50 protein-coding genes, 2 tRNA genes and 1 riboswitch (2 of these 53 cut by a window edge) are annotated in these 57,671 nt (G+C 48.9%); of the genes, 11 read left to right on the top strand and 41 right to left on the bottom strand.

Going from position 1 to position 57,671, the window contains the following annotated elements:
• Window positions 1–1,628 carry the 5' portion of an endonuclease MutS2 gene (locus tag ACE41H_RS14400; protein ID WP_375356007.1) on the bottom strand. It extends 736 nt beyond the left edge of the window, so only the first 1,628 of its 2,364 coding nucleotides appear in the window; its start codon is at window positions 1,626–1,628; its stop codon lies beyond the left edge, outside the window.
• A gap of 235 nt (window positions 1,629–1,863) precedes the next feature.
• Here ACE41H_RS14400 and ACE41H_RS14395 point away from each other — a divergent pair, with 235 nt between their 5' ends.
• Together ACE41H_RS14395 and ACE41H_RS14390 are read left to right on the top strand one after the other, a co-directional pair.
• Window positions 1,864–2,229 carry a phage holin family protein gene (locus tag ACE41H_RS14395; RefSeq protein ID WP_375356006.1) on the top strand — a complete coding sequence of 122 codons (366 nt, stop codon included), beginning with the start codon at window positions 1,864–1,866 and terminating at the stop codon, window positions 2,227–2,229.
• A gap of 184 nt (window positions 2,230–2,413) precedes the next feature.
• Complete coding sequence (locus tag ACE41H_RS14390; protein ID WP_375356005.1) at window positions 2,414–2,812, top strand: cupredoxin domain-containing protein; 399 nt, start codon at window positions 2,414–2,416, stop codon at window positions 2,810–2,812.
• A gap of 54 nt (window positions 2,813–2,866) precedes the next feature.
• On the opposite strand, the gene zapA is transcribed toward ACE41H_RS14390, so the two are convergent.
• The 12 genes from zapA to ilvB form a co-directional block, all read right to left on the bottom strand.
• On the bottom strand, window positions 2,867–4,813 hold the full coding sequence (gene zapA / locus ACE41H_RS14385; protein ID WP_375356003.1) for a cell division protein ZapA: 1,947 nt from the start codon (window positions 4,811–4,813) through the stop codon (window positions 2,867–2,869).
• A gap of 208 nt (window positions 4,814–5,021) precedes the next feature.
• A complete protein-coding gene (gene pheT / locus ACE41H_RS14380; protein ID WP_375356002.1) occupies window positions 5,022–7,466 on the bottom strand; it encodes a phenylalanine--tRNA ligase subunit beta in 2,445 nt (814 codons plus the stop codon).
• Between the two features lie 28 nt (window positions 7,467–7,494).
• The gene (gene pheS / locus ACE41H_RS14375; RefSeq protein WP_375356079.1) at window positions 7,495–8,529 is read right to left on the bottom strand and encodes a phenylalanine--tRNA ligase subunit alpha; all 1,035 of its coding nucleotides are present in this window, start codon (window positions 8,527–8,529) and stop codon (window positions 7,495–7,497) included.
• Between the two features lie 418 nt (window positions 8,530–8,947).
• A tRNA-Gly gene (locus ACE41H_RS14370) sits at window positions 8,948–9,021 on the bottom strand.
• Between the two features lie 118 nt (window positions 9,022–9,139).
• Window positions 9,140–10,099 (bottom strand): aldolase catalytic domain-containing protein, encoded by a 960-nt coding sequence (locus ACE41H_RS14365; RefSeq protein ID WP_375356001.1) that lies wholly within the window; start codon window positions 10,097–10,099, stop codon window positions 9,140–9,142.
• Window positions 10,100–10,240: 141 nt separating this feature from the next.
• The gene (locus ACE41H_RS14360; RefSeq protein ID WP_375356000.1) at window positions 10,241–11,350 is read right to left on the bottom strand and encodes an ATP-binding protein; all 1,110 of its coding nucleotides are present in this window, start codon (window positions 11,348–11,350) and stop codon (window positions 10,241–10,243) included.
• 260 nt (window positions 11,351–11,610) lie between these two features.
• Window positions 11,611–12,021 (bottom strand): hypothetical protein, encoded by a 411-nt coding sequence (locus tag ACE41H_RS14355; protein ID WP_375355998.1) that lies wholly within the window; start codon window positions 12,019–12,021, stop codon window positions 11,611–11,613.
• 329 nt (window positions 12,022–12,350) lie between these two features.
• Entirely contained in the window at window positions 12,351–12,890 is a 540-nt protein-coding gene (locus tag ACE41H_RS14350) for a peroxiredoxin (protein WP_375355996.1), read from the bottom strand.
• Window positions 12,891–13,128: 238 nt separating this feature from the next.
• Entirely contained in the window at window positions 13,129–14,205 is a 1,077-nt protein-coding gene (gene leuB / locus ACE41H_RS14345) for a 3-isopropylmalate dehydrogenase (RefSeq protein WP_375355994.1), read from the bottom strand.
• A gap of 280 nt (window positions 14,206–14,485) precedes the next feature.
• Window positions 14,486–15,478, bottom strand: coding sequence for a ketol-acid reductoisomerase (gene ilvC, locus ACE41H_RS14340; protein ID WP_375355992.1), 993 nt, complete (start codon window positions 15,476–15,478; stop codon window positions 14,486–14,488).
• Between the two features lie 161 nt (window positions 15,479–15,639).
• Window positions 15,640–16,122 (bottom strand): acetolactate synthase small subunit, encoded by a 483-nt coding sequence (gene ilvN / locus ACE41H_RS14335; RefSeq protein WP_375355991.1) that lies wholly within the window; start codon window positions 16,120–16,122, stop codon window positions 15,640–15,642.
• A 1-nt stretch (window position 16,123) separates the two neighbouring features.
• Window positions 16,124–17,869 carry a biosynthetic-type acetolactate synthase large subunit gene (gene ilvB, locus ACE41H_RS14330; RefSeq protein ID WP_375355990.1) on the bottom strand — a complete coding sequence of 582 codons (1,746 nt, stop codon included), beginning with the start codon at window positions 17,867–17,869 and terminating at the stop codon, window positions 16,124–16,126.
• A 640-nt stretch (window positions 17,870–18,509) separates the two neighbouring features.
• Between ilvB and ACE41H_RS14325 the strand changes: the two genes are divergently transcribed.
• Complete coding sequence (locus ACE41H_RS14325) at window positions 18,510–18,959, top strand: GNAT family N-acetyltransferase (protein ID WP_375355988.1); 450 nt, start codon at window positions 18,510–18,512, stop codon at window positions 18,957–18,959.
• A 347-nt stretch (window positions 18,960–19,306) separates the two neighbouring features.
• On the opposite strand, the gene ACE41H_RS14320 is transcribed toward ACE41H_RS14325, so the two are convergent.
• The 8 genes from ACE41H_RS14320 to ACE41H_RS14285 all read right to left on the bottom strand — a co-directional run bounded on the left by ACE41H_RS14320 (window position 19,307) and on the right by ACE41H_RS14285 (window position 27,161).
• The gene (locus ACE41H_RS14320; RefSeq protein ID WP_375355987.1) at window positions 19,307–20,266 is read right to left on the bottom strand and encodes an ABC transporter permease; all 960 of its coding nucleotides are present in this window, start codon (window positions 20,264–20,266) and stop codon (window positions 19,307–19,309) included.
• Window positions 20,267–21,346, bottom strand: coding sequence for an ABC transporter permease (locus ACE41H_RS14315; RefSeq protein ID WP_375355986.1), 1,080 nt, complete (start codon window positions 21,344–21,346; stop codon window positions 20,267–20,269). It lies immediately after the preceding gene.
• Window positions 21,339–22,877, bottom strand: a complete 1,539-nt coding sequence (locus tag ACE41H_RS14310) for an ABC transporter ATP-binding protein (RefSeq protein WP_375355984.1) — start codon at window positions 22,875–22,877, stop codon at window positions 21,339–21,341. Before ACE41H_RS14310 ends, ACE41H_RS14315 begins: the two co-directional genes overlap by 8 nt.
• 119 nt (window positions 22,878–22,996) lie before the next feature.
• The gene (locus tag ACE41H_RS14305; RefSeq protein ID WP_375355983.1) at window positions 22,997–24,037 is read right to left on the bottom strand and encodes a BMP family lipoprotein; all 1,041 of its coding nucleotides are present in this window, start codon (window positions 24,035–24,037) and stop codon (window positions 22,997–22,999) included.
• 420 nt (window positions 24,038–24,457) lie between these two features.
• Entirely contained in the window at window positions 24,458–24,817 is a 360-nt protein-coding gene (rplT, locus tag ACE41H_RS14300) for a 50S ribosomal protein L20 (protein ID WP_375355982.1), read from the bottom strand.
• Between the two features lie 54 nt (window positions 24,818–24,871).
• Window positions 24,872–25,072 (bottom strand): 50S ribosomal protein L35, encoded by a 201-nt coding sequence (gene rpmI, locus ACE41H_RS14295; protein WP_042205713.1) that lies wholly within the window; start codon window positions 25,070–25,072, stop codon window positions 24,872–24,874.
• A gap of 14 nt (window positions 25,073–25,086) precedes the next feature.
• The gene (infC, locus tag ACE41H_RS14290; RefSeq protein WP_375355979.1) at window positions 25,087–25,590 is read right to left on the bottom strand and encodes a translation initiation factor IF-3; all 504 of its coding nucleotides are present in this window, start codon (window positions 25,588–25,590) and stop codon (window positions 25,087–25,089) included.
• Between the two features lie 332 nt (window positions 25,591–25,922).
• A complete protein-coding gene (locus ACE41H_RS14285) occupies window positions 25,923–27,161 on the bottom strand; it encodes a glycosyltransferase family 2 protein (protein WP_375355978.1) in 1,239 nt (412 codons plus the stop codon).
• 663 nt (window positions 27,162–27,824) lie between these two features.
• Here ACE41H_RS14285 and ACE41H_RS14280 point away from each other — a divergent pair.
• Together ACE41H_RS14280 and ACE41H_RS14275 are read left to right on the top strand one after the other, a co-directional pair.
• Window positions 27,825–28,352, top strand: coding sequence for a phosphatase PAP2 family protein (locus tag ACE41H_RS14280; protein ID WP_375355977.1), 528 nt, complete (start codon window positions 27,825–27,827; stop codon window positions 28,350–28,352).
• A gap of 52 nt (window positions 28,353–28,404) precedes the next feature.
• Window positions 28,405–29,538 carry an MGDG synthase family glycosyltransferase gene (locus tag ACE41H_RS14275; RefSeq protein WP_375355976.1) on the top strand — a complete coding sequence of 378 codons (1,134 nt, stop codon included), beginning with the start codon at window positions 28,405–28,407 and terminating at the stop codon, window positions 29,536–29,538.
• A 35-nt stretch (window positions 29,539–29,573) separates the two neighbouring features.
• Here ACE41H_RS14275 and trmB read toward each other — a convergent pair whose 3' ends face one another.
• Window positions 29,574–30,305 (bottom strand): tRNA (guanosine(46)-N7)-methyltransferase TrmB, encoded by a 732-nt coding sequence (gene trmB / locus ACE41H_RS14270; protein WP_375355974.1) that lies wholly within the window; start codon window positions 30,303–30,305, stop codon window positions 29,574–29,576.
• Window positions 30,306–30,503: 198 nt separating this feature from the next.
• On the bottom strand, window positions 30,504–30,701 hold the full coding sequence (locus tag ACE41H_RS14265) for a hypothetical protein (RefSeq protein WP_375355973.1): 198 nt from the start codon (window positions 30,699–30,701) through the stop codon (window positions 30,504–30,506).
• 273 nt (window positions 30,702–30,974) lie between these two features.
• On the opposite strand from ACE41H_RS14265, the gene mnmL reads away from it, so the two are divergent.
• The 4 genes from mnmL (at window position 30,975) to ACE41H_RS14245 (ending at window position 34,678) form a co-directional block, all read left to right on the top strand.
• The gene (gene mnmL, locus ACE41H_RS14260; protein WP_375355971.1) at window positions 30,975–31,928 is read left to right on the top strand and encodes a tRNA modification radical SAM protein MnmL/YtqA; all 954 of its coding nucleotides are present in this window, start codon (window positions 30,975–30,977) and stop codon (window positions 31,926–31,928) included.
• Window positions 31,928–32,518: a tRNA 5-(aminomethyl)-2-thiouridylate-methyltransferase MnmM gene (gene mnmM / locus ACE41H_RS14255; RefSeq protein WP_375356078.1), complete on the top strand. Its 591-nt coding sequence runs from the start codon at window positions 31,928–31,930 to the stop codon at window positions 32,516–32,518. Before mnmL ends, mnmM begins: the two co-directional genes overlap by 1 nt.
• Before the next feature lie 75 nt (window positions 32,519–32,593).
• The gene (locus ACE41H_RS14250) at window positions 32,594–33,568 is read left to right on the top strand and encodes a type I phosphomannose isomerase catalytic subunit (protein ID WP_375355970.1); all 975 of its coding nucleotides are present in this window, start codon (window positions 32,594–32,596) and stop codon (window positions 33,566–33,568) included.
• 168 nt (window positions 33,569–33,736) lie between these two features.
• A complete protein-coding gene (locus ACE41H_RS14245; RefSeq protein WP_375355969.1) occupies window positions 33,737–34,678 on the top strand; it encodes an alpha/beta fold hydrolase in 942 nt (313 codons plus the stop codon).
• Between the two features lie 72 nt (window positions 34,679–34,750).
• Here the strand turns inward: ACE41H_RS14245 and ACE41H_RS14240 are convergent, their stop codons facing one another.
• The 9 genes from ACE41H_RS14240 to murQ form a co-directional block, all read right to left on the bottom strand.
• Entirely contained in the window at window positions 34,751–35,284 is a 534-nt protein-coding gene (locus ACE41H_RS14240) for a YfiT family bacillithiol transferase (protein WP_375355967.1), read from the bottom strand.
• 89 nt (window positions 35,285–35,373) lie between these two features.
• On the bottom strand, window positions 35,374–36,663 hold the full coding sequence (gene odhB / locus ACE41H_RS14235; protein ID WP_375355965.1) for a 2-oxoglutarate dehydrogenase complex dihydrolipoyllysine-residue succinyltransferase: 1,290 nt from the start codon (window positions 36,661–36,663) through the stop codon (window positions 35,374–35,376).
• A 5-nt stretch (window positions 36,664–36,668) separates the two neighbouring features.
• Window positions 36,669–39,557, bottom strand: a complete 2,889-nt coding sequence (locus ACE41H_RS14230) for a 2-oxoglutarate dehydrogenase E1 component (RefSeq protein WP_375355964.1) — start codon at window positions 39,555–39,557, stop codon at window positions 36,669–36,671.
• A gap of 389 nt (window positions 39,558–39,946) precedes the next feature.
• Window positions 39,947–41,662, bottom strand: coding sequence for an ABC transporter ATP-binding protein (locus ACE41H_RS14225; RefSeq protein ID WP_375355963.1), 1,716 nt, complete (start codon window positions 41,660–41,662; stop codon window positions 39,947–39,949).
• 101 nt (window positions 41,663–41,763) lie between these two features.
• Window positions 41,764–41,837: transfer RNA gene (locus ACE41H_RS14220), tRNA-Pro, on the bottom strand.
• A gap of 297 nt (window positions 41,838–42,134) precedes the next feature.
• Window positions 42,135–42,995 carry a MurR/RpiR family transcriptional regulator gene (locus ACE41H_RS14215; RefSeq protein ID WP_375355962.1) on the bottom strand — a complete coding sequence of 287 codons (861 nt, stop codon included), beginning with the start codon at window positions 42,993–42,995 and terminating at the stop codon, window positions 42,135–42,137.
• A gap of 48 nt (window positions 42,996–43,043) precedes the next feature.
• Window positions 43,044–44,093 carry a MupG family TIM beta-alpha barrel fold protein gene (locus tag ACE41H_RS14210; protein WP_375355960.1) on the bottom strand — a complete coding sequence of 350 codons (1,050 nt, stop codon included), beginning with the start codon at window positions 44,091–44,093 and terminating at the stop codon, window positions 43,044–43,046.
• A 56-nt stretch (window positions 44,094–44,149) separates the two neighbouring features.
• Window positions 44,150–45,607, bottom strand: coding sequence for a PTS transporter subunit EIIC (locus ACE41H_RS14205; RefSeq protein ID WP_375355959.1), 1,458 nt, complete (start codon window positions 45,605–45,607; stop codon window positions 44,150–44,152).
• Window positions 45,608–45,620: 13 nt separating this feature from the next.
• Window positions 45,621–46,514: an N-acetylmuramic acid 6-phosphate etherase gene (gene murQ, locus ACE41H_RS14200; RefSeq protein ID WP_375355957.1), complete on the bottom strand. Its 894-nt coding sequence runs from the start codon at window positions 46,512–46,514 to the stop codon at window positions 45,621–45,623.
• Window positions 46,515–47,273: 759 nt separating this feature from the next.
• On the opposite strand from murQ, the gene ACE41H_RS14195 reads away from it, so the two are divergent.
• Together ACE41H_RS14195 and ACE41H_RS14190 are read left to right on the top strand one after the other, a co-directional pair.
• Window positions 47,274–48,029, top strand: coding sequence for a DUF2087 domain-containing protein (locus ACE41H_RS14195; RefSeq protein ID WP_375355956.1), 756 nt, complete (start codon window positions 47,274–47,276; stop codon window positions 48,027–48,029).
• 16 nt (window positions 48,030–48,045) lie between these two features.
• Window positions 48,046–48,387, top strand: a complete 342-nt coding sequence (locus ACE41H_RS14190) for a GIY-YIG nuclease family protein (protein WP_375355955.1) — start codon at window positions 48,046–48,048, stop codon at window positions 48,385–48,387.
• Between the two features lie 60 nt (window positions 48,388–48,447).
• On the opposite strand, the gene ACE41H_RS14185 is transcribed toward ACE41H_RS14190, so the two are convergent.
• From ACE41H_RS14185 to murJ, 9 genes are all read right to left on the bottom strand, one after another.
• Entirely contained in the window at window positions 48,448–49,806 is a 1,359-nt protein-coding gene (locus ACE41H_RS14185; RefSeq protein WP_375355954.1) for a glycosyl hydrolase family 28-related protein, read from the bottom strand.
• Window positions 49,807–49,968: 162 nt separating this feature from the next.
• Window positions 49,969–51,450 (bottom strand): pectate lyase family protein, encoded by a 1,482-nt coding sequence (locus tag ACE41H_RS14180; protein ID WP_375355952.1) that lies wholly within the window; start codon window positions 51,448–51,450, stop codon window positions 49,969–49,971.
• Between the two features lie 313 nt (window positions 51,451–51,763).
• The gene (locus tag ACE41H_RS14175; RefSeq protein ID WP_375355950.1) at window positions 51,764–53,197 is read right to left on the bottom strand and encodes an O-antigen ligase family protein; all 1,434 of its coding nucleotides are present in this window, start codon (window positions 53,195–53,197) and stop codon (window positions 51,764–51,766) included.
• A gap of 170 nt (window positions 53,198–53,367) precedes the next feature.
• Complete coding sequence (locus ACE41H_RS14170; protein ID WP_375355949.1) at window positions 53,368–53,529, bottom strand: hypothetical protein; 162 nt, start codon at window positions 53,527–53,529, stop codon at window positions 53,368–53,370.
• Window positions 53,530–53,610: 81 nt separating this feature from the next.
• Window positions 53,611–53,695: riboswitch (cyclic di-GMP riboswitch) on the bottom strand.
• Window positions 53,696–53,990: 295 nt separating this feature from the next.
• On the bottom strand, window positions 53,991–54,896 hold the full coding sequence (gene rfbD, locus ACE41H_RS14165; RefSeq protein ID WP_375355948.1) for a dTDP-4-dehydrorhamnose reductase: 906 nt from the start codon (window positions 54,894–54,896) through the stop codon (window positions 53,991–53,993).
• Entirely contained in the window at window positions 54,889–55,908 is a 1,020-nt protein-coding gene (gene rfbB, locus ACE41H_RS14160) for a dTDP-glucose 4,6-dehydratase (protein ID WP_375355947.1), read from the bottom strand. Before rfbB ends, rfbD begins: the two co-directional genes overlap by 8 nt.
• Window positions 55,909–55,928: 20 nt before the next feature.
• The gene (rfbC, locus tag ACE41H_RS14155) at window positions 55,929–56,477 is read right to left on the bottom strand and encodes a dTDP-4-dehydrorhamnose 3,5-epimerase (protein WP_375355946.1); all 549 of its coding nucleotides are present in this window, start codon (window positions 56,475–56,477) and stop codon (window positions 55,929–55,931) included.
• 15 nt (window positions 56,478–56,492) lie between these two features.
• On the bottom strand, window positions 56,493–57,248 hold the full coding sequence (locus ACE41H_RS14150; RefSeq protein WP_375355944.1) for a sugar phosphate nucleotidyltransferase: 756 nt from the start codon (window positions 57,246–57,248) through the stop codon (window positions 56,493–56,495).
• Window positions 57,249–57,284: 36 nt separating this feature from the next.
• A protein-coding gene (murJ, locus tag ACE41H_RS14145) for a murein biosynthesis integral membrane protein MurJ (RefSeq protein WP_375355943.1) crosses the window boundary here: on the bottom strand, window positions 57,285–57,671 show its 3' portion. The gene runs 1,170 nt beyond the window's last position; only the last 387 of its 1,557 coding nucleotides appear in the window; the start codon falls outside the window, past its right edge; its stop codon occupies window positions 57,285–57,287.

The following is a 57,671-nucleotide window of genomic DNA, read 5'->3' as shown; positions in this document are numbered from 1 at the left end:
CGCAGCCTTTCGGCCTCGGAACGCTCATGTTCGGCTGTCAGTCGGTTCTCCTCCAGGGAAGCGATCATATGCTCGACACGCTGATCCTCCTCGGTCACCTCACCGCGGGCATAATCCAGAATTGGCTTGGACAGACCGAGCCGTTCCGCAATTGCGAAGGCATTGCTTCGCCCAGGAACACCGACGAGCAGGCGATAGGTCGGACTCAGTGTAGCCACGTCAAATTCCATGCTTGCATTAATAATGCCATCCCGTTCGTAAGCATACGCCTTAAGCTCACTGTAATGCGTCGTCGCCACCATGCGGCAGCCTGCAGCATGGATATGCTCCAGTATGGCTACCGCCAATGCCGAGCCTTCGGCAGGGTCCGTACCAGCACCCACCTCATCCAGCAGAACAAGGCTTTTGGGCGTCATCTGCCGCAATATGCTGATAATATTCGTCATATGGCTTGAGAATGTACTCAGATTCTGTTCGATACTCTGCTCATCGCCGATATCGGCATAGATGGCATCAAATACGGACAGCTCACTTTCATCCTCGGCGGGAACAAACAATCCGGACATCGCCATCAGGCTGAGAAGACCGATTGTTTTAAGTGTCACCGTCTTCCCCCCGGTATTCGGCCCGGTTACGATGATGGACGAAAAGCTGCCCCCCAGTTCAACATCGATCGGCACCACTTTATCAAGCGGAATCAAAGGGTGACGGCCCTTCCTCAGCCTGATATAGCCATGATCGTTAATCAACGGAAGGGTGGCCTTCATCTCACGAGCCAGACGCGCTTTGGCGAAAATAAAATCAAGACTGCCGAGCAGATCCAGATCATAAAGCAGCAGTTCCGCCTGCTCGCCCACCTGTGCGGTCAGCTTCTGCAAAATGACCTCAATCTCCCGTTCTTCCTTCATTTTCGTTTCACGCAGCTTATTGTTCATCGTCACGATGGATTCAGGCTCGATGAACATGGTGGCGCCCGAACCGGACTGATCATGTACGATGCCGCCAAAATAGGAACGGTATTCCGCTTTGACAGGGATGACGAACCGGTCACCGCGGATCGTAACAATCTGGTCCTGCAGCATCTTGGATACTGTGGTGGAGCGGATCATGGAGTCCAGCTTTTCCCGGATTCTCACCTCGCCGGAGCGCAGCTCGCGCCTGATCTGGGCCAGTTCCGGGCTTGCAGTATCCAGCACTTCGGCATTGTCGTCGATACAGACTTTGATCGCGTTCTCCAGCGGCTTCTGGTCTGAAAGCTGTTCGCTAATGAACAGCAGGGATTCAACGGCATGATCTTCATGCACCCCCTCAATGTATACCTTGACACGCCGCCCTGCCTGAATCGTCGTTCGGATTCCGAGCAGCTCCTGCGGATTCAAAGTGCCCCCGATTCGTGCCCGCTTTACCGCAGGGGATATATCAACCACTCCGGTAAACGAAGGGGTTCCCTTCAGGCGGTCCACAGCGAACGCCTCGTCCGTGCCTTTCAATAAAGCTTGTATATGCACCGCATCCGAGTTGGGGCGAAGCTGTATGGCTGCATGTTTACCCATCGGTGTTTGCGTGTAATTAGACAGTGAGCTCAAGATTTTACCATATTCAAGTGTTTGCAAAATTTTTGCGTCCAACGTTACAGCTCCTCTCAGTTATATCTGTATTATAACGAAAGCTGGCCGCTTTCGCTATTTACAGGCATTGCTATGAAATATGATTCGTTAAAATTGCATTCTGGACGCAAAGCACATAAGACAGACTTCCGCGTAACATACTAATGGTTGCATAGCCGCGGATTTTAAAGAAAACTGCGGCCATACTCCAGCCTGCAGGTCATTTGCGGGCTGGGAGCAGAACAGGAGGCATACCATGAGAATTCTAGGCCATATTGTACGTTTTGTCGTTGCCGCGCTCGTGCTTCTTCTTGTCGGCTGGATTGTTCCCGGATTCAGCGTGGGCGGTTTTTGGAGCGCTCTGATTCTCGCCATTGTGATTGCCGTCATTGGCTGGATCATTGAAGCCATGTTCGGCCGCAGAGTCAGTCCGTTCGGGCGTGGCATCGTAGGCTTTTTGGTCAGCGCGCTGGTCATCTACATCGCACAATTTATCGTGGGTGGTGTGGAGGTTTCCGTTGTGGGCGCCCTGCTTGCTGCGCTCGTCATCGGAATTATTGACCTGTTTATTCCGGTTTCCACGCCTTTTGAAGCCGGGCGGAACAACAACGACCGTACTTAGATTTGCCATAGAAACCACAGCAAGCAAAAGAGGCCTTCCCCAACGACGGGAAGCCTCTTTTTTGCAGCATGGAGTTCTTTTCAATAATTTTTCACACTCTCCCCGGACAACTTGCGGTATGATGGCATATAGAACGTGTTACAGCAGTTGCCTGCATAAAAAGCCAGTGAATGGAGGATAGCCTGTGGCAATCAAGCTCTTAGGACGTAACGGATTTCTTCTGGTATCAGCCGGCCTGCTGCTTTTGCTCCTGTCAGCCTGCGGAAGCGGAGCTTCTCCGGATCCAGCCGGACAGCAAACGGCAGGCGAAGCAGCAGCCAGTGAAGAAATCGTGATCAAGGCCAGCAATTTTACATTTGACCAGCAGGAATACCGCGTGAAACAGGGTGTACCTGTGAAAATTTCATTTGAAAACGTAGAAGGAACACATGGCGTTGTCATACAAAGACTTAACGTCCAGTTGGACAGCAGAAATACCTCACAGGTGATCACACCCGAGCAGAAAGGGGAATATGAGATTGACTGCTCCGTATTCTGCGGTACCGGTCACCATACCATGACAGCCAAGCTTATTGTTGAATAGCCACATCCAAGCCGTTCTGACTTGCAGCCAGGACGGCTTGTTTTATTCTGTACGTCACTGGTCCTGCTCGATCAGTTCGATCCACTCGTTATATTCCGTCTGAAGCTTCGAATATTCCTCCTGCAACTGCTCCAGCTTTTCCGTAAGGCTTTCCATTTTCTCACGCTCCATATCGCGTTCCACCTGCAGCAGCCTCAACTGATGAGCTGCCAGTTCATAACGCTCACCGATATCAGTCAGCTCGTTTTGCAGCTCTTCGCGGGCTTGAGCCACAGTCTGCAGCTCGGTCAAGGTGTCCTGCTGCTGGCGGTTCGTCTCAGCGACCTCCTGTTGCAGGCGCTCCCTCGCCTCGACCGCAGATGCGACCTGCTGCTCCCAGGAAATCAGCTCTTCCCGCTGACGGGCTTCATCCACGCGGATTTGCTCCAACTCGGCGAGCTTCTCCTCGTATTTGACCTGCCATTCGACCGCTTCTTCCTCTGTGTGTTCAAGCTGAGTCCGCAGCTCGGCAGTTTGTCTGTTCAACTGCTCAAGCTCCGCCTGCAGTTGTTTCGACTGCTGCTGCAGATTTACCGTCTCTTCGCGCAGCTGCTCATATTGATGGTCGCTCTGTGCGGCAAGCTCTGCAGCCCGCTCCGCCTCAGCCTGGACCAACTCCATAGCTCTTCGCTGCACATCGATCTCCGCCTGCTGCTCCGCAACCCGCTCCTGCAGCCCGTTATTCCGCTCCCGGGCCTCCTCTGCCTGCTTGAGCACGTCGGCCACTTCTCCTTGCAGCTGTACTATCGTCTGCTCAAGCTGTACGATCCGGCCCGTTTTCTCATTCAATTCCCGCTGGCGCCGCTCCAGTTCTTCCACATGCTTCTTCACCTGCTCGCGGGCCGTCTGCTCCTTCTTGGACAACTCAGCCATTTCAGCCTGCAGCTTGCGCACCGAGACATGAGCCTGTTCAAGCAGCTTCTGCATCCGTCGCTGCTCTTCCTCCGCTTTGGCAGAAGCCTGCTGCATCCGCTTTAGCTCCACCGCCTTCTCATTGACCTCAGCTTGCAGTGACTCCAGCTTGCGGGCCGCGATTTCTTCTCCAGCAGCCGCTTCTTTCAACCGGTCCTCAAGCTCCTGGCGTACTGATTCAGCTTGCTTCACCTGTTCCGAAGTGCCTTGCAGCTCCTCGGTCAGCAACTGCTCACTTATTTCCAGCTCGTCCAAACGATTTCGAAGCTGCTTAAGCTCCTCTTCATATTGCTGCCGGCTTTCAGCTTGCAGAGACTCGGCCCGCTTACGCAGCGTCTGTTCTTCTTTCAACGAAGCCAGAACCTGTCCCTTCTCTTCCTCCAGGCGCTTGCGGAGGGCAGCCGTTTCGGCCTGCCAGGCTGCCTTCGCCTTTCGCTGTTCCTCGTTCAGACTGGATTGCAGCTTCTCCTGTTCCGATTGAAGCCGTGCTGTGCTCTCCTTCTCGGCAGCTGCAAGCTTGACCTCTGCCTGTCTGGCCGCTTCCGTCAGCTTGTTCTGCGCGTCAAGCTCTGCCTGCTCCTTCTCTTTAAGGAGCTCAGCCTCCTTCTTCTGCTGCTGCTCAAGCCGGTTCTTCAGTTCCGCCTTCTCCCTAGCGGCAGTTTGCTCAGCTTGCGCCAGCCTGGACAAAACTTGCTCCTTCTCCTGCGCGAACCGGTCGCCTGCTTCCTGCAGCGCCGCATTCTTCTGCTGCTGTTCCCCGAGCAGGGTTTGCAGTCTGGCCAGGTCTTCCCGCAGCTCGGAGCGTTCCTCGATGATGCGGTTCATTTTCCGTTCGGTTTCCTGGGATCTGATCGCTTCCTCCGCCATATGAACGGCCGCGAGTACTGCGATCCGCGGAATATCCAGATGAGCATGGGCTTGCGCTATCGTATGCATTCGTTCATTTACGTAGCTTGCAACCTGTTTCATATATTCTGAGCTGCTTCCAACAAGTTTATAGGAATTTCCGTATATCTCAACGGTAACGCGCATGCGATCCGGTGTAGTCACAATAAAGCCCTCCTCCAGTTCTGTGTGTTGATTCTAGGGTGTCTGTAGTTCATTTCGGCTACTTTCCCCAGTAATATGGGAGAATTCTGTTATTATCTATTTTGCAGGTTATCTCATGACCAATCAAGTGCACGACCGGCGCAGACTACAGAAAAAGCCACACCGAACCTCTTCACCTAAGATTCGATGTGGCTTGACTTATCTCCTGCTACTTTCTTAATTCAGCGCCAAAAGTTTGTTCCAGCACCGCAACGATCCGGCTGTGTGTTTCGTTAATTTCCTCATCAGTCAATGTCCGCTCACGATGGCGGTACAGCAGCGCGATGGCGATGCTCTTCTTGCCTTCGCCGAGCTTGCTGCCTGTAAACACGTCAAACACACGGGCTTGGGTCAGCAGCTCGTCTCCGTTTTCGCGGATCACACGCAGCAGCTCGCCTGCCTCCACCACCTCGTCAACAACGACTGCAATATCACGTTCAACGGAAGGAAAGCGGGTCAGTTCCTGATAGCGGATTCCGTTGTTTCTGTGCCGGATGACCGGCTCCAAAGCGATTTCCGCCACATACGTGTCCTTCAGGTCATACTGCTGCTGCAGCTCAGGATGAACCTGGCCCACCGTACCGATCAGTTCGGATTGCCCTTCGGTCTCCAGGTACACGGAGGCGGAACGTCCCGGATGGTATCCTGCCGGGCTGTCAGCGGTATAACGCACTTTTCCTTCGGTTCCCACATAGTCAAAGATCGTTTCAAGAGCACCTTTGATGTCAAAGAAATCAGCTGCTTCCGCAGCCACATTCCACTGCTGACCGCGGCGTTTCCCTGTCAACAGCAGACCGAGCACAGGAATTTCCTGCGGCTGCCTGGTCAGTGTCTGCTCTTCGCTGAAAAACACGCTGCCAATCTCAAAGAGAGCCATATCCTCCTGTTTCCGGTTCATGTTGTACACCGAGGCATCCAGCAACTGAGGGATGATGCTGGTGCGCAGCACACTGCGCTCCTCGCTCATCGGCATTGCCAGCGCCACCGGATGGCTTCCGGCCGTCAGTGCAGGGTACAGCTTCGTGCGATCCGGATGAATAAAGGAATAGCTGATAACCTCCTGCCATCCGCCATGAACAAGCAGGCTGCGCAAAGAGCGGCGCAGGGCTTGGGCTGCGGTGAGCGCTCCCGGCGTTGTCGGGCCTTCGATCGCTGTGGTTGGAATATGATCGTACCCGTAGAGACGTGCCACCTCTTCAATCAAGTCCACATCCAGCGTTATATCGCCGCGGCGTGTCGGAACCTCCACTTCCAGCAGACCGTGCTCCTTATCACCACAAGGGAAATGCAGACGGCTGAAAAGCGTCTTTACTTCCAGCGTGGACAGATCGGTCCCCAGGTAACGGTTCAGCTTCTCCAGCGACAAGGTAATGATACGCGGAGCTATCCGGGCCTCATTAAACTGGACGATCCCCTTCTGTACCGCTCCACCGGCATAGCGCTGAATCAGCGCAGCGGCCCGGTTAAGCGCCGGGATAACTGCCCCCGGGTCAACCTCCTTCTCAAAACGCAGACTTGCTTCGGAACGCAGGCCCAACTGACGGGATGTTTTACGTACGCTTCCGCCGTCAAATTTCGCCGACTCTAACACGATATCCACCGTGTCCGCAGTAACCTCCGAGTTGGCGCCGCCCATGACACCCGCCAGCGCCACCGGCTGCACTCCGTCGGTAATCAGCAGCATATGAGGCTCAAGCTTGCGTTCCTGATCGTCCAGCGTAACAAGCGTTTCACCTGAGCGGGCGAGACGTACTTCAATCCGCCCGTTCAGCTTGGCCGCATCAAAGGCATGCAAGGGTTGTCCGTATTCCAGCATCACATAGTTGGTGATGTCGACAATGTTGTTGATCGGGCGAATGCCTGCTGCCATCAGGCGGTTCTGCATCCACAGCGGGGAAGTCCCGATGGTCACCCCCGTGATCACGCGGGCTGCATAGTGGGTGCACAGCTCCGGCGCCGCTACGGATACCGCAAGATGCCCTGCTGCAGGCTCTGCCGTTTCAATCAGGTCCTGCGCGGGATCAGGAATCTTGATGTCTCTGCCGAGGATTGCGCTCACTTCATAAGCGGCACCCAGCATGCTGAGACAGTCCGAGCGGTTCGGAGTCAAGTCAAATTCAAGCACTTTGTCGTCCAGGCCAAGCAGCTTTTCGATCGGAGCACCCAACTCGGCGTCTGCCGGGAGAACAAGAATACCTTCCTGCTGCTCCTTCGGCAACAGCTTGTCGTTCATGCCCAGCTCCTTCGCGGAACAGATCATGCCTTGGGACTCAACGCCGCGCAGCTTGGCTTTCTTGATGCGGAAATCGCCGGGCAGCACGGCCCCGATCATGGCTACCGGCACCTTCTGGCCAGTATCCACATTTTTGGCGCCACATACGATTTGCAGGTCCTCTCCCTGCCCTACATCGACGACGCAGACATTCAGCTTGTCCGCGTCCGGATGCTTCTCCTTGCTTTTCACATAACCGACCACGACGCCGGAGACACCCTTGTTGCGGTTCTCCACCACGTCGATCTCAATCCCTGCCCGAGTAATGCGCTCAGCCAGCTCTTCAGCTGCCACCTGCTCCAGCGATATATAGTCAGACAGCCATTCGGTTGATACTTTCATGTACGCTCACTTCCTTTTTATCCGAATATTAATTCCGTGCGAACTGCTTCAGGAACGCCATATCGCTGTTGTAGAAATGGCGGATGTCGTCAATGCCGTATTTCAGAATCGCAATCCGCTCCACGCCCATGCCGAAGGCGAAACCGCTGTATTTCTCCGGATCATAACCGCCCATCTCCAGCACCTTGGGATGCACCATGCCGCAGCCCAGAATTTCCAGCCAGCCCGTCTGCTTGCACATCCGGCAGCCGCTGCCGCCGCATTGTACGCATGTCACGTCCATTTCGGCGCTTGGCTCCGTGAACGGGAAGAAGCTCGGACGCAGACGAATCTGTGTCTGGCTGCCGAACATCTCGCGGGAGAACTGTAGCAGCGTTCCTTTAAGGTCGCTCATGCGAATGTTTTCGCCAATGACGATGCCCTCAATTTGATGGAACTGGAATGAGTGGGTCGCATCATCGTCATCGCGGCGGTACACCTTGCCGGGACAAATAACCTTGAGCGGGGTTTCACCGTGCATGGACTGCATCGTCCGTACCTGCACCGGTGAAGTATGCGTACGCATCAACAGTTCCTCGGTAACATAAAAAGAATCCTGCATATCACGGGCCGGATGGTTTTTCGGCAAATTGAGCGCTTCAAAGTTAAAATAATCCGTCTCCACCTCCGGACCTTCCGCAACGCGATATCCCATACCCAGGAAAATATCTTCAATTTCGGCGATGACCTTGTTCAGCGGATGAACTCCGCCCTGCGGCATTTTGCGGCCAGGCAGTGTAACGTCCACACGTTCCGCACGCAGTCTCTGTTCGGTCTCGGCACGCTGAAACGCCTGTTGTTTGGATTCAATAATCTCCTCAATCGCGCCGCGCACGTCGTTGGCCACCTGGCCAATGACCGGGCGCTCCTCCGCGCTCAAGCTGCCCATACCGCGTAAAATTTCAGTCAGCGCGCCCTTTTTACCCAAATACTTGATACGCAGATCGTTCAATGTCTGGGGATCGGATACCTGCTCCAGCTGCGCCAAAGCCTCAATCTTTAACGCTTCCAGCTTTTCCTTCATCATTCCTGATGCCTCCTTTGTGTAATCACCCGGTAGTCCGGTATGTATGCAACAAAAAAAGGCCTTTTCTCCCGTAAGGGACGAAAAGACCGTGGTACCACCCTTGTTAGACGATCGTGAAATTCATGCGGATTTCTATCCATGATCTCATAATTTCAGTAATAATCGTCTCGCTCAGCACGTGTAACGGCCGTGAACCGGTACCCTCTACTTTCCTGACGTACGCATGGGTACATCAATGTTCAAGGAACTGCTCCGGAGTGAACTTCAACAGGTCTGTGTCTGCAGAAACGCTCTCAATCCACGGCGTTTCCTCCCTGTGCGCCAGGCACTGCCTACTCTCTCCATCAAGGCATTTATTGCTTATTCATAATCCGAAAAAAAGCCCGCTGCTTGCAAGGCTAATTGTTCATTAGTATGGAGCGGGTGATGGGAATCGAACCCACGCTACCAGCTTGGAAGGCTGGAGTTCTACCATTGAACTACACCCGCGCGATTAATAAAATCATATTCGAAACTAATTAATAATATAACTGAATCATAAAAAAAATGCAACCGGCAAAAAAAGCGCATCCTCCGAAGAGCATGCACTTTTCTGGTAAAACCGGTCTTATTTTTGCTCAAAGGATACTTCAGGCGTCGTCAGCTTGTCGTAGAAATCAACAGCTTTGTCTTTATCCTCCGAAGCACGCAGTGCCATGGCCGAGCGTGGGTGCTCGTCCAGGGTGCCTGTGATCATGTACGGAATGATGTATCCCCACTCTTCTTTTTCACGAAGAGGGATCATCAGGTTCTCAATGATGTCGAGCACCGGACGCAGCTTGTAATGCGTATGCTTCAGATGGGTTACCAGCAGCTCGGTCGGGCAATTGCCGGCCGCGCGTCCCATGCCGTAAACGGATGCGTCCAGCAGCTCTACGCCCTGCTCGGCAGCAATCAGCGTATTGGAGAAAGCCAGCTGCAGATTGTTATGCGCATGAACGCCAAGACGCTTGTTCGGCAGATGCTTTTTGAATTTCTCGGTCAGATGCAATATATCCTTGTGATCCAGGCTTCCGTAAGAATCGACAATGTAGACAACATCCACCACGCTGTCTTTAATAAGCTCAAAGGCTTCCAGCAGCTCATGCTCCATCACGTTGGACAGGGCCATAATGTTGATGGTGGTCTCATATCCCCGTTCATGGAAAATGTTAACCAGCTCAAGGGCCTTGTCCACATCCTTGATATAGCAGGCTACCCGAATCAGATCAAGCATGCTTTCACTGCGCGGCAAAATGTCGTTCTCGTCCACACGGCCGATATCTACGAGCGCAGACAGCTTGGTATGACCCTTCTGAGGAATAACCTTGCGCAAAAATTCATCGTCCAGGAAGCGCCAAGGGCCCGCTTTGTCCGCACCTTTAAGCAGCTTCGGTGAGTTTTTATATCCGATTTCCATATAATCAACACCAGCATCATTCAGTCCGGTGTACAATTGTTGAACAAATTCCACACTGAAATCCCAATTGTTAACCAATCCGCCGTCCCGGATGGTACAATCCACGATTTTACTATGATTCGTCTTCATCTGTCTGTTTCTCCTTCCAAAAGACCAAGTCTATTTCCACTCATCATACTTGAACGGGTCTGCAAAAGTAAAGGTCAAATGAAAAAGGACCTCCCTCAGCCTCAACCTGACAGCTTTTGGGAACGGTCCTATTTTTCACCCTCATTTTTGCACCAGAGGCAGAGATATCCGAAATTCGGTTCCTTCCCCCTGGCTGCTATTGACATGAATAAATCCGCCATGATTCTTGATAATTCTGTAGCTTACGGATAAGCCAAGGCCTGTCCCGCTCTCTTTGGTCGTAAAGAACGGATCAAACAGTCTGGAGAGGGTATGGCGATCCATCCCCTGCCCATTGTCCGCAATCAAAATGTCCGCATAGCGCCCTTCCTTGGCCACTGCAATCTGAATGGTACCCGGACGCACATTATCCACGTTTTGAATCGCATCCATCGCATTTTTGATAATATTCAGAATAACCTGTTTGATTTGCTTGACATCAATGGAAACCTGAAGGGGATCAGGGTTATCCACCAGTATAATCTCGCAATCCTTCATCAGCGCTTCACTCTCGGTCAGCAAGGCAACTTCCTTGAGCAGGTTGGCAACGGGAAGCACGGTTTTCTGAGGCGCCGAAGGCTTGGACGAATTCAGAAATTCATAAATAATATCATTCGCCCGGTCAATTTCCGAGAGGATGATCTTGGCATACTCATCCTTGCCAAGCTGAAGGAGATGGGGCCTGAGCAATTGAATAAAGCCCCGGATAGCTGTAAGAGGATTCCTGATCTCGTGAGCGATGGAAGCAGATATGCGCCCAAGCATGGCCAGCTTGTCATTCTGATAGGCGGTCTGCTCAATTTGCTTATAATCCGTTACATCCTTCAAACTGAACAAAATATCGCCATCCAGTTGATCTCCATAAGTTACAGTAATCAGCCAATGGCGTCCGGATTCGTCAATCAGCTCATGGTAGCGCTTTCGATGGAAGATGGTCTCACGGTAAATTCTTAGTATCTTCTTTCGTTTGAAGCGGTTCAGCTCCGGATGTTTTAACATATTGACAAGGCTACATCCCGTCAGTGCTGCTCTGGATACTTCAAGAAGCTTGGCCATCTGAACGTTAACGAACGTCACCACACCTTCGTGGTCAAAAAGCATAATCCCGCTGTCTAAATGCTCCAAAACATTTTCGTATTTATTATTGACTAATTGGGTGGATTGAAAGGGTGAGATCGAATCAACCATCGTTTCATGAAATCCGTTGATCATGCCGGGGTCCCCCTTGTACCGGTTGATAAACTGGCCGTTTCGGGCATCTGCAAACCAACTAATAAAAACAAACAACCACCTATTTCCAATTGCCTCGTATTTTAATGATAGACAACATTGCCGTTTTCAGTCAATCGAAAATCCTGTCGAACGCATAAAATTTTTTAATCTGTTTTTTTGCGTATTAGCGAAAAAAATAAGCTTCCACATAGCGGAAGCTTCCGTCTTTTGCCTCTTGCAAGCGACGATATACCTATATACTAACTTTTGTTATGCTGGAGACGTGAGCGTCTCTGACTCATGACCGCCAGCCTTCTTTTCAGCTCACCCTGCCATTTCTCATCTTCAATTTGTTTGGCGACGGTAAGCAAATCCAGCGAGATATCGATCTGCCGCTTTACAATTTCAAGCGGGTCCTCATTCTCCCTGCTGACACAGTTCTCAAAGATGGCATCCTCGTCTTCCATTACATAATCCTGAAAATCAATCTCGGTTGCACCGTCGCCATGTGCATATTCCGCAAGAATCTCGTACTCGTTCTCCACACGGTAATGAACTTCAATACGCTGGCACACCGGGCAAACCAGCAAGGGCACGTTATGAACCTGCGTACGGTAATGCTTCAGCGTCCCCTTGGTTCCCACCATACTTGCTCCGCAGCAAAAACTCATCTGGCGCTCACCCTCCTCTGAACATAACCTGGTTTACTTCTATCGTCCAAACCATGTACCCGACGCGGCGAAAACGACATTGTTACTTATTTGATATTTGCTTTTTCTTACTACCCTATTCGCTCTGTATACGCTTAATTCCTTCCGTCACCTGTAAAACGTATATTTCTTCTTTCAACGATTTACTGCAAATGCAAACAAAATTAGACGGGCTTCATCATTAGGCAAGTAAGCCCCCAACAGTCGGTTATGACCGCTTATTGGGGGCTTGAAAAATCGATTTAACTATTAGAGGTTGTTCAAAAAGTCATCTTTCTGAACACGTACTATTACAGATTTTTATCGCCAGGCTTCCAGTTCATTGCGCACAATCCGCCGGATTGCAGTGCTTGCAGCACACGCAGAGTTTCTTCAACACTGCGGCCTACATCGTTATGGTTAACAACCTGGTATTTCAGTTCACCGTCCGGATCGATAATGAACAGACCGCGCAACGCAACCCCTTCTTCTTCGATCAGTACGCCATAGTCACGCGCAACTTGTTTCGTAATATCGGAAGCAAGCGGGAAGTTCAGCTGTCCCAGACCGTTGCTGTCTGTTGGTGTGTTGATCCAAGCCTTGTGGCTGTGTACGGAGTCAACACTAACACCCAGGATTTCGGTATCCAGCTCTTTGAACTGGGCAAATGCTTCGCTCAATGCAGTAATTTCAGTAGGGCACACGAATGTGAAATCAAGCGGATAGAAGAAGAATACGAGCCATTTTCCGCGATAGTCAGACAGCTTGACATGACCAAATTCCTGTCCGTCACCTGTAACAGTTTCCATCGTGAAATCCGGAGCCGGTTTACCAACTAATCTTTCTGCCATTTCTGTAAATCCTCCTTTGAAATATGTAAGAAAAACATGAGTGTTTTTCTTGATTCACTGTATGATTTCGTAAAACATTTTTTTCATTAAAAATGTTATCATCCGACTTCAATAAAGTCAAGATTATAGGAATTATTTTTTTATAATTAATATAAATAAGGAGATAAATCGACAAATTTTTGATAGCAAAACAGCCTGGCTCTCTGCTGTTCTGCAGCCAGGCTGTTCAGGTCTGTGCTTATTTCATTGCCGCAGCAATCAGATCGCCCATTTCAGTCGTGGAAATCGCTTTGCTCTTGTCTGTCGCGATATCGGCTGTACGATGGCCCGCATCCAGCACCTCTGCGACAGCTTTTTCAATGGCATCCGCCGCTTTGTCATAACCAAACGTCAGACGGAACATCAAGGCTACCGACAAAATCGTTGCAATCGGATTCGCCAGCCCCTGCCCGGCAATATCCGGCGCCGAACCGTGAACCGGTTCGTACAGGCCAAAGCTTCCTTCCCCAAGGGATGCCGATGCCAGCATGCCGATGGAGCCCGTCAGCATAGCCGCTTCATCGCTCAAAATGTCGCCGAACATATTTTCCGTCACGATCACATCAAAGCTTGCCGGACGGCGCAGCAGCTGCATCGCACAGTTGTCGACAAGCACATGCTCCAATTCGACATCCGGGTACTCCGGAGCAATCCGGTTTACTACTTCACGCCACAAACGGGACGTTTCGAGCACGTTGGCCTTGTCCACCGAAGCCAGTTTTTTACGGCGCTTCTGTGCAATTTCAAATGCCTGCCGGACAATGCGCTCTACTTCCTTTACATTATATACACAGGTATCCACCGCTTCCTGTCCACTTTCGCCTTCACGTCTGAACTTTTCGCCAAAATAAATCCCGCCCGTCAGCTCGCGAACCACCATCAGATCCGTTCCTTCAAGCACTTCCGGCTTTAAGGTGGACGCGTCCTTTAGGCAATCAAAAATGACAGCCGGACGCAGGTTGGAGAACAACCCCAGTTCCTTGCGAATACCGAGCAAGCCTGTTTCCGGGCGCAGATCCTTCGGATTATTATCCCATTTCGGGCCTCCTACAGCCCCAAGCAGAACGGCATCCGCCGACTTGCACACTTTCAGCGTATCCTCGGGAAGAGGCGTGCCCTTCTCATCGATGGCAATTCCACCGAATAGAGCATGCTCGGTTTCAAATGAATACCCGTAGAGCTCCTCCGCCCGTTTCAGGATTTTTTCCGCTTCCGCCACCACTTCCGGACCAATTCCGTCTCCGGCGATTACAGCAATTTTCTTCACTTCGGCCATTTCCGTCACTCCTCTTGTTCTTGAGCGTTCCAGCCCATTGCTATTATCCTTTTTATCATATCTGACATCGCTTTGACCAAGATATACAATCTATCAGTTTAATAGGATTTGCCTATAGCTATGTACCAGTAAACTTGCTCCCCAAAACAGATAAGAGATCCCTTCTCCCATCCCGTTTAGGAATCTCTCGCTAAAACCGCAATGCGGCTCACGCATAAGCATGGCCGCATTGTAGGGATATCGGTATGATTGCCGGTATTGACAACAGCTGTAATCCGTTTTATTTCTTGATCCAGTGCATCATTTCACGCAGCTGACCGCCCACGACTTCGAGTTGGTGGTTCGCTTCATTGCGGCGCGTTGCTGTCAGGAAAGCACGGCCGGATTGGTTTTCAAGAATGAAATCACGCGCGAATTTACCCTGTTGGATATCGGTCAGAACCTCTTTCATCGCTTTCTTCGTTTCTTCGGTTACGATACGCGGACCAGTGACATAGTCGCCATATTCAGCCGTGTTGCTGATGGAATCGCGCATGCTGGCAAGGCCGCCTTCATACATTAGGTCAACGATCAGCTTCAGTTCGTGCAGGCACTCAAAGTATGCCATTTCCGGAGCATAACCCGCTTCAGTCAGCGTTTCAAAGCCTGCTTTAACGAGTGCGCTTACACCGCCGCACAGTACCGCCTGCTCACCGAACAGGTCCGTTTCGGTCTCTTCACGGAAGGAAGTTTCGATAACACCTGCACGGGTACAACCGATGCCTTTTGCATAAGCCAATCCGATTTCTTTCGCTTGACCTGTTGCATCCTGTTCAATAGCGATCAGACCTGGTACGCCAAACCCTTCAGCATACGTACGGCGAACCATGTGGCCCGGGGATTTCGGAGCAACAAGCAGCACGTCGCTGTCTTTCGGAGCCACGATTTGGCCGAAATGCACGTTGAAGCCGTGGGAGAACATCAGAGCAGCGCCTTTTTTCAGGTTAGGCTCAATTTCATTTTTGTACACAGAGGCTTGAGTTTCGTCAGGCATCAAAATTTGCACCACATCAGCACGGCTTACAGCATCCGCAACCGGCAGCACTTCAAAGCCGTCATTTTTCGCTGCCTCGAAGGATTTGCCTTCACGCAGGCCGATAACAACGCTCAGACCGCTGTCACGCAGGTTTTGTGCTTGAGCATGGCCCTGGCTGCCATAACCGATCACGGCAATTGTTTTTCCTTTCAATACGCTAAGCTCTGCATCTTTTTCATAATACGTTGTCACTGGCATGGTAAAAATTCCTCCTTTTAATTGAGACCCTTCATAATGAGCGGGTGTTCCAAAAGACTCACTGCGGAGTCTGCTCGAACTCCCGCTCATTGAGGGTCATGTACACTTTATTCTTTTAATGCTTTATAAGCGTTGCATTACTAAAGTTTGCAAATGTCTTTTTACAGGTTACCGCGCACCATAGCGGTTACGCCGGTTCTGGACAGCTCCCGGATTCCGTATGGCTTCAGCAGCTCAATCATCGCATCAATTTTGTCGGTATCCCCCACAACCTGAACCATAAGACTCGAGGTGCCGATATCAACTACGGAAGCGCGGAACGTATCGACAACGCCCATAATTTCCGGCCGCTGCGGCGGCTCAGCCTTGACCTTAATCAGCGCGAGCTCGCGAGCGACCATCGGCTTGGAGCTCAGATCGATGACCTTAATGACGTCAATCAGTTTATAAAGCTGCTTTTCAATCTGTTCCAGTGTATGCTCATCACCCGGTGTTACGATGACCATCCGGGAGAGCCCGGCTTCTTCAGACGCGCCGACGGTTATGCTTTCAATATTAAACCCCCGCCGACCGAAGAGACCGGACACCCGCTGCAGGACACCAGGCTGGTCATTCACCAGTACCGCAATCGTATGCTTCATCATGTTACTCGTCCCCCATCAGCATTTGATCAATCGCCGCTCCCTGTGGCACCATCGGATAGACGTTTTCTTCCTTGTTGACCACAAATTCGACGAGAACGGGTCCCGGTGTATTCATCGCTTCCTGCCATGCATCGCGGGCTTCTTCTTTGTTCCGGGCCCGGAGGCCTTTGACTCCATATGCTTCAGCCAATTTGACAAAATCAGGGCTGCCGGCAAGATCAATGTGGCTGTAACGGTTATCGTAAATCAGCTCCTGCCACTGCCGAACCATGCCAAGCACCTGGTTGTTGATGACGACGATTTTAACAGGGATGTTATTAATGGCGCATATCGCCAGCTCCTGCGAACACATCTGCATGCCGCCGTCTCCGTTGATGGAAATGACCAGTCTGTCCGGATTGGCCATCTGGGCACCGATCGCGGAAGGGAAGCCAAAGCCCATCGTGCCAAGTCCGCCGGAGGTTACCCAGGAGCGCGGCTTGTTGAATTTATAGTACTGGGCGGCCCACATCTGATGCTGTCCCACATCCGTCGTTACGATGGCCTCGCCCTTGGTCGTTTCATCCAGCATTTCAATAACCCACTGGGGTTTCAGCACTTCGTCGGAATCGTTATAGCTGTAAGGCTTTTCTGTCTTCCAGGCTTGAATTTGCCGTCTCCAGGCATCCGCTTTGTCCGCCCGCTTTACATCCTGATTGGCGATTTCAAGCACGGTTTTCACATCACCAACAATCGGGATGTCAGTCGGTACGTTCTTGCCGATCTCAGCAGGATCGATATCGATATGAACAATTTTGGCCTTCGGCGCAAACCCGTCCAGCTTGCCGGTAACGCGGTCATCAAAGCGTGCCCCGATGTTAATCAACAGATCCGCATTTTGAATGGCAAGGTTGGATGTGTAGGTTCCATGCATCCCCGGCATTCCCGTCCACAGCTCATGACCGCTCGGGAAACCGCCCAGGCCCAGCAACGTTGTCGTGATCGGAATTTCCGAACATGTGACAAACTCATAAAGCGCTTCATGGGCTCCCGAATATACCACGCCCCCGCCGGCAAGAATCATTGGACGCTCAGCCTCGCTGATCGCCTGGATCAGCTTGTCAACCTGCAGCTTGTTGGGCACAACACGAGGATTGTAGCCGCGCATCGCCACAGGCTCGGTATGAGGCACAAAGAGCGTTTTGGCAGCAGATATATCCTTCGGGATGTCGATAAGAACCGGGCCTTTACGGCCTGTATTTGCAATATGGAATGCCTCATGAATGATTCTTGGCAGCTCCTCGACATCCCGTACCAGATAACTGTGCTTGGTGATCGGCATCGTGATGCCCGTAATGTCGGCTTCCTGGAAAGCATCTGTCCCAATCAGCGAGGAGACTACGTTACCGGTTATGACGACCAGCGGCACGGAATCCATATAGGCGGTCGCAATTCCAGTGACCAAGTTGGTTGCCCCCGGTCCGGAAGTCGCAATACACACGCCAACTTTTCCGCTTGCACGGGCATATCCGTCGGCAGCATGGATAGCGCCCTGTTCATGACGTGTTAGCACATGCTTGAAATCCTCGAAGCCATACATCGCGTCATAGATATAGAGTACAGCCCCCCCCGGATAACCGAAAACACATTCCACACCTTCCAGCAGCAGGCTGCGCAGCAGGATTTCCGAGCCGGAAATGACTTCAGGCTTCATCCATTTTTCTCGTAATTCATCGGTTGACCTTGCCTCAGGGAATTGAGCACTCATGAGTCTTCCTCCTTCTTGTAGATTACACCCATCTTACATTCGCAAAAATAAAAAAACCTTTCGCCCCTTCCAGCAGATTCAACTGCTGACGAGGGACGAAAGGTTGTGACTTCCGTGGTACCACCCAAATTTGTCTGACCCCTCACGGGATCAAACCTTGGCAGGTATAAAAAACCATCGATGTAAAGCACCATTTTTTATACACTGACGTCTGTAACGTAGACTGTACGATTTTCCCTAATAAGCTGCTTGTTCACAGCCTTTCAGGAAAATAGCTCCGAGGTGAGCTCGTATGTAAGGGATATTGGTGGAACTTTCAGCTGCCATTCCACTCTCTGGACAACAGGGCCCTTATAACTTCGTCCTCTTCATCGCCGATATGTTCATGCAATTCTTAAAATGTTTAGACACATTATATGACCCCTTCGCAGGGATAGTCAATAGTTTCGTGAACAAAAAATGATCTTTATTTTTTAAAAGGCGGATTATTCCAAATTTAGGCGTAGATCCAGGACATTGCCTATCACGTAAAAACGGTATGTGAGCATATGCTGTGGCAAGGCATATGCTTACCTGCCATCACTTACTGGCAAAGCCGGACTGGCAGTTGTTTTCCGGCCGCCAACGGGAGGAATGCTCAATGATCCGCCTCCGCATGAAGAAAGATGATAAACAGATCAGACAATTAATCGATAGCGAGCTAGTTCCATTATCTCACATGAATCCCTCGCTTATACAGAAAACCCGCAAAGAGCTGCCCAGGCGCCTCGATCAGGGTATCACCTTTGTTGCGTATGAAACCAACCCTTCGCTTCTGCACGGTTTTATTCATCTGCTTCTGTACCGGCACATCATGGTCATTGACATGCTGGCTGTCACATCAGGAGCCCAGGGAAAAGGTTATGGAAAATCCCTCTTATCCCATGCCGAATCTCTGGGCCGTACCAGAGGATATGCTTTCTCCAGGCTAATGGTGGACGATGACAATATACGCGGGATACACTTTTACAGGAAACAAGGCTACTTCATTTTACATCATGACTCCTGGAATCGCTGTTATGAAATGAGCAAAATGCTGTTTCCCTATTAAGCTTCGGAATATGTTGTGAGACGCTCCGAGAACGAAGCATTCCTGCAATCGCTGTTGACCCTCCGAGCCAAAGGCGAACGCTACGCTTTTCCGGAATTGCTTCGTCCTCTCCGCTGCTGCGCGCATATCCCTGCTTAAAAAGCAAAAGAAATTTTAACCTTTTACGGGGTGACTCAAACGTGTTCACCTTAAATAGAACACCCCGACTTGTACACAAAAGGACCTCACAATCCACCATCAAGTGAATTGTGAGGTCCCTTCTCTTAAAAAAATTTGACCCTGTGTGAGGCTTGGAAAACACAAACAGACTTATGGGACAACCCCAACTCCCAGATGATTCACACGGTTTAACGTTTGCCAGGATCATATGGCTGTCCCAAGGCTGCAGGAGCACTTGAACGGCCTACCGCGCCTACCAGTACAATGATCGTGAGTACGTAAGGAAGCATGAAAATAATTTCCTGGGGAATATTTTGCGACCAGGCAAACAGCTGCACATAGTTGCGGATCGCTTGCGAAAATCCAAAAAATACAGCCGCCCCAAGAGCGCCGATCGGATTCCACTTCCCGAAAATCATGGCAGCGATCGCGATATAACCTTGCCCTGAAATCGTATTATGTGAGAAGGTGCCTGTTGTTGTCAGCGTGATGGTCGCCCCGCCAAGACCGGCAAGCGCTCCGCTGATCATGACGCCGATATACCGTAAACGATTAACTTTAACACCAACGGTATCCGCTGCGCTCGGATGCTCGCCCACTGCGCGCAACCGGAGACCGAAAGGTGTTTTGTACAATACATACCATCCGGCAATAACCAGGATAATGGCCAGATATGTTGTTGGATATGCGTTGAAAAACACGCTGCCGATAAACGGAATATCCGTTAGCCCCGGGATGCTCAGCTTGGTAAAACCTTGAATCAGCTCCGATTCGCCTGAACCGTCGAACAGGAGCTTAACCAGGTAAAGGGTACTGCCTGCCGCCAAAAAGTTGATGACGATACCGCTGATCACCTGATCTGCCTTGAAGGTAATGGACGCAACCGCATGAATGAGCGAAACGATCACACCAAACACGATCGCAGCAAGCACTCCGATCCATGCAGCAGCCGTTCCTCCCATCCCGGCATCTTCAGCGTAAAATCCGCCGATTGCAGCGGCAAAGGCCCCAAATATCATCAAGCCTTCAATCCCCAGATTCGTGACACCGGACCGCTCTGAAAAGATCCCGCCCAGCGATGCAAAAATAAGTGCTGTCGCAAAAACGAGTGTCGTATTGATGATTTGGCCGAGTGTTATGAGGTCCATTTACAACACCTTCTCTTTCTTGCGTTTGGAATAGAACGGCTTCAACACCCAGCGAACGATTCCCTGAGCCGCTATAAAGAAAATGATGGAGCCAATCACAATACGCGTAATTTCAGGTGGCACATCCGCTGCGAAGCTCATGCCTGCTGAGCCATAAGTAAGCGTTCCAAACAGCACCGCGCCCAGCAGAACTCCGAACGGGTTGTTCATGCCGATCAGTGCAACCGCGATACCGTCAAAGCCTGTCCCCGGCGAACTGGCCATTACCGACTGATAATGGAACACACCCAGCACTTCAAACGCCCCCGCCAGTCCAGCAAACGTTCCGCTGATAAACATGGCTTTGACGATATTCCGGTCAACATTCATGCCCGCATATCTAGAAGCATCTTGGTTGAAGCCTACGGAGCGCAGCTCATAGCCCTGCTTCGTTTTCCATAAAAAGATATAGAAAAATACCGCGGCAGCCACTGCGATCAGCGTCCCCCAATGCACGCGCGCATTACCCATCATTTGGGACAGCCAGTCAATCGATATCGATGCCGTAGGCTGAATATCAACCGAACGGTTCTGTCCTTCCAAAAGCATAAACCGGTTAATCACCAGATTCGCAGCATACAGCCCAATCCAGTTCAGCATGATACAGGTGATGACTTCATTTACTCCACGTTTGGCCTTGAGATAACCGGCCAGAGCTGCCCATAATCCGCCGAACAAAGCTCCTGCAATGATCGCCAACGGCGCATGAATAATCACAGGCAATCCTTTAAGCTGGATTGCAACAACAGAGGCAGCCGTCATCCCGATCAAAAACTGCCCTTCACCGCCGATATTGAACAAACCAGCTCTCGCAGCAAATGCAAAGGCCAGACCCGTCATAATCAGGGGTGTCATTTCCCGAATGGCTTCGCCAAAGTTATAGGTGTCCCCATAGACACGCTCAAACAGTGCTCCGTACGCCTCAATCGGATTATAACCGCCAATCAGCATAACAAGCGCACCCAGTACGAATCCCATAACAATAGCAACAATAGCGAGAATGAAGGAGTCTTTTGTAAACCACTTCAGAAAATTAGCCATGCTCTGCTCCTTTCTTCACCGTACTGCCTGCCATCATCAGGCCCAACTCCTGATCATTTGTCTCTTCCGGAAGTACTTCGCCGACAATCTGGCCTTCATAAATAACAGCAATGCGGTCTGAAACATTCATAATTTCATCCAGCTCAAAAGAGATCAGCAGTACCGCTTTGCCCTGATCACGCTGTGCAATCAACTGCTGCTGCACGAATTCAATCGCCCCAACATCCAAACCGCGTGTCGGCTGCGCAGCAATCAGCAAATCCGGATTTTTGTCAATCTCACGCGCAATGATCGCTTTCTGCTGGTTCCCCCCCGACAGGGAACGGGCTTTCGTCTGAATGCTTGGTGTCCGCACATCAAAGCGTTCGATCAAACCTTTGGCCTGTTCATTGATTGCATCATAGTTCAGAAACCCGTTTTTGTTGTATGGCGCTTTGTAATAGGTTTCCAGCACCATATTCTCACTCATGGAAAAATCCAGTACAAGCCCATGCTTGTGCCGGTCTTCAGGAATGTGGGAAACCCCTGCTTCCGATACATGCCGCGGAGTCAGGTTCGTAATGTCTTTGCCGAGCAAAGTCACTGTACCGCTCTCCACCTTACGGAGTCCGGTCAAAGCCTCGATCAGCTCGCTCTGCCCGTTCCCGTCCACTCCGGCAATGCCAACAATTTCTCCAGCCTTAATCTGCAGGCTCAGGCTGTCAAGCACGGAAATTCCGTCCTTATTTTTGGAGGTGAGACCTTTTACGTCCAGAACAATCTTGCCTGGCTTTGCCAGAGCCTTGTCCACCTTGAAAGACACACTGCGGCCCACCATTTTCTCCGCCAGTTCATTTGGCGTCGTCTCCGACGTCTTCACCGTATCCACAACCTTACCTCTGCGGATGATCGTGACCGTATCGGAAATATGCATAATTTCTTTCAGCTTATGAGTAATCAGAATGATGGATTTGCCTTCAGCGACAAGTCTTTTCATAATATCCATCAGTTCGTTGATTTCCTGGGGAGTCAGAACCGCCGTTGGTTCGTCAAAAATGAGGATATCCGCACCACGGTATAATGTTTTAATAATTTCCACCCGCTGCTGCATACCGACCGAGATGTCCTGTATCTTCGCATCCGGGTTAACCTGCAAACCATATTGCTCTGACAGGCGTTTCACTTCAGCAGCAGCTTTTTTATAGTCAAGCTTGACTCCTTTGCGCGGCTCTGAGCCAAGTACGATGTTCTCCGTTACTGTAAAAGGCTGTACAAGTTTGAAATGCTGATGCACCATGCCAATGCCCAGCTCAATGGCTCTGTTGGGGCTATCAATCGCAACCGGCTTGCCGTTTACTTCGATGGTTCCCTCTTCGGGCTGATACAGTCCGAACAGAATATTCATAAGCGTTGATTTCCCCGCTCCGTTTTCACCAAGCAGAGCATGAATCTCTCCCTTATGCAGCTTCAAGCTGATAGAGTCGTTGGCGACAATGCCGGGAAAGCGCTTCGTGATTTGCTTTAACTCAACGACGGGAGTTGCTGCAGCCATGAGATCACCCTTAAAGTTTTATTGGTAATGATTAGAGAGCATTGCTCCAAACGTAAGAACAAGGCCGGTCATTGTGAACCAGCCTTGTCTTCTGATTATGGGATTGCTGCAAACTTGATTTATTCTGCAGGAACTTTGACTTCACCGCTGATGATTTTTTGTTTGTATTCTTCAACGACATCCAGTACGTCTTGAGGAACGTTTTTGTTCGTTTCAGGCAGACCTACACCGTTGTCCTTCAAGCTCAGCGTTTCAGTACCTGGAGCGAATGTGCCGTCCACAACATCCTTGGATACTTTCTTAACCGCTTCATCTACACGCTTAACCATTGAAGTCAGTGTAACATCATCGCCGAATTCGAGAGACTGGTCCTTATCCACGCCGATTACCCATACTTGCTGACCGGATTTCACACGGGATTTCGCTTCATTGAAAACACCGGTTCCTGTTCCGCCCGATGCATGGAAAATAATATCCGCACCATTGTTGTAGATGGTTGCAGCAGCCGCTTTACCCAGGTCTGGCTTATCGAAAGCGCCAGTGTAGTTTACAACCACTTGAGCATTAGGATTTACTGCTTTAACACCGGCCGCAAAGCCAATTTCAAAGCGTTTGATCAGCGGGCTGTCTTGTCCGCCTACAAAGCCGACCTTGTTGGTTTTTGTCATTTTCCCTGCAACGACACCCACAAGGAAGGAGCCTTCATTTTCCGCAAAAGTTACGGATTTTACGTTAGGAGCGTCCACAACACTGTCGATGATCGCCAGGTTGCTGTTTGGATTCTCATCAGCCGCCTTTTTAATAGCATTCGCCAGGTTAAAGCCGATGCCCCAAGTCAGGTTGTATCCGCCTTTAATGAACTGATTCAGGTTCGGATCGTAGTCCTGGTCGGATTTACTTTGCAGATACTTCACTTCAGCTCCGGTTTCTGTCTGGAGCGCTTCGAGCGCTTCCCAAGCGGATTGGTTAAAGGATTTATCGTTTACACCGCCAACGTCTGTAACCATACCGATTTTAATGTCGGACTTGGCAGCTTCTCCGCCATCAGCGGCTTGCCCGCCGTTTTCGGTAGCAGCACCCTGATTTTTATTGCCGCATCCAGCCAGAATTACCGAGATGGCCAGCAGCAAGACCAAAGACATACTATAAAACTTCTTCATTCTAAATCTGTTCCCCCTTATGGTTGGTTCCTTCGGCCTATTCCCGACATCTGAAGACGGTGTCTACAGATGTCGAGAATAAAGGATTAGGACACTTACTTTAGAGATTATACAATCATGACCGCCCAAAATCCAGCGATCCAATAACCTTTGGTCAATTTTTTTTACAAAATTTCAATGTAAGCGTTCAATTTTGTTCAAAACACATACAATGTATCATTAAATGTCATATTCATTCGTCTTTCCCCTGTTCGATCATCACGTATTTAGTGGCAATATACACATATACGAAGATGCTCTCCCTTAGAGCTTACCCATTTTTCGCCCTGCTTACGCGAATATTCAGCAGTTATGTACCTCGCACCCACAAAAATAGACCGCCGAGAATTCGACGGTCTATATTTTATTGGATTCTGCTGCTTAAGCGTTGATTTTTTCTTTAGCTACGGAAGCCAGAGAGTTGAACGAATTAATGTCGTTAACAGCCAAGTCAGCCAGCATCTTGCGGTTCATGTCAACGCCAGCCAGTTTCAATCCGTGCATCATTTTGCTGTAGGACATTCCGTTTTGACGTGCTGCAGCATTGATACGCACGATCCACAGTCTGCGGAAGTTGCGTTTTGTCTGACGACGGTCACGGTAGGCGTACACAAGCGACTTCATTACCTGTTCTTTAGCTGTTTTAAAAATGCGGTGTTTGGAACCGAAATAACCCTTAGCAAGCTTCAATACTTTTTTATGACGACGACGAACGACGAATCCGCCCTTTACTCTTGCCATATCAAAAGACCTCCCAAAAAAATGTTTATGCTTATTGCATGATGATGTTCAAAATTACTTCAGGTTAGCCAACCCTTGTTTCAAACGTCTTACATCCCCTGGAGCCATCTCAGGGTTTGTTCCAAGGACACGCTTGGCACGCTTGGATTTGTGGGACAGCAAGTGGTTTTTGTACGCTTTATAACGCATTACTTTGCCTGTACCAGTAATTTTAAAGCGGCCTTTCAGGCTGCTGTGAGTTTTCATTTTAGGCATTTGTTACTTCCTCCTCAATTTTCTTTAAGCTTTGGAGCCAAAATCATGATCATGGCACGCCCTTCGAGCTTAGGCTGGCGCTCAACGACACAAAGGTCGGCCACTTCCACTTTGACACGCTCCAGAATTTTCTGGCCTACGTTGGCATGGGTAATCTCGCGCCCCCGGAAACGGACAGAGCATTTGACCTTGTCCCCTTCCTTCAGGAACTTCACCACATTGCGGAACTTGGTTTGGTAATCATGCTCCTCAATGTTGGAACGGAACCATACCTCTTTAACATCAACGATTTTTTGATTTTTGCGGGCTTCCTTCTCTTTCTTCTGCTGCTCGTAACGGAATTTTCCGTAGTCCATAATGCGGCATACCGGCGGTTTCGCCTGAGGAGCCACATTTACCAGATCTAAGTTAAGGTCGATCGCCATTTGCAAAGCCTCACGGGTCGGCTTGATACCGATTTGTTCCCCGTCAGCTCCTACCAGACGAACTTCACGCACCCGAATTTCATCATTGATCATATGTTCCTTACTAATAACACTCCACCTCCAGAACCTATTGGTCAAGCTTGGTTTGAAACATAAAAAAGGGATGTCGGCTGATCAGCCGACATCCCTGTCTAAATCACAAGTCATCATGAAAAATAACCATTCACAAATCATCAGATCAAGACCAGCCAGCCGGCGCCGGACAGGTGAGAAGCCAAAGCTTCTGCTTACTAATCCACCTTATTAAATTAACGTACTCAAAAATGATAGCACATCAAAGCAAGGCAAGTCAACCCTTAATAAACCTTTTTTCGAAAATCAGCTTGAATGAATATGGCACAAGGCGGTCAAAGACCGCCTTGCTTTTACCCCTGCTTGCTCTGAACCTCTTCCAAACGCACCACGCGCGTATGCTGTGTATGGCTCCATTGTTTGTTGTTCTGAGTAAAGAATGCGTAGAACGTGATCGGAAACCAGGAAATCAGATAGACCGGGAAAAGGAGCAGGTACAGGTATACCTTCCTGTAGGTCACCTTTTCCAGAAGCATCGCCGTCATAAACGTGGCAATGTTAAGAATAATCGCCAACGTACCAATCCAAAGTGGGATATGATCGTACAAGCTCGCGATGTTCGGACCGTCGAACACTACGGCATCCACCCACATGGCAGCCGTCATCAGGAAAGTGAGCAAAGTAGTATACACGTTCATCGCATACAGAGCCATATCGAATTTAATCAGGCTGCCCTGCTTGATGCTCTGCCAGAGGAGCGGGAAGAAATAGCGCCGCGCTACTGTAAAGTGCCCCTGCATCCACCGCAGACGTTGTCTGGAAGAAGCAGCGAATGTGAGCGGCTTCTCGTCATATACCTTGGCATCATAGTTAAACTTCGGATACACATTGCGCTGCGTGCAACGCATAGTAAACTCAAGGTCCTCCACCAGGCTCGTTGCGCCCCAGCCCATTTCCTTGAGCAGGCTCGTTTCAAAACACATGCCCGTTCCGCCAAGGAAGTTAGCCATATTGAGATTGTGGCGCGAGAGCTGCCACAAACGGTTGATATACCAGTAAGAAATGCCGTATGCAGCAGTAATCCATGAATCCTCAGGATTTTTGGTATCTATATAACCCTGGATTACACGCGCACCGGAGCAAAGGTCATTGTTCATTTCCTGCAAAAAGTCAGGATGCGCCAGGTTGTCCGCATCAAACATGACGATCGCGTCATACTGGCGAGGCATATTCCAGAGCTCCTTCAGCATCCACTCGATCGCATAGCCTTTGCCGCGCAGATTCGGATTGGTCCGCACACAGGCGTTCATCCCGTGGCTGCGTACGATATCCGCCGTTTTATCCGTGCAGTTATCACAAATGACAAATACGTCGTACAGTTCTTTCGGATAGTTCAAATGCTTCAGGTTTTCCATAAGCGCACCGACGACTTGCTCTTCATTATGCGCTGCCACAAGCACCGCGAACGATTTGACGGGCGGAGCTTGTTCTTTTTTCTTCCTGCGGTACAGACCGAACAAAGAGAATGCGAATTGGTACACTGCGATCAGCGCAAGGATGACCTGCACTGTCACAAAAATTGCGTCCAGCATGGTCTCTGTTACCCCCTTAAATAATATCCCTTTAATAACCTTTGTCTTTTCTTTCTAACTCTTTTCTGTAGTTCGTAACTTGACCCGGGCAGCAGCCTCTAGCGGGCGCTTGCCTTTTTTGCAGACCCCTAATTGTCCGGTTTCGATGCAAAGTGAAGCTGGACCTTCCATCAGATTGCCATGTTCGATTTTCCTTGGTTTTCATTCGTTTGTCAAAAGCTTAAAAATGCAGGATGCTCCAGAAAAAGCACCCGGAACGCCCGAATACGGAATATGCTGCACTTCAAGCTCTCATTCATGGCGGTTAGTTCTTATTTTCATCCATTTGCTTGCTTTTTATTTCTTTCGCCCCCCTTTCGACAATTCTGCTTCGTTGAAAAGGCTCATCTGTCCTGCTTTATTGTGAAGAGTTTGGAAAAAGAAATGGATTCACTTCAAACTTAAAGTTTATATAACTTTTTTCTCACAGATTGAATCACTGCATCGCCAGTCTGAATTATTTTAATCAATCCGGCGGCATGAAGTCAAAAAACAAAGTCCAAGCTTCTAATTCTTGAAATATGAAGCGTTTAAAAATATGATGGGTTTAAAGTAAAATTACATTTGTCCGCTATAATAATTGAAAATACATGCCGCTGAAAAAAGCGGCGCCGGAGGAGTCATATGGATCGCCTAGTCATAAAACTACTTACTTTGGAGCACCGGCTGTTCAAATGGATCAATGGACGCCTTCATAATCGCTTTCTTAATTTCTGGCTATACTACCTGACTCATCTAGGCGGGGCGACCTTTACCATCGCCTTTACGCTTCTGATCTGGCTGCTTGCGCCTTCGCCTTGGGCGGAAACCGGGGCTAAAGCCTTAATCGCTCTCGCGGTCAGCCATATACCGGTTGCTATAGCCAAAAAGCTGTACCCGCGGGTAAGGCCCTACGTTACGTTGCCAGAAACGAATACATTCCGCAATCCCCTGACAGACCATTCATTTCCGTCCGGGCATACGACCGCCATCTTTTCGGTGACGGTGCCGTTTATGGCCGAAGCGCCTATTTTGACGTTTATTCTGGTGCCGATTGCGTTTATTGTCGGAATATCCCGTATCTATCTGGGGCTGCATTATCCCTCCGACGTGCTGGCAGGAGCCATAGTAGGCTCCGCTGCCGCGGCAGGAACAGTTGCATTATGGCCCTAAAGCCGATAAGGTAAAATCGGAGGACAAATCAGCAGGGACAGGAGAACCGAAAGTGGCCAAAAAACGAGTATTATTATTATCGGAAGGTTTCGGGGCGGGCCATACGCAGGCCGCCTACGCGCTCTCGAGCAGCCTGCGCAAGCTGTCCCCGAATGTGCAAACAAAGGTGCTTGAACTTGGCAGCTTCTTGAACCCGCGCATGGCTCCGCTGATTATTACTGCATATAAAAAAACCGTCACTTCGCAGCCGCGGCTTGTCGGCATGGTCTACCGCCATCAATATAAAAAATCATTGAGCAGATTTACAACCCTTGCCCTGCATCGGCTATTCTACACGCAGACCCGCAGCATACTGCGGCAGCTGCGTCCGGATCTGGTCGTGTGCACACATCCGATCCCCAGTGCTGTCATTTCCCGGCTGAAGCGTCTTGGCGTGCATGTTCCGTTATGTACAGTCATAACGGATTACGACGCGCATGGCACCTGGATCAGCCCGGAAGTGGATAGGTATTTTGTATCCACCGAGGAGGTTCAGCGAAAGCTGCGGCTGCGCGGGGTGCCGATCACCAAAATCCAGGTGACAGGCATTCCAGTGCACCCTGATTTCTGGGAGCATCCCGGGCATGATGAAATCAGGAGCAAATTCGGGCTGAAGGATATGCCGACCGTACTTGTTATGGGCGGAGGCTGGGGCATGATGAACGACGAAATGCTTCATGAATTCCTGCTTCGCTGGAAGGACAGGATACAGATCATTTTTTGTGTAGGCAATAATGAGAAAATCCGACAGAAAATGCTGCGGGACGACCGTTTCCATCATCCTTATGTTCATGTGCTCGGCTTCACCCGCGAAATCGACAAGCTGATGGAGGTTTCCGATCTTCTCGTGACCAAGCCCGGCGGCATGACCTGCTCGGAAGGGCTGGCCAAAGGAATACCGATGCTTTTCCATAACCCGCTGCCTGGGCAGGAAGAGGAGAACAGCCAATATTTTGCTGCCCAGGGACACGGTGAAACGATCACATCCCCGGACGTGGTGGGCAAATGGATGAACAGGCTGCTGCATGACTATCCCGACATTGTGCGCAAGCGTCAGGAACACGTCGAAAACATCGCACGTTATTATCCGATGCAAAGCGCGCTGAGCATTCTGGATATGCTTGAACGAAACAAGGTGCTCTCCTAGGAGAGCACCTTGTCCTATTTAAAGGAGCTATTATATTATTGCTGCTCTCCGTTGCGTGAGCCGTACTTTTCCAGTCTGTTTTTATTGTATTCCGCCAAAGCCTCTTTCCCTGCAAGCACCTCGACACGATGAATGTTCATGCCTTTTCCCATAAATTTCTGCTCATATTCCGTCATGACATGCTCTTCATTGATGCCGTCCCGATGCAAATTCAGGGAGATGTTCGTCATCTGCATACCGCTGTCCGCTATCGCGTTCAGCGAAAACTCAAACAGTGTTTCCGAATCGGTTTTAAAATGGATTTGCCCACTGCTGTTCAGCAATCTGGAATAAACCTGCAGAAAACGGGGATGTGTCAGACGGCGGCGAGCATGCTTCTTCTTCGGCCACGGATCTGAAAAATTCAAATAAATGCGCTCGATTTCACCCGCCTCGAATACCTCCTCAATACGTTCAATGTTCGCCAAAGCAAGCTTGATGTTAGGCGGCGAATCCGCTTCGGAACCGCTCCAGGCAGCACGTGCCTTCTCGCTGGCACGGCGCACAAGCTCATCATACATATCAAACCCGATATAATTGATTTCCGGGTTGCGAGCACTCATCTGGCTGATAAACTGCCCCTTCCCCATGCCAAATTCAACATGGATGGGACGGTCGTTGCCAAAAAGACCGGCCCATTGCCCTTTATATTGTGCTGGCTGCAGAATGACCAGATCCTGCTGCTCTTCCAGACTTTCGCGAATTCCTTTTCTGCCGCGTAAACGCATGTTATTCCTCCATTATGCCTCATAATCTTGTCGGGCCGCATGATTTGTCTTCACGTCCCCTGCAATATTGTGCCGAACTTCACGGCAAAAGTAAACGGGAAATTCAAGGCCGTAAAAATGAAAAAGGAATTACCTCCGCCACTCAGGATGAATAACGGTAAGAAATTCCTTTTTCGATATATTTGGATTGGGGTCCAACTAAGTCAGTAGTTCATAGTCTACCTTATCCTTGGGGGAGAAATCAAATGTCTTTTCACAAGCGGCACGAATTTTTTGTCTGGCACTTGTTCCGATGTGCTGATTTGCCGGATAACGCACCCCTGTCAGTGCAAGCGCCTCATCGAACGTCAACTCTACATAAATCTTCTCAGGGCGCTTGTGGCTGGGCGTATTCATCCTGATCACCTCATGGTTATTTTTTAGTGAACCGGACCTGCAACATGTGTGGACAGAATAGAACAGCAGTGTTTGCTTCAACTTTCTGGTTCCGCTTTCAATATAACATATCGTGTAATGTATTTCAATGATCCAGAGCCCTTTCTTTGTTGAAATTCCGCTCCTGCCCCTTTTCTCCAATTCCCTTTTGAAGCTGTTTTTTGGTACAATAAATAAGGTCTATACGTCTGGAAGGAGAGCCATACCGTTCTCAAAATATATAGAGGTGCACATATGAATTCAAACTTGCTTACACCCCCAGCCTTATGGGGAGATAAACGGTTCCATACCTGGAATTATGAAATGCGCGAGCAGTTTCAGGAAAAAATATTCAAGGTCATGCTGGACGCCGGCTTTACCTGTCCCAACAGAGACGGCACGATTGCCACGGGAGGCTGCACTTTCTGCAGCGCCCGCGGGTCGGGAGATTTTGCCGGAAGACGGCGCGACGATCTGGTGACCCAGTTCAATACGATCCGGGACAGGCAGCATTTGAAATGGCCAAACGCCAAATACATCGGCTATTTTCAGGCTTACACCAACACGTATGCACCCGTCGAGGAACTGCGCGAATATTTCGAGGTGATTCTGGAGCAGCCGGGAGTTGTCGGACTTTCCATCGCCACCCGCCCTGACTGCCTTCCCGATGATGTCGTGGATTATCTGGCAGAGCTGAATGAACGGACCTATCTGTGGGTTGAAATGGGACTGCAGACCATTCATGAATCCACCTCACAGCTGATTAACCGGGCCCATGATACCCAGTGCTATCTGGAAGCGGTGGAAAAGCTGCGCAAACGCAACATACGTGTCTGCACCCATATCATTTACGGCCTTCCGCAGGAGACGCATGAAATGATGCTGGACACCGGCCGCGCCGTCGCCCAAATGGATGTTCAGGGCATTAAAATCCACCTGCTGCACCTGATGCGCAAAACGCCCATGGTCAAGCAGTACGAGGCCGGTCTTCTCCGCTTTCTGGAAATGGACGAATATATCAGGCTGATTGTCGATACGCTGGAGCTCCTCCCGCCTGAAATGATCGTGCACCGACTGACCGGTGATGCGCCCAGAGATCTGCTGATCGGTCCGATGTGGTCATTGCGAAAATGGGAGGTCCTCAACGGGATAGATAAAGAGCTAAGAGCCCGCGATTCATGGCAGGGCAAATACTGGAGGAATGCCTGATGGGTTTCCTGTCGGTTCTCAGTTATGCCCATCAGCTTGTCTCCGCAAGAATTCAGCCGGGAGACACGGCGGTGGATGCGACGGCAGGCACCGGGGCGGACACCCTGTTCCTCGCCAAAGCTGTCGGCAGACGCGGCCGCGTATTCAGCTTCGATATCCAGGAGGAGGCGCTGCGCCTGACGCAGGAGCGGCTCGACAAGGAGACTGGTCCCCTCGGTCAGGTGACTCTGCTGCATGAGAGCCACGCCCTGATCCAGGACAAGCTGCCCGAAGAGGTGCGCGGGACGGTAGCTGCCGTCATGTTCAATCTGGGCTATCTGCCGGCCGAAGGAGCTGATCCTGCACTCATTACGAGAACGGACAGCACCATTCCGGCCATGAATGCCGCCCTTATGACGCTCCGTCCACGCGGTATCCTGACGGCTGTTCTCTATCCCGGCCATCCCGGCGGAGAGGAAGAGGCTCATGCGGTCACTGAATGGGCCGCTGCACTGCCTGCGGACGGCTTTCAGAGCATCATCTACCGGCAGCTGCAGCGTCCTGCGGCTCCCTACGTCGTTGCCGTGGAGAAGAAAGCACCTAAGCTGTAGCCTGTATTTCTTTAAGTCCACCCGTTCCGTGTAATTCCGCTTTTATAATTTTTTACGCTGAAGGAGAGAGAAATCATGCTGAAACCTTATCCGTTGCAATTTCAACCCGAATTTAAAGAAAGAGTCTGGGGCGGCAGAGCCCTGGAACGCTTTGGTCTCACCCCGCCGGAAGGACACATCGGCGAAGGCTGGATGATCGCGGACCATGCCAACGGCACAACGTCTGTCGTCAACGGCCCTCTTGCCGGGAAAGGACTGGACGAGCTTCGCGAGCAATTCGGTACAGAATGGCTCGGCAGCAAAGGCGTCTCCGAAAAAGGAGGCCGCTTCCCCCTTCTGATCAAGCTGCTGGACTGCAATGACGATCTGTCCGTCCAAGTCCATCCGACAGACAGCTATGAGGGCCTGCCACAAGGCGAGCTTGGCAAGACGGAGATGTGGTATGTGCTGGATGCCAAACCGGACGCCAAAATCATCTACGGCCTTAAGGAAGGGGTCACCCCGGAAAGTATGCGCACGGCGCTTGAAAATGGAACCATCATGGATCTTCTGAACCAGATTCCGGTGCAAGCAGGAGACGCCTTCTTTATCCCGGCCGGAACGGTGCATGCTTTATGTGCAGGTGTGCTCGTGGCGGAAATCCAGCAAAATTCGGATACTACATACCGGCTTTATGATTACAACCGCCCTGGACTGGACGGCAAGCCGCGTGAGCTGCATATTGAGGATTCCCTGAAGGTAACCTCCTTCGAAGGGGCGGGAGCAACCTCCATGAAAACCTCGGGAGCCAAGGCCGGGGAATGGCTGCAGCTTGCAACCTGTGACTATTTTACAGTGGAAAAGGGCATTGTAAGTGGAAAATGGGATTTGTCCACCACCCCCGACAGCTTCACCATCCTGATTGTCTGCGAAGGGAACGGAGTGCTTACCTGGGATAACGGCGGTGATTCCCTGACCTGCAAAGCAGGAGACTGCTTCCTGCTGCCGGCCAACCTCGGGGAGTATTCCCTGACCGGAGAAAGCACCGTGCTGAGATCCTACCTTCCGTAAGAAAAACGTCTATCGACGTACATTCGCAGAAGACAGACCGCATTTAGCGGAAGTTTTTCTTGCGATATCAGGAGGATTATTCCAGGAAGTTTATATTTTCTGATATCTTAAGCAGGCTCCATGTTCAGCACAGACAACCGTTCACATTCAAGGAAGTGACGCCACAATATGAAAGAGCATACGTTTACCATGTGGGATCATGGCGGACATAGCGTATTTGTGTACCGCTGGCTGCCTGACAACGAAGCAGACGTACACGGTATCGTGCAGATCGCGCACGGCATGTGCGAAACGGCCTACCGCTATCTGGAATTGGCGGAGCACCTGACAGCGAGCGGTTATGCCGTCTATGCCAATGATCATATCGGACATGGCCGAACCGCTGCCTCTTCGAACAGTCTGGGCAATCCGGGCCCGGATGCCTTTAACCGGATGGCCCGCAATATGATCGAAGTGGGCGAGATCGCGTCCACAGAATTTCCGGGAGTGCCCCGCATCCTGCTCGGGCACAGCATGGGTTCCTTTTTGACGCAAAAGGTAATGTATGACCCGGGGCAGTCCTACGACGGCTTTATCCTCTCAGGCACCAACGGCCCCCGCAGGCTGCTTCGTTTCGGGGAAAGGCTGGCTGTCATCCAAGGGATGCTGCAGGGGGCGGAACACCGCAGCTTGCTGCTGAACGCTATCGTATTTGGCGGGTTTAACCGCTCCTTCCGCCCGGTGAGGACCGGCTTTGACTGGCTGTCACGTGATGCGGAAGAGGTCGACCGCTTTATTCAGGACCCTTTATGCGGGGCTATTTGCACAACCGATTTCTTCCATTCTTTCTTCAGGCTTTTGCAGGAGATTCATCTGCCCGGGTGCCTCAGCAAAATTGATAAAACAAAACCTGTATATCTTTTCGCAGGTCACAGGGACCCTGTCGGCATGTTTGGCAAAGGCGTCCTCTCTCTCATTCAAATATATAAGGATCTGGGAATGGAACGGGTGCAATATAAGCTGTATCCAGACGGGCGGCATGAAATGCTGCATGAAATCAACCGGGAAGAAGTGATAGCTGACCTCATTGGCTGGCTGCAGCGCCAATTCTCGCCCGTATCCTTAAAATAAAGCAATAAGAGCATCCTTCACGCCTAAAAAAGGCCGAGGATGCTCTTTTCATTGCAATATCTGCACCAAGACTTACCAGCCCATCCGCTTCGCCAACGATGTGATATGAGCCGTATGATGTCTTCCATGCCAGGAATACACCCCTGTGGCTGTCTCCAAACTGACCACACCCGATTCCGGATGCATAAACGAACGGCTGAACTGCTCGGGCCCGAAAGAATGCAGCAAGGTCGTCCACCGTTCATGCAGGGAATCCAGCAGGCTCAGCGATACCTCAACAGGCAGTTGTCTGGCATCGGGAAGCTCCGCCCAGCGGCCTTCGTCATACGGCTTGATGGTGGGTCCGTCTTCCGTCAAAGCCAGCTTGAACCGTACATAGCTGTTGATATGACTGTCAGCCACATGATGAACCACTTGACGCACCGTCCAGCCTCCCTCGCGATAGGCAGTGTCAAGCTGCGTTTCGTCCAGTCCCTGGACAGCAGCACGGAGCTTGGTTGGCAGCTCGGCGATGTCCTTGATCCAGGATTGCAGCAATTCATCCGTGATTTGTATAGGCGCTTCAAATTCCCCAATTGGATATCTATCCTTCCATTCCGCGCTCATAGGATCACCAGACCTCTCCATATACAATATTCTAAAAAGGCAGACCGCTCTACAGCAGTCTGCCTTAATAGTTCAACATTTTAAATATATTATCCTTCCAACAAAAGCGATTCAGGATCCTCCAGCAGCTCCTTGACCGTCACCAGGAAGCGTACAGCTTCGCTGCCGTCGATAATGCGGTGATCATAGGACAAGGCAATATACATCATAGGACGGTTCTCCATACGTTCCGCATCAATGGCAACCGGACGGATTTGGATCTTGTGCATACCCAGAATACCCACCTGAGGGGTGTTCAGAATTGGCGTCGAGAGCAAGGAACCGAATACCCCGCCATTGGTAATTGTAAAGGTGCCGCCCTGCAGATCGGACAAGGCCAGCGTATTGGAACGCGCTTTGCTCGCCAGCTCGGCAATACTTTTCTCGATTTCCGCAAATCCGAGTCTGTCCGCATCCCGCACAATCGGAACAACCAGGCCTTCCTTGGCGGAAACGGCGATACCGATATCATAAAATTTCTTCAGGACAACTTCTTCGCCGTCAATTTCCGCATTCACCATCGGGAACTGCTTGAGCGCGCCCACTACTGCCTTCGTGAAGAAGGACATGAAGCCGAGCCCGACATCATGCTTTTCCTTGAATTTGTCTTTTCTGCGCTTGCGCACTTCCAGGATCGCTGTCATATCGACCTCATTAAAGGTGGTCAGCATCGCGGCCGTATGCTGTGCTTCCACCAGACGCTTGGCGATGGTTGCCCGGCGGCGGCTCATCCGCTGGCGCTCAACCGGTTTGCCGTACCCGCCTTCCGGCTGGGCCGCGGCCGCCGGTTTGGCTGGAGCCGCCGATGCAGGCGGCTGCACAGCCGGAGCTGTGCCAGAAGTGTGGGCTTTTACATCGTCCTGATAAATCCGGCCAATTGGATCTTTCCCCTGTACTTCACCCAGATCAATGCCGCGCTCACGCGCCAGCTTGCGGGCGGACGGGGAGGCCTTCTGCGAACTGTCGCTTGGCGGCGGCACGACTGCCGCGCTGCTGCTGCCAAGCTGCTTGTCGTCACCCTTGGAAGGAACGGAAGGGGAGCTGACGTCCGCCAGGGCCGAAGCTGCCTCCGTGTTGGCAGAAGGAGCCGCAGGGCTCACACCCGCGCCGCTGCCGATCAAGCCAACGGATTCTCCGATTTCTACCGTCTCCCCTTCCTGACGGACAATTTTCTCAAGCACGCCGGACTCTTCGGCGCTGATCTCCAGATTGACTTTATCCGTTTCCAGCTCCAGCAGGACATCTCCCTGGGATACCGCATCCCCTTCTTTAACGTGCCATCTGGAAATTGTTCCTTCAGTAATGGATTCCCCCATTGCGGGTACTTTAATCTCACTCACAGACGCTACCTCCCCAGTGGAATGTTGGTTTTATTCGATATTTTCTTCAGCGCGGACTGAATAATGTTCTGCTGCTCTATCACATGTATGTGCTGATAACCGCTCGCAGGGCTTGAACGCTCCGGTCTGCCCTGGTAGTTCACCACAGCCCCCTTAGGAGCCACGGCCCGCAGACGGGGCTCCATGTAAGTCCAGGCGCCCATATTTTTCGGCTCCTCCTGCACCCACAGCAGCTCCTTCACCTTGCCAAACCGCTTCATTACAGCCCGGATTTCCTGCTCAGGGAAAGGATACAGCTGCTCCACACGGATAATATGAAGCCAGTCAAGCTCCTCGCCGCCTTCCTTCTCCAGCGCTTCTTCCAGGTCGATGGCTACTTTGCCACTGCACAGCACGATACGTTCTACACGGTCGGCGCGTCCTCCCAGCCCCGGCTGTTCCAGGATCGGTCGGAACGAGCCATCGCTGAGCTCGGAGACCGGCGATGCGACACGGTTGTTGCGAATCAGGCTCTTCGGCGACATCATAACGAGCGGTCGCGCCTGCTCTGTGCCACTAAGAGCCGCCTGGCTCCGCAGCAGATGGAAATACTGGGCTGCGCTGCTCAGATTGGCTACGGTCCAGTTGTCTCCCGCAGCCAGCTGCAAGAAACGCTCCAGTCGGGCGCTCGTATGCTCCGGCCCCTGCCCTTCGGCAGCGTGCGGGAGAAGCATGACGAGGCTGGATTTTTGTCTCCATTTGGCCTGCCCTGCAGAGATAAACTGGTCGAAAATCACCTGCGCGCAGTTGGCAAAGTCCCCGAATTGCGCCTCCCAGATGACCATCGTCTCCGGTGAATATACGTTATAGCCGTATTCAAAGCCAAGCACTCCCGCTTCCGACAGCGGACTGTTATAGATCGCGAAGGAGGCTTTGGCCTGCGGCAGAGCATGCAGCGGGCTGAATACATCTCCGGTCTCCGGATCATGCAGCACAAGGTTGCGGTGGGCGAAGGTAGCCCGCTCTGCGTCCTGGCCTGTCATACGGATTGGCTTGCCATCCGCCAGAATGCTGGCGAAGGCCAGCGTCTCCGCAAGGCTCCAGTCGATTTTCTCGCCTGCATTAAAGGCGTTTTTCCGGCGCTGCAGAATCTTGGAGAGCTTCGGATACACCCGGAAATTGGCCGGCCATTTCAGCAAAGCTTCGTTCAATTCCTGCAGCTGGGCTGCCGGAACACCGGTCTGAAGCTTAAGCTTGTCGCCCTCTGCACGCTGCTTGTCTTCCACCGGCTCTTCCTTCGGATGATTCTTCGCTTCTTCATGCGCCGACTTCAGCCGGGTCTGCACTTCTTCCACCAGGCTGCTGCGGAACGATGCGTCCACCACGCCCTGCTCCGCCAGGTATTTGCCATATAAGTTGCTAACTGTCGGATGCTTCTTTACCTTGCGGTAAACGAGCGGCTGGGTTGTTTCCGGATCATCCGTCTCGTTATGGCCGTAGCGGCGGTAGCCGATCAGATCAATCAGGAAATCCTTCTTGAATATATTCCGGTATTCGGCGGCAATACGCGCCGCAGCGATGCAGGCCTCCGGATTATCCGCATTCACATGAATGATCGGAATTTCAAAGCCCTTGGCCAGATCGCTTGCATAATGAGTCGATCTGGAATCGCTGCTGTCAGTCGTAAAGCCGAGCCTGTTGTTTACGATAATATGAATGGTTCCGCCGTTGCTGAAGCCTCTCAAGCCTTTAAAGTTCAGCGTTTCCGCAACAATGCCTTCCCCTGGGAAAGCCGCGTCGCCATGCATAAGGATGGTTGCGGCCTTGTTGACATCCTGTACCGGATATCCCGGGGCGCTGCGGTCCTCCTGCGCCGCGCGTGCGTATCCCTGCACCACCGGATTCACATATTCCAGATGGCTCGGGTTGTTCGCCAGCGTCAGACGTGCACGGACAGCTTCTCCTTCTTTCACATATCTGTCGGCTCCCAGATGGTATTTCACGTCCCCTGTCCAGCCGTAATTGATGCCGGTCGAGCCTTCGGACGGAATCAGATCCTTGTTCGGGGAATGGTGGAACTCGGCAAAGATTTTGCTGTATGGCTTGCCCAGCACATGAGCCAGCACATTCAGCCGTCCCCTGTGGGCCATTCCCATCAGGACATGGCTTGCGCCGGCCTGGAGTACACTGTGCATCACTTCATCAATCAGGGGTACAAGCGCGTCATTGCCTTCGATCGAGAAGCGCTTCTGTCCAACGAAGGTTTTATGCAAAAATTCCTCAAACTGCTCTACTTCAACCAATCTGCCAAGCAGAGCCTTCCGCTCCTCGACGTTTAACGACTCTGCGCTCAAGCCCGATTCCGCTTTGCGATTCAGCCAGTCCCTTTCCTTCTCATCATGGATATGCGTGAATTCAAACGCCAGCGGGCCTGTATAGGCTTCACGCAGCTTTTGCACGGCATCCCATCCGTTGAGCGTATTCTGGGGAGCAGCGTCCCAAATTAGAGAAGCCGGAAAAGCCTTCAGATCCTGCTCGGTCAGCCCGTAAAACTCCGGTTCAAGCAATCCGGTGTCCGCCTTCGGACTCAATCCCAAAGGGTCAATGTCGGCTGCGAGGTGGCCGTAAGCGCGAATGTTCGAGACCAGCTTGCCAGCTGTAACCGCTTTCTTCAATAGACCTGTATCGACCGCCGGCAATACAACCGTGGTCCCCCCCTGTGTTTCGGAAAATACGGGAATATTGCTCCCCTCCGACTGAGGAGGTTCACCCCACTGTTCAAAAAGCTGCCGGTACGTCGGATCCACGGAAGCCGGATTCTTGATGAAATTTTCATACTGCTCCTGCACATACCCCAGGTTCGGTCCGTAATACGTCTGCCATGGCACTTGTCTGTCACTGTCTGCCATCGTCATCTCGTTCCCTTCGTCATGTTTTGGGATTCATCGCTGGACGGAATCGGTCTTTAAATCAACGTGCTCATTTCCAGCCTATTACAAAACTCCGTCCATCATCCATTTCACAGAGTTCATTCTTGAGTTTAAGAGGAAGAAAATGCTTATGCTCCGGCATTTCCCGGAACGGAGTGCAAGACTGCCTATCAATTTTATAAGCGCTTTCCTTCCTAATCACCATTGTATAAAATTTTGCACTCCGATAACATTTCCTATTTTTCAACATATTAATGCAAATTTGATATGGATCAGGCCATTTCCCATTATAATAAATAAAATTTTAAAAGGCCAATCCACGGATATCCGACGGATTGGCCATTTACTCTGTATGATAAATTCAGATGAGATGATCATGAACCGAACTGGGCGGCATGCAAACGGCTGTACACTCCTCCGGATGCGATCAACTCATCATGTCTGCCCTGCTCGGTAACCCCTTGCTCGGTGACGACGATGATCCGATCCGCATTCTTGATGGTCGCCAGCCGGTGGGCAATGACCAGTGTTGTCCTGCCTTCGGACAATTCCGCAAGGGACTGCTGGATTGCGGCCTCTGTCTCCGTATCCAGCGCCGAGGTAGCCTCGTCCAGAATGAGGATGGGCGGATTTTTCAAAAACATGCGTGCAATGGCCAGCCTTTGCTTCTGCCCGCCCGACAGCTTCACGCCCCGCTCGCCGATGACCGTATCCATCCCATCAGGCTGGGAACGGATAAAATCCACAAGCTGAGCCCGACGTGCCGCTTCCCAAATCTCCTTATCGCTGGCATCCAGCTTGCCGTAGCCGATATTTTCGCGGATGGTGCCGGAGAACAGAAACACATCCTGCTGCACAATACCGATTTGGCGGCGCAGCGAGGACAGGGTCATCTGCCGGATATCCATTCCATCCACCGTAATGGCGCCGCTGTCGACGTCATAGAAACGGGGCAGCAGGCTGCAGATCGTCGTTTTCCCCGAACCTGACGGCCCTACAAAAGCAACCGTCTCACCAGCTCGGATATCAAGATGGATGTTCTGCAGTACCTTTTCCTTCTCCCCATACCCGAAGCTCACTCCGCGGTAGCGGATATCCCCTTTCAGGTTCTCCACCTCCACGGCCTCTGGAAAATCCGCCACCTCCGGCTCCATGTCCATCAGCGCTGTAAAGCGCTTGAAGCCCGCTATGCCCTTGGGATAACTCTCGATGATGGCGTTGATTTTATCAATAGGCCGGAAAAATACGTTGGACAGCAGGATAAAGCCGACAAATTCGCCATAGGTGAGCTCTCCGCGAATGACGTAATAAGCGCCGCTGATCAGGACAAAGAGGGATACAAACCGGGTCAGCACATAGCTCATGGACAGGCCCTTGGACATGATTTTATAGGCCGTCAGCTTGGCTGCGCGGAAGCGGCCGTTGTCATGATTGAATCTTTGCTTTTCAAACTCTTCATTCGAGAAAGCCTGTACAACACGAATGCCGCCGATCGTATTTTCCACACGGGAATTGAATTCGCCCATGCTGCTGTACATGTTGTCAAACGCCCGTGTCATTTTTTTATTGAAATAGATCGACAGCCAGATCAGCAGTGGAATCACCGCAAAGATCAGAAGCGCCAGCTCCAGGTGAATAAACGACATCAGCGTGAAGGCACCAAGCAGCGTCATAATCGCAATAAACAAATCCTCTGGTCCATGATGCGCCATTTCGCCGATTTCCATCAGATCATTCGTAATCCGTGACATCAGCGTACCTGTTTTGTTGTTATCGAAGAAACGGAAGGACAGCTTCTGCATATGCTCAAACAGCTTGCGGCGCATGTCTGTCTCAATATTAATGCCAAGCATGTGCCCCCAATAGTTCACAATATACTGCATCGCTGTATTTAATGCATAAATGCCCAGCAGCCCCAGACAGGCCAGCAGAATCGACTGCAATTCTCCCTGTGGAAGCAGCTTATCCACGACATAATTGACCGCAAGCGGAAAGCCCAGCTCCAGCAGCGCGGCAAATACAGCACACGTGAAATCCAGGATAAAGAGCGGACGGTAAGGCAGATAATAGCTGAAAAATCGGCGGAGCATCCTATACCTTCTTTCTCTATGTATTTCTGAGGAAAGGGCGGATGGAATGAAAATGTCCCGCCACGCTGTAAAGCGTCAGCAGGACATGATCAAGAAGCATATCGGAGTAGCGGGATTTGAACCCACGACCTCACCCACCCCAAGGGTGCGCGCTACCAGACTGCGCTATACCCCGGTAATTAAGCTTATGTACAATCAATGCTGTTGTATAACTGTAGAGGTTGTTCAAAAAGTCATCTTTTGATCACGAAGTAAATCAAGAAGCGGACTCGACATCGAATCTTGAATTCAGCCGGGCCTTCCGGTGCTCACGTACCCCACGTACGCTCCGCTCCTCAGTCCCTAGCTTCATTCAACCTTCTCGGTGCTGAAAACCTGATTTTTTGAACTCACACTGTAACTGTAATTTATTATAAAATAGCTTCAATATTGTGTAAAGCATTTATGAACTTTTGTTAAGATCAACAGCTCATCATTCCTCGATCTGCTTCAAATCCTGGATCGCATCCCTGGTCTTTTGAATTTTGTCGAGCGAGGTCTCGATATCCATGGAAGCACAAACGTAATACAGCACGTCAATAATGAAGAATTGGCTGTGCTTGGAGCCGGTCGCTGCGCTTCTGACTTTCGCTTCCGGAGCCAGGGAGGTATACAGGCTGAAGTCGCTAATATCCGAAAGCTCGCTCCGTCCGAAACCGGTAAAGCTGATCGTTACCAGCCCGGTTTTATTGGCGAACTTCATTAATTGCAATACTTCCTTGGTAGCCGCGCTATAAGATATGCCTATAAAAACGCTGCCCTTGGGCGCGTTCGCCATGCTCATCGTGAGAACATGCACATCCGATAGAGCGTAAGCGTTCTTTCCCAGACGCAGCCATTTTTGCGCGATGTCCTCCGCCACCAAAGCCGAAGCGCCTACGCCGTAAGCGAAAATCGCCGGAGCGTTGTACAGGCTTTGTGCCGCCTTTTCTATCATTTCGATATCCAGCAGGCCAACCGTATCTCTCAGGGACTGTACTGCATTGGAAAGAATTTTATCGACCAGATCGGCGGAACTATCGTTCTTGTTCAAATCATAATAACCGGACTTTTGCTCATTGGCCAGGTCGGCCGATAACGCCACTTTTAATTCCGGAAAACCTTTCAAGCCCATAGAGCGGCAAAAGCGGACAACGGAAGCGCTGCTGGAAAGGGAGCGGTCCGCCATCTCATGCACCGACATAAATACGACTTCTTCCGGAGCAGACAGAACAAACCGCGCTACCTTTTGCTCGGATTGCGTCAATTTAGGCATCACATTCTCAATCCGTGATAAAATTTGACCAACACCCACACCAACGCCTCCATTTAATCTATAAGCTATCTAAATACTACTTTAATATTATTCCCGATCCGGCTCTCTGGCAAGAAAACGGAAGGCATACCTCCCTTTTTGCAGAAACTGCAGCAAAGGAATATCCTCTTGGATCACATATCCGATCACGTTCACACGCTCGTCAGGCGGCAAAGGGTTCAGCACAATTTGAAGCTCGCCTTTATAACGCTTGTAATGGTCATTATCCAGGGTCAAAGCTCCCCGTGGACGCTCCACACAATGGGCCGGTGGGATATTTCCTTTAAAATGTCTCCGCGCGTCCACCGAGCGAATAACGTCGCGCGCGATATCCGGCCGGTTATGATGGATTTCATCCCACACATGTGACGGCCGCTGCCCACGGACACCGAGCAGCACGGTGCCTTCATGCCATGAAATAAACTGCGACATCGACCACTCGCCAAGCGATAAATCTCCAATGACTACAAGGTCCACTGCTCCTTCGATAAGCAGCTCCAGATAGCTGGCAAACGGCGATTGATACCGGTGCTGCTCCAACGTAGGCAATCCCTCGTATAAAGGCCCCCGCAGCTGCCCGTCCCCGGGAATGAAGGCCCCAACCTTAAGACCTTGCGATTTTAGCCACTCGTTTTGTGCTTTGAACGTACTCCATTCAAGGCCTGTCTCCGGACGGGGATAATAATTATGCCATGCCTCCAGAGCGTTGAAGTCGGCTCCGAGTCTTCTGAGATCATTCAGAAAGGAAGGGTCAATCGTGCTGGCGTTGAGAGAAACCTGCCAATCATGAGTAAACGCGGCAATCTCGGCATTTTCCATTCCATTATCGATTCTCAGTCCTGTAACGCCCCGCTCTCTCAATTGATCCAGCGAGAAATTTTGGAACGTTCTTGGGGACACATCCACCATCAGCATCATCTGATGCTCCTTTGCGAATCCGCCGATCCGCCCTAACGGTTCAAGCAGACCCTCAGGCTCCTCCTCAGGGATTTGCAGAGAGGTGAAAATCGTATCAAACCCGTATTGCCGCATGAAGGCCAGATATTCCAAAGTACAGTCGATGCTTTGCTCTGTCAGCGAAACAAGCACACCACCCATTTTAAATCACTCCTTTTTAATTCTATCTATCCTTAGTCAAAATGAGTTCGCTTCGACTACTCATCTTTGGGCTGTCTTGCTTCCTTCGGCACACCGAACAGGTAGGTGCACAAAAATCCGAAGAAGTATGCCGTTACGAGGCCGAGCAAATAAATCCACCATTTGCCGTCCGCGATCAGCAGCAGCATTTCAATGCCGGAGGCTCCGATGGCGATGGCCCCGACGTTGCCGAAATAACCAATCACGGCTCCGCCGAATCCGGCACCAATACATGCTGTCACAAAGGGTTTGCCAAGCGGAAGGGTCACGCCGTAAATGAGCGGCTCTCCGATGCCCAATACACCGACCGGCAGGGCGCCTTTGATGATATTGATCAGCGGTTTGTTTTTGTAGCAGCGAATCCAAAGCGCAAGCGCCGCGCCCACCTGCCCCGCTCCTGCCATCGCCAGAATCGGTAACAGTACGGTCACGCCTGTTTGGTTGATAAGCTCAATATGAATGGGGGTCATAATATGATGCATGCCCAGCATAACCATGACCAGCCAAATTCCGCCTAATACAAACCCGGACACTGCGCCTCCGACGTCCAGAATCCAGTTGACGGCAATCAGCAGATTGCTTGCGACAAAGCCCGCAAAGGGCATAATCAGAAAAATGGTCAACAGTCCAGTCACCAGCACACTAAGAAAGGAAGTTACGATCAGATCGATCGAATTGGGGATGATCTTATGCAATCTTTTCTCAATTACAGATAACATCCACACGGCCAGGACAACGCCAATAATCCCGCCTTGGCCGGCGATAAGCGGCTCGCCTGTAAACAGATTCATGATAGGCAGCTCCGGCTTCATTCCCGTCAGCAGTGTGGCACCCCCGATGACACCGCCCAGAGACGGGCTTGCCCCAAATTCTCTGGCAGAGTTGATCCCTACGAAAATCGCCATATAGGAGAAGACGCCGTTTTTGATCACATTCAGGATCAGATTAAATTGCTGCCAGCCCTCCCCTTCCAGATGCCCTGACGTGATAAAGTTGGCAATAACGGAGGTGATTCCCGCCAGCAGCCCTGCGGCCACAAAAGCAGGGACTAATGGAATAAAGATGTGGGCAATGGATCTCAGAAAATTTTTAATGGGCGTATCATTCCGTTTTTTATACTTTTCTTTATTTTCAGCCGCTATTCTGGAAGCCTCCGCTTTATGGTCAGGCTGCCTGCTGTTCGCAGCCAGAGCCGACACATTCAGTGGGATGATCTCCCCCATCTCGACTCCGCTGATATCGGCTATTTCCTTCGTCACCTTGCCGACGATGCCCGGACCCACAATCACTTGAAGTGTGGATTCAACAACCACGCCTAATACGCCGGGCACTTTTTTCAGTCGCTCGATATCGGCGGCATCCACATCCCGCAAGGTAAGACGGACGCGTGTCATACAATGGGTTATTACCTCGACGTTTTGGATGCCGCCGATCGAATCCAGAATGCCTAAGGCCAAATCCTTCTCTTTTGCCATGGTCATATCCCCTTTACTTTTGTTGTAAGGCCCGCCGTATAAATCCGTCCGCCTCTTGCAGCTTCCTCTGTGCTTCCTCATAGTCCAGCTCCGCGAGCAGCATAATCACGGCCACCTTCACTTGATGCCGGCTTAATTCATAATATTTGGAAGCAGTTTCATAATCGCATCCTGTCATCTCTCTGATCATCGATTTAGCCCGGACTATCAGTTTCTCGTTGGTTGGCTGGACATCCACCATGAGGTTGCTGTATGTTTTGCCGATACCAATCATGGCCGCCGTTGAAATCATATTGAGCACCATCTTTTGCGCCGTTCCGGCTTTTAGACGAGTGGACCCCGTTAACACCTCCGGACCGGTTATAATTTCAATCGGGTATTCGGCGTAGTTGCTGATTTCAGCGTCTTTATTGCATGCCAGGCTGGCCGTGGCAGCTCCAACCCTGGCCGCATATTGCAGCCCGCCAATGACATAAGGGGTTCGCCCGCTCGCTGCAACACCGAGAACGATATCTTTGTCGCTTAAATTAAGCTTTTCCAGGTCCTTCATGCCCTGTTCCACTGAATCCTCCGCGCCTTCCACCGCCATGCGGATGGCCTCATCGCCACCGGCGATCACTCCTTGCACCATGTCCGGGTCAGTACCAAAGGTCGGGACGCATTCAACGGCATCCAAAATTCCCATGCGGCCGCTTGTGCCGGCTCCCGTATAAATGAGTCGCCCCCCCTGCTTAAAGCTCGCAATAACACATTTCGTTACACGTTCGATTTCAGGCAGCTTCTCCCGGATTGCCAAAGATACCTTTGCATCTTCCTCCTGCATGAGCTCCAAGACCGATAATGTTGACAGTTGGTCCAGATCCGTTGAGCGCTGATTCCTTGTTTCCGTTTTTAAATTATCCAGCAACAGCTACCATCTCCTCTTTGATTTACGCTCAGTTTACATGATCGGAAATAAAATTTCAATATAAAATAATATTAATGTAATAAAATTTCAAATGAAGCGAGCAATTTACCTTTCTCATATAAACCTAACGAGTGTGGGATATTACCAAAATGGTCAAGTTGAGCATGGTCATCCACTATTCCTCGTGACCGGATTCTCCTCTTTACCCGTTTAAGAATTTTTTTTACAAAAACACTGGATAATGGAGTCTTACTATGATAAAGTGTAAACATCAGGAAAGGAGGTGCGTCAACATTAGTAATCCCATGTTGAACGTATCCCTTACCCGATCCGTTACTCTCTAATCAACAGAGTGGTACGGAGGCGCGGGATGCGGATCAAGGTTTCAATAGCGCCACGGGTGGAAAGGCCGTCTTCGGACGGCCTTTTTTATATGGATGTACTTCCTCAAACCGTTTAATTTCCGCACTCTTTCTTCCGTGATTTTTTCAAGCTCCCCTTGAGCATCAAAACCAACCTCTTTATGGCATAATCCTTTCATGGAACATCATCATGGCTTGATGGCTTCATAAGTTATCATTTGTCTACATAACCCCCCATATTGACTGAACATGTTCTCGCCTCCTTAGGATTTATTTTACAGTACTGCTAGAGATATCAACATAGCAAAAGAAAAATAGCATTTATATTTGACAAAATACAAACAAAACTTTATATTATCTATGTAATAAACAAACAATTCAATGAGGTGTTTATATAATGGATTTGCCCGGACTATTTTGGAGCGCGCATATAGATGATTTGAAAAAAGGTTACATTCGGCAGGAAGATAAATATATCTGTCTGCTCGACGGGACCGAGCTGGAGGAAGGCATTATTTATCAGGAGGACGGTGTTTTTTACAGCGCTGAACGTTATATGAAGCTTCATATAACGCAAAAATACGGCTCCGTCTTTGACTATCTCATCGGCCTCGACAAGAAGCTGACCGGACTGACCGAGCATCAGAGCAGGCTGCTGCACCTTTTTTATCAAGGAAAAAGCGACAACGAGGTGCAGAAGGAAACGGGCATCGGCAGTGCGTCCACCATCCGGAATCACCGCTTTGCCTTGAAGGAGAAAGAGCGGCAGGCCAAAGTTTTCCTGACGATGATGGAGCTGCTGAAGGACCGGGACCGTCATGCTCCGTCCATCGTTGAAGTGCCGGTGAAAGCTCCGATGCTCGATGAACGCTACAACATTACGGCCACGGAAAACGAGAAAGTGCTGGCCAAATATTTTCCGGACGGACCCGATGGCCGCCTGAAAACGTTCGATCTGCAGCAGAAGCATAAGCTGATCGTCCTGCGCCACCTTGTCCAACGGTTTGAGCGGGGCAGAACGTACACCGAAAAGGAAGTCAACGAGGTGCTCTCTTCCGCCTACGATGATTATGTTACAGTCCGCAGGTATCTCATAGAATATGGCTTGATGGATCGCAAAGAAGACGGCAGCCAGTACTGGGTCGCCGAATAAGAAAGGAATGAGGATCATGAACCGCAGAAAAGAACTTGTGGAACAATATAAAGAAGTCAAGATTGAAGCCGGGGTGTACTGCATCCGCCATAAGAAAACCGGAAAGCTGTTCATCAGCTCCACCCCCAACTTAAAGTCGCTGAACGGCAAACGCTTTGAGCTGAACATGGGCTCAAGCCGGAACGCCGCTCTGCAAGCCGATTGGTCGAGGGACGGAGAGGATGCCTTCGAAATCGACGTACTGGAGGTGCTAAAGAAACCGGAGTCCGGCTATTTTGATGCGAAGGATGCCCTGGAGAAGCTGGAAAAAGCATGGCTGGACCGCCTTCAGCCCTATGGGGATAAAGGGTATATGTAAATAAGGCAAAGTGTAATACCATATACATTCACTTCGGTATACGGTATTACACTTTGTTTTTTAACCGATTTCATCCCCAGTGTGACCTATCACTACATACTGCGACGGAAGTCCGATAGAATCTGTTTTGATGAATGTTATTGTGTCATTCTGCTTCAAGGTTATTTTAGCTACTCCGTTAGGCATTACTATATTTCCTGCTCCGTTCACGGTCAAAATCTTGGAATTATCTCCGCCGGCCCAGCATCTCAGGACAAGTGTCTCTCCCTCCAGGTGATGAGATTGAATATTTGATATGGTAGGACTTGTCGTTATATGAACAAACATAATTTTGTGTTTAAATGCTTTTAATGTATTTGATACAATGGCGGCCCCTGAAACGTCTGGAGTAGTGTCTTTCAGAGGTATTGAAGCATCAGAACCCCATGTAGCACTAATGTTAATGCCACGGTTAACCTGTGTTGAATAACCTACTACAAAGTTATCGATGTTACCAACAATAAAATTGCCTGCCCCACCCACAGTACATGAAGTTCCTACAGACACACCATAACCAGTACCTTCCTTAGCGGCCCCTACATTTGTAAAGTGGCAGTTATCTATTGTGGCATTAGATGAAGATGTAAGGTCAACAACCTGATCAAGATTTTCAAACCAACAGGAGTCCAGGACCAGATTGTTTACATAATAAGTTTTAATGGCTTTTTGTGCCGCTTGGAATGTACAATTGTCGAATTTGACTGGACCCGACAATTGGTCATTCGTAGTCAGCAGACTTACCAAGTCAACGTTTACCCCTCCAAGTGTTCGACTGTTTCCGTCAAACTGGCAAGTTTCGAACACTGTTTGCCCTAACTGGCCGGTAATCTCTAGACATTTAGCTGTTGCCGAATTTCTAAATATCCTAACATTTATAAACCTTAAAAACTGATTGGCCGTATCATTGTTAGGATATGGGTCATTCAAGTCATCGCAATAAAGCTTGAGTCCTAGACCGCTAAAGTTTTTAATTCTTATATCTCTTAACTCAGAGTACCATAAACCACCTGAGTAACCTCCGCTTGTTTCAATCTTTGCGGTAAAGTCCATCCCGTTCTGGCTGGTGTTAGCATCGTTTGCTTCAATACTGAATCCTCGGTACTGCACATTCTGAATAAAACCATCCTCAGCTACATACATAAAACTAGGCTCAGATGAAGTTACCGGTATTAACTTCGCTCCGTCAGAAATAATAGATACTTTGTTGCGCAAACCTATTTTTACCGCTTTATATGCTGAGGAAGTTCTGGGGATAAAAACAGTTCCTCCGCCTTGTTTATAGGCCTCGTCTATAGCGTTGTTGATAGCTGCCGTATCATCCGTAACACCATCCCCAACAGCGCCTAAATCCGTAACATTGATTAATACTGAATTCATCATTTAACCTCTCCTTTTCTCCTTTATTACCCATTATAGAACATACGTTCTGTTTTTGATACAAAAAAATAGCGATTCATCCCCCTCACCTAAAACTATACGTTTTGAGGAGGGTCTTTTCGCCTTCACTGATACAATGTTGCTTTTATTTTCCGTGAGCAGTCACTAAAAATTTCTCGATATCTCGTACCATCTGGAGTTGAGAAACTTAAATGTAATGGTTCCGTGAGCAGGTGGAGTAGCATTTACCCTGCTCTTTAGGCAGAATTGTGCAGACCCTAAACCATGTGCAAAAGTTGTGTTGCCGTTATAAGATAAACAAGTGATTTCTTTCCCATTAAATCCACCAGAGAAAGAAGTTATGGTTGTAGGGTTTGACTGTGCCAGATCTATTCCATCAAACTTTCCAACTTCTGCTGTTGTTTCGGTTCCCTGTAATGATAAAATATAATAACTATTCCGAAACACCCGGCCAGCCTCAAGATTATTTACGGCTATATTATTACCACCCAAAAGACGGAACGTGTTGTCTGGACAATTATTGCCTTGTACAAAAACAAATTGACAGGTAACTTCACATGTTACAGCGTGATGGGGAATAGAGTTCAAATCTACTGTACCGTAATAACCATAAGGATTACCGACACTGCGTATTGTGTTTCCACTACCCACCGTTATATAACCACAATTTCCTTCGATTGAGATTCCGTGGCGAGTCGGGTACTCGATTTGATTGAAGCCGATTGTGCCAACATTGTATATTTGACCATTTTGGTCACCACCCATAATTCGAATAGCATCTGATGGGTTCCGTTGCCCTGACCACGGTATGCGATTGTTTGAAATCGTGAAATTTCTACAACGTGACAAAACAATGCCTTCGTACCCAGCTTCAAAGAATTGATTTCCTGAGATACCGATAAAATTTCCAACATCAACATATAAGTTCTGTTCCTTTGTTTGATTTTTTGTTGCATTCCCAGGAAAAAAGAGAACATTATCGTCAAATTTCAGACCGTCAACACCAAGGATGTGAGCATGTTTTATTTGTATGTCAAATCCGCAATTTCTGGTAAACGTAATATCTCCGACTTGATATATTTTCGTAGGAGTTTCTGGGCGATCTACATATAAACAGTAGTTGCAGGCTTTAAACATGTTGTTGTCCATTTTTATATTATCTGATTGATGGAAATATTCGCTTGTGATAGGTCTAAAATACAATGGTTTATCAATATTTCTAAAAGTCACACCTGTAACTTCACCTATACGGGCATTATAAAACTCGATTCCTGTTGTTCCTTCAGCCAAAACATCTCGTCTAATATCAATATTTCTGATCTTGAAATATAAATCAGTTGGGACATTTTCGCCTCCAACCACAATGCGCCCGTTGATCAGTATTCCAGTGCCGTCTATTGTAACATATGGTTTAGTAATTTTTATTTCGTTAATTTGGAAGGCTCCGGCTGGAATTATGACACACCCTCCACCACCATCTTCAACTTCATTTATTGCTGCTTGAATGGCTACATCATTTTGGACGGCAGTATTCGTTACCTTAGCCCCAAACCTTTCTTCAGTAATATTTACATAGTAAAATTTTTGCGACGCCTCAATAGCCAATCTTCTAGCTTCTATGTCCAATATTAAGTCACCACCTTACCATAATTATTTCCTCCTACAATAGTTTACGAAGCGATCGCATTGGTAATCATCACTGTTTTCCCTAACCACCAACCTAATTTCTTTGGAAAATTACTCACTCTTTTAGACAATATAATTATGGGGAGAAGGTGACTTTATATAATGATATTCGCAGAACTGGATACTGATTGGACTTTGTCTTAGACAAAAATTTTGTATATTATGCAACAGTCCGAGGGTGAACTACAAAGCATTACATTTAAAGGCATGAAAAAGACCCAACTCTGTATCGAGAAGGGCATGGAAACATAATTCAGTTAGTTCCAACCTCAGAATTTCTGTAATAATCTGCTCTGTCAAGACTCACAATTTTTAATCCTACCGCTACAAGTATCCAAAATATAATGTTTAAACTGTTCCAGAAGAATGTTTCAAGGATTACGGAGTAAATTAAAAATGAAATAATTGAAAAAACAATGCACCCTAACAAAATGCGGCCTTCCCCGCTTGCAAACCGGATTCCACGAATTATACTAGTTAACATTACCCCGATCAAAAGTACAAATACTGAAAAACCGACAACACCCGTTTCTGAGACAATTTTAAGGTACATATTATCAAATGTGTTTAAGGCGTTAGGATCTGAAATAGCTAAATATTCAGAATGATCCGATACATATGGATAATTGCCAAATCCTATTCCAAAGAACGGTCTGTCTTGTAATATCAATTTGGCACTTTCAAGTTTATACATTCGATGCCAATATGATCCGCTTTCTTTGATATTATTTATATCCCAACGAAGTTCCAACTTTTCTAGCTCAACATTTTGGGCACCAATATAATTCCATCCCATTAATACTCCAATGCTAATCAGTATTACTCCAAGATATAAAGTTTTTGTTCGATTCTTTTTAATCAAAAAGTATAATAATCCTGTAACTACTAAGACCGCTACACCAGCCCTAGACATGGTACAGTAGAGCGCCGCAAGATTGACTGCTAGGACCGCAAAATATGTCCATTTTTTGGATTCCTTGAATTTATATATGATCAGTGGAACAACAGTTACTATTAAGCATGACAGCACATTAGGCAATCCTGTAGTACCATAAGCGCGGTATACTCGTCTAAACTGTTCGAGATTGGATAATTTCTGTTGCAAAATATCGTAAAATATAAAATTGTATTCAAATACATATTCAACAATAGAGTATACTGAATGTATACTGATGATGGTGATGATGGTGTTAATTAAAAATCTAATCTCCATCTTGTTTTTTAATAGATAGCTAATCAACATATACACGAACAATGATCCCATTATAAAACGTAATGATTGATAAACTGCTTCGCTTGGATAGTATGCATTAAAAACACTGGAGAGCATAGTTAATACAAATGTTATAAACAACCAAAAGTACGGAGCCTTCAAATTTAAATCCGTTCTTTTAAATTTATACAATACTGAAATTGCAAATCCTAACATAATCAAAGCTGTTAGAGGGTTAATGACACCGATGTTCAACGATGGTGGCAAAAAGTTTATTGGAGGTAAAATAATGACGAGCACAATGCTTGATAGTAGAAACTTCTTAATCCCGATACGAAAAGCAACATAAGTTAGAGCAATGGCTACAATTGCACATATCCCTATAATCAGGTTCATGGATAAAGCAAACGAGACTAACGATATTAAAATAATAATCAATAACGGAAACTTGGCTTTTGAGATCACTATTTCCATAGGGTTTCCTCTTCTTGCCTCTGGTCCCGCAGTCGATATTTTACGTTTTTTTCAATATACTTCTGCATATGTATTCCTCCTTAGTGATACATTTTGTATCTAAACAATACTAATTGTATCACTAAGGGTTGATTATGTAAATGCCTTTCACCGCACCGGGAGATAACAAATCATTTAATATGCCTTTCGGGCAATATGTCTTTCGGATCTTCAGCCTGATCCTGGAAGTGCGTCTCGTGCGTTTCGCTAAACTCTCTCCATTTTTCATACCTTATTCCGAGATAATCCAAAACTTCTTTTACTTCAAGTACCACCTTGCCATCATCACACATATTCACAACCTTCCTCTCTAACAACGGGAACTATTTTTTTATGCAAAAAAATACAAATAATTCCACAATTATTTTAAGTACAAGTAGAAAGGCCGGTTGCACCACTTGCTCCTAACGTCCTAAGGTGCCCAGATAAGGAACGAAAGTCATCGCATCCATTTCTTTAGGAATATCATACCGTATCCGATAGAAAATGTTTGACGAAACTTGTAGAGAGGAAATTGATAATTTCTGTTGAAATCATTCAATTCTTGTTGATCTGATGACTCGCATTCCGTTCCGGCTAATACATTGGTCGCAAGTGTGCTATACATGTTCTCTTTGAATACCGGCCATCCAATGCTTTGTGTCTCAAACCGGACTGAGTCCAACATCCCAACAAATCCTTTGTTGGTTGTAGAACTTTTTTCACTTCTTACTTATGGATTTAGACCTATCTCCTTTCTCATATTCCAGGAATTTCATCCTGTTTTCCCCTTCATTTCAGATCGATCTTCAGCCCGATTCAAGCCCTCCAAAATTGAAGCTTTTAAGAAATCGTTCAAGCCTTCCTCCCAATGCCTTAACGTAGGAAAACCGTTTAATTTTAAGGCCATATGATTGAACACCGAATATTTCGGCCGCTTTGCCGGTCTGACAAATTGCTCCGATGTAACTGGAACAAGCTCTGTTTCAATGCCTGTTAATCTAAACACTGCTTCAGCAAATTCATACCAGGAACAATGACCGGAGTTGGAAATATGATAAGTGCCATACTTGTTTGTTGTTAACAGCCTGCCTATGCCCTCAGCCAAATCCTTTGTATAGGTAGGGCAGCCAATCTGGTCGTTTACAACCGAAACCGTTTTCTTCTCCAAGCCCAACTTAACCATCGTCTTCACAAAATTGCTGCCATGCTCTCCGTAAACCCATGAGGTACGGACAATAAAGTGCTTTTTATGCAGACGTTCTACAAAGCATTCTCCCATTCGTTTAGAACGTCCATAGACATTAATAGGTTCAATGGTTTCAAATTCATCATAAGGCGTCTCTGCATTGCCGTTAAAAACATAATCTGTACTTAAATACACAAGTTTTGCATTTATGGCTTCTGCAGCTACGGCAATATTTCGTGTACCATACCCGTTTACCAAATAAGCTTGCTCCGGCTCTGCTTCCGCTTGATCAACTTTCGTGTATGCCCCACAGTGAACAACGACTTCCGGCCGTATATCATGGAGAACATGGCTTACTTGACTATGGTTTGTAATATCCAGTTCTTCTCGTCCATAACCATAAACAACATGTCCATGTTTCTTAAGATGCTCAACCACATCAACTCCAAGCTGACCATTAGCACCTGTTACAATAATTTTATATTTATCCATGCAGCGACTCTCCATATTGTTTGGAATAATACTCCATGTAATCACCAGATTTTATCCTTTTCCACCATTCCTGGTTGTTAAGGTACCATTCAATGGTGCTAATCAATCCTGACTCAAATGTATAAGCCGGTCTCCAGCCGAGCTCTTTTTCAATTTTTGTTGCATCAATGGCATAACGCCTGTCATGACCCAGACGATCCTGAACATATCGAATCAATTCTTTTGGTTTATTTAGATGTTCTAATATGATTTCAACAATTTCAATATTACGCTTTTCATTATGGCCTCCTATGTTATAAACTTCCCCCGATTGCCCTTGATGTACTACCAAATCAATTGCTGCCGCATGATCCAGGACATGCAGCCAATCTCGCACGTTCATTCCGTCACCGTATACAGGCAGAGTTTGATCTGCAAGCGCATTGGTGATCATTAGCGGTATTAACTTTTCAGGAAAATGGTATGGTCCATAATTGTTCGAGCAGCGGGTAATGTTGACATTCAAGCCGAAGGTTTCGTGATAAGCAAGAACAAGCAAGTCAGCACCTGCTTTGCTGGCAGAGTATGGACTATTGGGGGATAGCGGGGTTTCTTCCGTAAAATAACCTGTCTCCCCGAGAGAACCATACACTTCATCCGTTGATATCTGCACATACTTCTTAATTCCACACTCTTTCGCAGCGTGAAGCAACACTTGAGTTCCGGTTACATTAGTGTGTATAAACACACCAGGGTCAGCAATGCTTCGATCAACATGTGACTCTGCTGCAAAATTTATAATCATTTCAATATCATAGTTTCGTACCACATGATTTACTGTATCAGCATCACAGATATTCCCTTTAACAAAGTAATAATTTGAATGAAGCTCGATATCCTTGAGGTTTTCCAAATTGCCTGCATAGGTTAAATGATCGAAATTCACAATCACATACTCCGGGTATTTGTTTATCATATATCTGATAAAATTGCTGCCGATAAATCCAGCTCCGCCTGTGACCAGTATATTCATTGGCTTTCATTCCTCCCTATTTAAAAAAGCATGCCTTCCGACTCATTTATGGTGGGATGCAGCTTATCCTTGTCTGATAACACAGGATCATCGGTTGGCCAATGGATACCGATTTCCGGGTCATTCCACAGTAAGCCCCTATCGTGTTCTTTAGAATAATATTCATCGACTTTGTAAAGTACATGTGTATTCTCAACAATCGTGCAAAATCCGTGGGCAAACCCTGCCGGCACTAACAGCTGCCGTTTATTGGACTCACTCAATATAACGCCAATCCACTGACCGAAGGTTTTGGAGTCTTTTCTGATATCCACCACGACGTCATATATTGCCCCTGTTACCACACGAACTAATTTAGTCTGAGCCTTCGGGGGCAACTGAAAATGCAGTCCCCGCAATGTCCCCGATTGGGTTGAGAGCGAGTGATTATCTTGAATAAAGTGATGGTTGATTCCCGCATGATGGAACTTTTCCTGGTTATAGCTTTCCGTAAAAAAGCCCCGGTGATCTCCGAATACATCGGTTTCGATAACCAGGACTCCGTCCAACTTCGTTTTTATCATTTTCATTTTGTTGTATACTCCTTATTTTGTGGAAATAGCCATTTGACGCCCGAAATTCAGATCAAAACTTTCACCACGCAGCAATTCATTGGCTTTTCCCCAGGATTCATGTGTTCCTGCATCTGTCCACCATCCTTGTAAAATGTCATAAGTAAGCTGGTCTTGCTCAATATACGCGTTATTGACATCTGTAATCTCAAGCTCACCCCGGCTGGACGGTTTTAAAGACTTAATAATATCGAAGACAGCGGCGTCATACATGTAAATACCTGTTACGGCATATGAGCTTTTGGGCTGCTTAGGTTTTTCTTCAATAGAACGTATCTTGGAACCGTCCAATTCAGCTACACCGTATCTTTCCGGGTCATGCACCTCTTTGAGCAAAATTTTTGCGCCTGCACCTTGTAAGCGATAATTATCGATGTAAGGTGTAATATCATCCGCAAAAATATTATCTCCAAGTATGACTGCCATCGGTTCATCCCTAATAAAACCTTGAGCCAGCCCCAATGCTTGTGCGATGCCGCCTGCCTGGTCCTGAACTTTATAAGAAAATGACACTTCAAACTCATAGCCGCTTCCCAATAAATTGACGACATCCCCCATATGCTCACGTCCCGTAATGATGAGAATATCGATAATTCCTGCTTCTTTTAATTTGTGCACAGCATGGTAAATCATTGGATACGGACCTACTGGCAATAAATGCTTGTTTGTGACTTTCGTTAACGGATAAAGCCTTGAACCTGTCCCACCTGCAAGAATAATACCTTTCATAGAAAAGTTCTCCCCTCTGAAATATATTGAATGAACCTACATCACTTCTTTACGAACAGGATTGCGCACGAATTTACGTTGAACCTGACGAATGAATTGCATTACATTCAAGCCTTCTACTTTGACGATCGATAGCATGACTGTGAACAGAAATGCGCCGCTTATTGCTGAAATAACAATTTTAACCAGTGAGCCAAGACCATTTGGAAGCAGCATGTTCAGCATCATCCAGAAGCCCAGCAGAACCGCCGATAGCAAAGCAATTTTTACGCAATTCCCCCAACGAATGCTTGACATGATTTTATATCGCTTATGCACGTCAATAACCAACGCTGCACTTGACAGAATCATGGTAAGCGAATAGGCGATTGCAATTCCGAGTAAACTGAAAAATCGAGCTAATATGATGCTAAGAACAATGTT

Source organism: Paenibacillus enshidis (genome assembly GCF_042136365.1).
Classification (GTDB): domain Bacteria; phylum Bacillota; class Bacilli; order Paenibacillales; family Paenibacillaceae; genus Paenibacillus; species Paenibacillus enshidis.
The sequence above is the reverse complement of the archived record's forward strand: the minus strand, read 5'-3'. Positions and strand labels throughout refer to the sequence as shown.

Excerpts from the sequence above, each read along its gene's own strand:
- ACE41H_RS14395 (WP_375356006.1), top strand. The coding sequence starts at position 1,864 with ATGAGAATTCTAGGCCATATTGTACGTTTTGTCGTTGCCGCGCTCGTG.
- pheT (WP_375356002.1), bottom strand. The coding sequence starts at position 7,466 with ATGAAAGTATCAACCGAATGGCTGTCTGACTATATATCGCTGGAGCAG.
- pheS (WP_375356079.1), bottom strand. The coding sequence starts at position 8,529 with ATGAAGGAAAAGCTGGAAGCGTTAAAGATTGAGGCTTTGGCGCAGCTG.
- ACE41H_RS14365 (WP_375356001.1), bottom strand. The coding sequence starts at position 10,099 with ATGAAGACGAATCATAGTAAAATCGTGGATTGTACCATCCGGGACGGC.
- ACE41H_RS14360 (WP_375356000.1), bottom strand. The coding sequence starts at position 11,350 with ATGATCAACGGATTTCATGAAACGATGGTTGATTCGATCTCACCCTTT.
- ACE41H_RS14355 (WP_375355998.1), bottom strand. The coding sequence starts at position 12,021 with ATGAGTTTTTGCTGCGGAGCAAGTATGGTGGGAACCAAGGGGACGCTG.
- ACE41H_RS14350 (WP_375355996.1), bottom strand. The coding sequence starts at position 12,890 with ATGGCAGAAAGATTAGTTGGTAAACCGGCTCCGGATTTCACGATGGAA.
- leuB (WP_375355994.1), bottom strand. The coding sequence starts at position 14,205 with ATGGCCGAAGTGAAGAAAATTGCTGTAATCGCCGGAGACGGAATTGGT.
- ilvC (WP_375355992.1), bottom strand. The coding sequence starts at position 15,478 with ATGCCAGTGACAACGTATTATGAAAAAGATGCAGAGCTTAGCGTATTG.
- ilvN (WP_375355991.1), bottom strand. The coding sequence starts at position 16,122 with ATGATGAAGCATACGATTGCGGTACTGGTGAATGACCAGCCTGGTGTC.
- ilvB (WP_375355990.1), bottom strand. The coding sequence starts at position 17,869 with ATGAGTGCTCAATTCCCTGAGGCAAGGTCAACCGATGAATTACGAGAA.
- ACE41H_RS14325 (WP_375355988.1), top strand. The coding sequence starts at position 18,510 with ATGATCCGCCTCCGCATGAAGAAAGATGATAAACAGATCAGACAATTA.
- ACE41H_RS14320 (WP_375355987.1), bottom strand. The coding sequence starts at position 20,266 with ATGGACCTCATAACACTCGGCCAAATCATCAATACGACACTCGTTTTT.
- ACE41H_RS14315 (WP_375355986.1), bottom strand. The coding sequence starts at position 21,346 with ATGGCTAATTTTCTGAAGTGGTTTACAAAAGACTCCTTCATTCTCGCT.
- ACE41H_RS14310 (WP_375355984.1), bottom strand. The coding sequence starts at position 22,877 with ATGGCTGCAGCAACTCCCGTCGTTGAGTTAAAGCAAATCACGAAGCGC.
- ACE41H_RS14305 (WP_375355983.1), bottom strand. The coding sequence starts at position 24,037 with ATGAAGAAGTTTTATAGTATGTCTTTGGTCTTGCTGCTGGCCATCTCG.
- rplT (WP_375355982.1), bottom strand. The coding sequence starts at position 24,817 with ATGGCAAGAGTAAAGGGCGGATTCGTCGTTCGTCGTCGTCATAAAAAA.
- rpmI (WP_042205713.1), bottom strand. The coding sequence starts at position 25,072 with ATGCCTAAAATGAAAACTCACAGCAGCCTGAAAGGCCGCTTTAAAATT.
- infC (WP_375355979.1), bottom strand. The coding sequence starts at position 25,590 with ATGATCAATGATGAAATTCGGGTGCGTGAAGTTCGTCTGGTAGGAGCT.
- ACE41H_RS14285 (WP_375355978.1), bottom strand. The coding sequence starts at position 27,161 with ATGCTGGACGCAATTTTTGTGACAGTGCAGGTCATCCTTGCGCTGATC.
- ACE41H_RS14280 (WP_375355977.1), top strand. The coding sequence starts at position 27,825 with ATGGATCGCCTAGTCATAAAACTACTTACTTTGGAGCACCGGCTGTTC.
- trmB (WP_375355974.1), bottom strand. The coding sequence starts at position 30,305 with ATGCGTTTACGCGGCAGAAAAGGAATTCGCGAAAGTCTGGAAGAGCAG.
- ACE41H_RS14265 (WP_375355973.1), bottom strand. The coding sequence starts at position 30,701 with ATGAATACGCCCAGCCACAAGCGCCCTGAGAAGATTTATGTAGAGTTG.
- mnmL (WP_375355971.1), top strand. The coding sequence starts at position 30,975 with ATGAATTCAAACTTGCTTACACCCCCAGCCTTATGGGGAGATAAACGG.
- mnmM (WP_375356078.1), top strand. The coding sequence starts at position 31,928 with ATGGGTTTCCTGTCGGTTCTCAGTTATGCCCATCAGCTTGTCTCCGCA.
- ACE41H_RS14250 (WP_375355970.1), top strand. The coding sequence starts at position 32,594 with ATGCTGAAACCTTATCCGTTGCAATTTCAACCCGAATTTAAAGAAAGA.
- ACE41H_RS14245 (WP_375355969.1), top strand. The coding sequence starts at position 33,737 with ATGAAAGAGCATACGTTTACCATGTGGGATCATGGCGGACATAGCGTA.
- ACE41H_RS14240 (WP_375355967.1), bottom strand. The coding sequence starts at position 35,284 with ATGAGCGCGGAATGGAAGGATAGATATCCAATTGGGGAATTTGAAGCG.
- ACE41H_RS14230 (WP_375355964.1), bottom strand. The coding sequence starts at position 39,557 with ATGACGATGGCAGACAGTGACAGACAAGTGCCATGGCAGACGTATTAC.
- ACE41H_RS14225 (WP_375355963.1), bottom strand. The coding sequence starts at position 41,662 with ATGCTCCGCCGATTTTTCAGCTATTATCTGCCTTACCGTCCGCTCTTT.
- ACE41H_RS14210 (WP_375355960.1), bottom strand. The coding sequence starts at position 44,093 with ATGGGTGGTGTGCTTGTTTCGCTGACAGAGCAAAGCATCGACTGTACT.
- ACE41H_RS14205 (WP_375355959.1), bottom strand. The coding sequence starts at position 45,607 with ATGGCAAAAGAGAAGGATTTGGCCTTAGGCATTCTGGATTCGATCGGC.
- ACE41H_RS14195 (WP_375355956.1), top strand. The coding sequence starts at position 47,274 with ATGGATTTGCCCGGACTATTTTGGAGCGCGCATATAGATGATTTGAAA.
- ACE41H_RS14190 (WP_375355955.1), top strand. The coding sequence starts at position 48,046 with ATGAACCGCAGAAAAGAACTTGTGGAACAATATAAAGAAGTCAAGATT.
- ACE41H_RS14185 (WP_375355954.1), bottom strand. The coding sequence starts at position 49,806 with ATGATGAATTCAGTATTAATCAATGTTACGGATTTAGGCGCTGTTGGG.
- ACE41H_RS14175 (WP_375355950.1), bottom strand. The coding sequence starts at position 53,197 with ATGGAAATAGTGATCTCAAAAGCCAAGTTTCCGTTATTGATTATTATT.
- ACE41H_RS14170 (WP_375355949.1), bottom strand. The coding sequence starts at position 53,529 with ATGTGTGATGATGGCAAGGTGGTACTTGAAGTAAAAGAAGTTTTGGAT.
- rfbD (WP_375355948.1), bottom strand. The coding sequence starts at position 54,896 with ATGGATAAATATAAAATTATTGTAACAGGTGCTAATGGTCAGCTTGGA.
- rfbB (WP_375355947.1), bottom strand. The coding sequence starts at position 55,908 with ATGAATATACTGGTCACAGGCGGAGCTGGATTTATCGGCAGCAATTTT.
- rfbC (WP_375355946.1), bottom strand. The coding sequence starts at position 56,477 with ATGAAAATGATAAAAACGAAGTTGGACGGAGTCCTGGTTATCGAAACC.
- ACE41H_RS14150 (WP_375355944.1), bottom strand. The coding sequence starts at position 57,248 with ATGAAAGGTATTATTCTTGCAGGTGGGACAGGTTCAAGGCTTTATCCG.